A 49626-nucleotide genomic window follows, 5' to 3' on the forward strand; every position below is an offset into this window, starting at 1 on the left:
AAAGTGGTACGTGAGCTGGGTTCAAAACGTCGTGAGACAGTTTGGTCCCTATCTGCAGTGGGCGTTGGAAGTTTGACGGGGGCTGCTCCTAGTACGAGAGGACCGGAGTGGACGAACCTCTGGTGTACCGGTTGTCACGCCAGTGGCATTGCCGGGTAGCTAAGTTCGGAAGAGATAAGCGCTGAAAGCATCTAAGCGCGAAACTCGCCTGAAGATGAGACTTCCCTGAGGACTTGATCCTCCTGAAGAGTCGTTCGAGACCAGGACGTTGATAGGTCGGGTGTGGAAGTGCTGTGAGGCATGAAGCTAACCGATACTAATTGCTCGTGAGGCTTGATCCTATCATTTGAGTGGCTTTGCTAAGATAAGCAGAGTTGCGAAGCAATACTTCTACCAAGGCATCCAGAGAAAGAAGTGGTCTGGGTGTTTAATTTCGGTTTCTACAATTTGACAAGTTAATGTCTGGTGGCCATAGCGAGGTGGTCCCACGCCTTCCCATCCCGAACAGGACCGTGAAACACCTTAGCGCCGATGATAGTGTGGCATTCGCCATGTGAAAGTAGGACACCGCCAGACGCCCCATTAGAAAACCCCCGACCTTGATTAAAGGTCGGGGGTTTTTGCATTTGCAGCTTATTCGCTGCATAAGCCGCCTGCCGGCGGCCATGTCTTATTTGCCGGTCTTGAGTTGTGTCCACAGGCGGGTGCTGAGTTGCTGCACTTTAGGGTCTAGCGGCAGCATGACAAAGCTTTTGGCCATGATTTCCTTGGTCGGGAAAATGGATGGGTTGGCGAGGTTGTCCTTATTGATAAACGGGCGTGCGGCGACGCTGCCTGGTGCATAGTTGACGAAATTGGAGTTGGCTGCGGCGACTTTAGCGTTCATGTTGTAATCGATAAACTTATACGCGTTATCCAGGTTTTTCGCGTCTTTCGGGATAACCATGCTGTCTATCCAGATGCCAACCCCTTCCGCCGGAACCAAGGGTTGTATCTTGACTCCATTTTTCGCTTCCTGAGCCCGGTTTCTGGCGATATTCAGATCGCCACCATAGCCCAGAACGAGACAGAGCGAGCCTCCTGCCAGTTCATTGATATAACCAGAAGACGAGAAGCGGGTGATATAGGGACGGATGGTTTTCAGCAGTTTTGCTGCTTCCTGATAATCGGCAGGATTTTTGCTGCCGGGGTCTTTACCCATATAGTGCAAGACAATAGGGAAAACCTCGGATGGAGAGTCCAGTACGCTGATGCCGCAGCTCTTGAGCTTGGAGGCGTATTCCGGTTTGAACAACAGATCCCATTGCTTGGCTGGCAGCTTGCCCCCTAGTGCCTTATTCACCTTGTCGCTGTTAATGCCAAGTGTGTTCATGCCCCAAAAATACGGTATCGCGTATTTATTACCCTTGTCGAATGTGGATGTCAGCTTCAGTAATTCCGGATCCAGCCCCTTGTAGTTGGGCAGCTTGGATTTATCCAGCGGCTGATACAGGCCTGCTTCGATCTGTCTGGGCAGGAACATGGTTGTTGGCACCACAATGTCGTAGCCTGACTTGCCGGTCAGCATCTTGGCCTGCAGGATTTCATTGCTGTCGTACACGTCGTAGCGCACCTTGATCCCGGTTTCCTTCTGGAAATTAGGTATGGTGTCGGCGGCAATATAATCGGACCAGTTATAAACATTCAGCTCTTTGCTTGCCGCCTGCGTCAGGCTGCTTCCAAGCAAGGTGGCGAGTGCAATAGCAATGGTAGTTTTTTGCATCTTTTGTTTTCTCCTTGGTGCATGCCGGCCTCATCGCACCGAATTAGGTTCGATGAGGCTATGGTGATTCAGACATTCTCCAGCAGGTTTTCCAGCTCCCATGGAGTGACGATGCGGTTGAATTCATCGTCTTCCACTTTTTTCAATGCGCAGTAGCTGCTGACAAACTCGCTACCCAATAACTCGGCAAGATCATGACTGTTTTGCAGTGCAGTGATGGCACCGCCCAGCGTACGGGGGAAGGCATAAGGCAAGTCGTAAGCACTGTCTTGTCGTGCAGCATCCGGCTGGATTTCCTGTCTGATACCAAGCAAGCCACATGCCAGTGTCGCCGCCAGGGCCAGATAAGGATTGGCATCAACGCCGGGCAGGCGGTTTTCGACGCGGCGGGCGGCCGGCGGGCTGTTCGGCACGCGCAAGCCGCAGCTGCGGTTGTCGTAGCCCCATGCCACATTGATGGGGGCGGCCGAGAAGGGGGCCAGCCGGCGGAAGGAGTTGACGTAAGGCGCAAACAGCAGCATGGCCTGCGGCAGATAGCGTTGCAGACCGCCGATATAGTGGAAAAAGGTGGGCGAGGCCGAGCCATCCGCCAGTGAAAACACATTCTGTTCCGTTTGCTGCCGGATCAGGCTTTGGTGGATATGCATGGCGCTGCCGGCATCATCCGCCATCGGCTTGGCCATAAACGTGGCAATCAGGCCGTGCTGGCGTGCGGCTTCGTACACGGTGCGCTTGAACAGGAAAACCTGATCGGCCAAGTCTAGGGCATCGCCATGGTCCAGGTTGATCTCCAGCTGGCCACGACCGACTTCATGCAGCACGGCAGCAGCGCCTATCCCCTGCGCGTGGCAGTAGCGGTAGATATCATCCAGTACCGGGCTGAAAGCATCGGCGGCATCCAGGCTATAGGGCTGGCGTCGCGTCTCGCGTCTGCCATGGCGTCCGCCGGGCGCAGCAGGAGAGAGGCCCGGGCCTGCACTAGGAGCCGTCAGGTAAAACTCCATTTCCGGGGCGACGACGGGCTGCAGACCCAATGCCTGATACTGTGCCAGTACCCGCTTGAGTACATTGCGTGGTGCTTGAGGGATGGGGGCACCATTTTCGTGATGGCAGTCGTAAATCAACTGGGCGGTGGGTTCGCTGGCCCAGGGCAGCGGGCGCAAGCTGGCATAGTCGGCTAGCAGGCACATATCCGGGTCGGTAGCGGGCACCAGTTGCTGCTGGCAGTCGCCGCTGATGCTTTGCACCAGTCCGACCAGCGGAAAACGCAGTTCGGCATTCGCGAGACTGGCGCTTGCCACTCGCTTGCCGCGCGCAGTGCCGGCCATGTCGGGAATCAGGCATTCAACACGGCTGATGCCGCGCTCGGAGAACCAGTTGGATAGGTCTTTCATCATCGCGTTTCCTTGAGTTGTGCTGTGAAATAGGCGCAAACAGTGGAAACGGATCTAACTGACACCGGGCAAGGGGCTTAGCAGGTGGGACAAATAGAGTGTCCGCTGAATCGTTTTGCTCATGCTGGGCATGCGGGTGTCAGCCTCTTTTATTCTTATGGATTAATTTTTCCGTCCTTCACTTGTAGACGCCCGCTCTGAACGCGTCAATTATTTTCAACGGCTAGTGCAGTGCATCAAATGCAAATCCTTGCCAATCAAGGCGTGTACGGATGGCACGGTGTGGTGAAATGTGCAAAAATCGGCACAACTCATGAATGCAGGTTTCACCATGCTGGACCGGGATGGATACCGCCCCAATGTCGGAATCATCCTCATTAATCAACACAATGAGGTGTTCTGGGGCAAACGGGTGCGCGAGCACTCGTGGCAGTTTCCCCAAGGGGGCATCAAGCCGGGCGAGAGCCCGGAAGCTGCGATGTACCGCGAGCTGATGGAAGAAGTCGGCCTGCTGCCTCGTCATGTCAGGATTATCGGCCGCACGCGCGACTGGTTGCGCTATGAAGTGCCAACCAGTTGGGTCAGGCGTGAATGGCGCGGCAGCTACAAGGGGCAGAAGCAGATCTGGTTTTTGCTCCGGCTGGTCGGGCGCGATAGTGATGTCTGCCTGCGGGCAAGCAGCCACCCCGAATTCGACGGCTGGCGCTGGAACGATTATTGGGCCCCCATAGACAGCGTGATCGAATTCAAGCGCGATGTATACGATCGCTCGCTACGCGAACTGTCGCGCTTCCTGAAGGGGATGGAGACGCGGGAGGAATATATTGCCCGTGTCGGCGACGCGCGGGAGCACGACCACTGACGCCCGCCTATATACGGCGGCGCCCATGGTGGCTGTTGCTGCTGCTATTGCCGCTTGTTCTGTGGTCGGCCATCGCGCCGACCGACCGTGCGACCTGGCTGCTGGAGGCGCTGCCCGTATTGCTGGGTGCGCCTTTGTTGCTATGGGCCTGGCCGCGCTTTGTCTGGACGCCGCTGGCACTGTGCCTGATGCTGGTGCATGCGGCTATCTTGCTGATCGGTGCCCATTACACCTATGCCGAAGTGCCGGCAGGGTTGTGGCTGCGCGATGCGTTTGATCTGACACGCAACCATTACGACCGGCTGGGGCATCTGGCGCAAGGCTTTGTGCCGGCCATTCTTGCACGTGAAGTACTGCGGCGCAGAACGCCGCTACGGCCGGGCTTGTGGCTGGTGCTGCTGACGACGTCGTTCTGTCTGGCCTTTTCCGCCTTTTACGAGCTGATCGAATGGTGGGTGGCCGTCGCGATAGGCGCCGACGCCAATGCCTTTCTTGCGACCCAGGGCGACCCCTGGGACACCCAATGGGATATGTTTCTGGCCCTGGTCGGTGCCTTGGCTTCCCAATTACTGCTGTCCGGCCTGCATGAGCGTGAACTTGTCCGCCTGCAGGGCGTGACCAAAATTTTCAACAGGACACCATGAACCAACAATACGACGAATCTTCGGTACGCGTGCTCAAGGGGTTGGAGCCGGTCAAGGAGCGTCCGGGAATGTATACCCGTACTACCGACCCGACCCATATCTGCCAGGAAGTGATAGACAACGCCGCCGACGAGGCGCTGGGCGGCTTTGCCAAAAAAATCGCCGTGACCGTGCATCTGGACGGCTCGCTGTCGGTCGAAGATGATGGGCGCGGCATTCCGGTCGGGCTGCATCCGCTCGAAAATGTGCCGGTGGTCGAACTGGTCTTTACCCGGCTGCACGCTGGCGGCAAGTTCAACAAGAAAGACGGTGGTGCTTATGCCTTCTCCGGCGGCCTGCACGGCGTCGGGGTGTCGGTAACCAATGCCTTATCGACCCGGCTGGAAGTCGAGGTCAAGCGCGAGGGTGGCGTTTACCAGCTGGCTTTCTCCGGTGGCGATGTTATCGAGCCTTTGGCGCGTAGTGGCGACTGCGGGCCGCGCACCAGCGGCACCCGCGTGCGCATCTGGCCGGATGGCAAGTATTTCGAGAGCCCGCGTTATTCCATTCCCGAACTGGAGCGCCTGCTGCGCGCCAAGGCCGTGCTGCTGCCCGGGGTCGTGGTCAGCCTGACGCTGGAAAAGGCCGGTGGTGACGAGGTCAGGGTCTGGCAATACCCTAACGGCCTGAAGAGTTATCTGGCCGAGTTGTGTGGTGGTGACGAGCCGGTGGCACCTTTGTTTGCCGGTGAGGCGTTTATTGGTGACGATCACGAGCAGTTTGCCCGCGGCGAAGGTGCGCAGTGGGCATTGGCCTGGTTTGACGAAGCCGGCGGTGGCGAGAGCTACGTCAACCTGATTCCGACGCCCTTGGGCGGTACGCACGAAGCGGGCGTGCGCGCCGGGGTATTCGATGCGGTCAAAAGCTTTGTCGACCTGCACAATCTCTTGCCGCGCGGCGTCAAGCTGATGGCGGAAGATGTATGGAGCCGGGTGCGCTTTGTGCTGTCGGCCCGCGTGCTGGACCCGCAGTTCCAGGGCCAGACCAAGGACAAACTCACCAGCCGCGACGCGCTCAAGCTGATCTCGGGCGTGGTGCGCGACCCGGTCGAGTTGTGGCTGAACCAGCATGTCGAGGCGGGCAAGAAAATTGCCGAACTGGCCATCCGCCAGGCGCAGAGCCGCTTGCGCTCGGTGAAAAAGGTCGAAAAGAAAAAGGGCTCGGGCGTGGCGGTATTGCCGGGCAAACTGACCGATTGCGAGAGCGAAGATATCGCACGCAACGAGCTGTTCCTGGTCGAGGGGGATTCGGCTGGCGGCTCGGCCAAGCTGGCGCGCGACAAGGAGTACCAGGCCATCCTGCCGCTGCGCGGCAAGGTGCTCAACTCCTGGGAAACCGATCGCGACCAGCTGTTCTCCAATGCCGAAATCCACGATATCTCGGTGGCGATCGGGGTTGATCCGCATGCGCCGGGTGAGGACGCCGACCTGTCCGGGCTGCGTTACGGCAAGATTGCCATTTTGTCGGATGCCGACGTGGACGGCTCGCACATCCAGGTGTTGCTGCTGACCCTGTTTTACCGGCACTTTTCCAAGCTGCTGGCGGCAGGGCATATCCATATCGCGCAGCCGCCGCTGTACCGCGTCGATGTGCCGGGCTCGGGTAAAAACCGTCCGCCGCGCAAGCTGTATGCGCTGGATGAGGGCGAACTGGAAGCCATCCTCGACCGCCTGCGCAGCGAGAATGTGCGCGAAGGCGCGTGGGGCATTTCGCGCTTCAAGGGTCTGGGCGAGATGAACCCGGAACAACTGAAAGACACGACCATGCATCCCGACACCCGGCGCCTGTCATGCGTGCGCGTGCGTAATGGTGCCGCCGACGACACCCGCCGCATGTTTACCATGCTGATGGGCAAGGGCGAAGCCTCCAGCCGTCGCGGCTGGATGGAAGCCAAGGGCAACGAGGCTATCGCCGACGTGTAAGCATGTGCCTGCGGTGCAGGTATCAGGACGGCAGGGAGGGCGAAGCGCTTTTCCTGCCGTCTTTGTCGTTTTTGCGGGCGCGTTCTGCCTGTGCAAAGGGGGTGAGGAGATGACGCTTGCAGGTATAATGGCGGCCAATGCAAACGACGTGGCCTATCATGACCCAGCTTAAAAACGATGTCTTCCTGCGCGCACTTCTCAATCAAACGGTGGAATACACACCGGTCTGGATGATGCGCCAGGCCGGGCGCTATCTGCCGGAATACCGCGCCACGCGCGCCCGTGCCGGCAGCTTTATGGGCTTGTGCACCAGCCCGGATTACGCCACCGAAGTCACCTTGCAGCCGCTGGAGCGTTTCCCGCTGGATGCGGCCATTCTGTTCTCCGACATCCTGACCGTACCCGATGCCATGGGGCTGGGGCTGTATTTCGCCGAGGGCGAAGGCCCGAAGTTCGAGCGTCCGCTGCGCGATGAAGCGGCAATCAAGGCGCTGGTGGCGCCGCATGTGGAAGACAAGTTGCAGTATGTGTTCGATGCCGTTTCCAGCATCCGCAAGGCGCTGGATGGGCGTGTGCCGCTGATCGGCTTTTCCGGCAGCCCGTTTACGCTGGCCTGCTACATGATAGAAGGCGGCGGCTCGGCCGACTTCCGTCACCTGAAGGCGCTGATGTATGGCCGTCCCGAATTGCTGCACCACATTCTGGATGTGAATGCGCGCACGGTGACCGAGTACCTGAATGCGCAGATTCGTGCCGGCGCGCAGGCGGTACAGATTTTTGATACCTGGGGGGGCGCACTGAGCGGGCCGGCCTACCGCGAGTTTTCGCTGTCCTATATGCAGCAGATCGTCAGCGGCCTGATCCGCGAACATGAAGGCCGGCGTGTGCCGGTGATCCTGTTTACCAAGGGCGGCGGGCAATGGCTGGAGGCGATGGCCGAAACCGGCGCCGACGCGTTGGGCCTGGACTGGACTACCGATATTGGCGAGGCGCGCGCGCGCGTCGGGGATAAAGTCGCCCTGCAGGGCAATCTGGACCCGAACGTCCTGTTTGGCAGCCCGGAGGGAATCGAGAAGGAAGTCGCGCGCATTCTGGCCTCCTATGGCACCGGTTCCGGTCATGTCTTCAACCTGGGGCACGGCATCTCGCAGTTTGCCGATCCTGCCCACGCCGGCGTGCTGGTCGACAGCGTGCATCGCCTGTCGCGCGCCTATCACAACCAGGGTTGACCAGGCACGGTGCAGCCCCGTCAAGGGGGCTGCAAAACACGGTTGACAGCTGGCGTTCGATTTGATCCACCAAGTTATGCACATCGGGCTTGCTGCGAACGTCATCTGTCAAGCCTTGTGTCGCAAAAAATTAATAAACATCGCAAGACCTTGTTTTATAAGGGTTTGCGCGATTGTTCAAAATTTGTGCAATCTGCCTGAAGCACTGTCCTGCCGGCTTTTCCGGCCTCTTTTTCAGGGTTGTGCACAAAGTTATCCACAAACTATGTGCACAGCTTGCGCAAACCCGCGCCCCGTCTGGCTTTGCGCCTGCATCGAGTAAAAATGGATACATTCGAAACTGTCGAGGTGCTGCTGGACGTACCCCTGCACGGGACATTTACCTATCTCGCACCCTATGCCTTGCCCGCGGGGACACGGGTGCAGGTGGATTTTCGCGGCCGTAAACAGTGTGGCGTGCTGGTGGAGGGTGTGGCGAATCCGGCACTGGATCCGGCCAAAATCAAGCCGCTGGCGGCCGTTTTTGACGAGTTGCCGCCGCTGCCTGCCGCCTTGTTGCGGCTGATCGATTTTGTCTCGGCCTATTACCACTATCCCAAGGGCGCGGCATTGTTTACCGCCTTGCCCACCGCCTTGCGCGTGGCGCAAGCGGCGCGTCTGGCGGACAGGCGCGCCTGGGCGCTGAGTGCTGCCGGTCTGGCCGATCAGCCGCCAGCCAGGCAACGGGCCCGTCTGGCTTTGTGGCAGGCTTTGCAGGATGGGCCGCAAGCCATACATGATTTGCGGACGGTGTCGGCGCAGGCGCCCAAGGTCTTGGGGCAGTGGCTGGAAGAGGGCAAGGCCGAGCGCGTGCCCCTTTCCACGCCCGAACTGGAGGTGGCGGACGGGCCGCAGCTCAACGCCGAGCAGCAGGCAGCGCTTGCGGCCATCAGTGACAGTTTTGGCCGCTTCCAGCCCTGGCTATTGCAAGGGGTGACCGGAAGCGGCAAGACCGAAGTGTATTTGCATCTGATCGCCTGCGCGCTGGCCGCCGGGCGTCAGGTGCTGGTGCTGGTGCCGGAAATCAGCCTGACGCCGCAGTTGCTGCAACGCTTTGCCGACCGCTTCCCGGCCACGCCGATTGCCGCCCTGCACAGTTCGCTTGCCGATGGCGAGCGCTTGCAAGGCTGGGTCGATGCCTGGCAAGGCCGTGCCGGCATTGTGATCGGAACGCGGCTGTCGGTATTCGTGCCCCTGCCCAGGCTTGGGCTGATTGTGGTGGATGAAGAACACGACGGCTCGCTTAAGCAGCAGGACGGCTTGCGCTATCACGCGCGCGATCTGGCCGTCTGGCGTGCGCATGATGCGGCGGTGCCTATTGTGTTGGGCAGTGCCACCCCCAGTCTGGAAACGGTGGCCAATGTCGAGGCCGGGCGTTACCGCCGCCTGTTGCTGACGACGCGGGCGCATGCCACCGCCAGCTTGCCGCAGGTGCGTCTGGTCGATACCCGTTTGCTGCGTCTGAATGAGGGCCTGTCCGAGCCGGTGCTTGCCGCACTGGCCAAGCGTCTGCAAAAGCGCGAGATGAGTCTGGTATTTATCAACCGGCGCGGTTACTCGCCGGTGATAGCCTGCCCGCAGTGCGGCTGGACTTCGGGCTGTAAGCGCTGTTCAAGCAAGCTGGTCTTGCATCTGCTGCAGCGCGTGCTGCGCTGCCACCATTGCGGCTGGGAAGAGGGCGTGCCACGCGTGTGCCCCGATTGCGGCAATGTCGATATCCAGCCGCTGGGCGAGGGCACGCAACGGCTGGAAAGCGCTATCCAGCGCTTGTTTCCCGAGGCGCGTGTCTTGCGCATAGACCGCGACAGCACGCGCAACAAGGATGCCTGGGACGAGGTGTACCGCAAGGTGCATGCCGGCGAAGTGGATATCCTGATCGGTACCCAGATGCTGGCCAAGGGTCACGACTTCGGCGCCCTCAGTCTGGTGGTGGTGCTGGGGGCCGATGGCGGGCTGTATTCGGCCGATTTTCGTGCCGGCGAGCGGCTGTTTTCCCTGCTGATGCAGGTGGCTGGCCGCGCCGGCCGTGCCGAGCATCGCGGCGAAGTGCTGGTGCAGACGCAGTGGCCCGAGCATCCGCTGTATCTGTCGCTGGTGGCGCAGGATTTTGACGGCTTTGCCACGCGCGAGCTGGCGGCGCGGCGCGAGGCACATTTCCCGCCGGCGATTTTCCAGGCGCTGCTGCGCGCCGATGCGCACGAGGCACACGAAGCCGAGGCTTTTCTTGGCCAGTTTAAGGCCGAGGCCGCGCCATGGCTGGGCGAGGTCGCCCTGTTCGGGCCGGCACCGGCCACCATGGCGCGGCTGGCCGGGCGTGAGCGCATGCAACTGGTGTTTGAGTGTGCCGACCGCCGCGCCTTGCACCGTTGCCTGAACCAGGCCTTGCCGCTGCTTGAGCGTTTGGGGCGCAAGGCCGGACGCAGTTTGCGCTGGTCGCTGGATGTCGACCCGACGGAGATGTGATGAAACGCTGTTTATTATTGGCGCTGCTATGCACGTCGATGGGCGCGCCGCTGGCCGCCGCGCAACCCGACTTGGCTGGCTTGCAAGAGAACGAAGTAGCGCTATGGGTGGGCAAGGTCGGCAGTGGTGACGTGCTGGCAGAGCACCGCGCCGATGTCGCGCTGAATCCGGCCTCGACCATGAAACTGGTCACCAGCTTTGCCGCGCTGGATACGCTGGGGCCGCAATGGCGCTGGCAAAGTACGCTGCTATCGGCCGCGCCCCTCGTCGGCGACACCTTGCAAGGTGATCTCTACTGGCAGGGACGCGGCGACCCCTTGTTTGATCTGCCGGCTTTGGACCAGTTGCTGGGCGAGTTGCGCCTGCGCGGGGTCAAGCGCATCAATGGCCGGCTGCTGCTGGACAAGGGCGCGTTTGCCACCACCGGCAGTGCCGAGGATTTCGAGGCTGATGCCGAGCGCGCCTTTGCCGTGGCGCCGGATACCCACCTGACCCATCTCAAGGTGGCATGGTTGCATTATTACAACGACGGTGGCGGCACCCGCGTGGTGCTGGAGCCGGCCTTGCCCGGCGTGACGCTGGCGTCGGACCTGAGCGATGCCGGCGAGACCGGGGGCGCGTGTGCCGATATGCGCCGCCATGTGCGCGTGCGGCAGCAAGGCAATCAGATCAGCGTCAGCGGCGCCTTGCCACGGGCCTGTGACGGGGCAAGCAGCTTTGTCAATGTGCTGTCGGCCGACGATTATGCACGGCAAGCATTTGCCGCGCGCTGGGCGCGTCTGGGCGGCGAGGGGCCGCAAGGCTTTGGAGTCGCCGCCACGCCGCCTGATGCGCGCACCCTGGCGCTGTACCGTTCGCCGCCGCTGGTGCAGGCCTTGTCTGCCATTAACCAGTACAGCAATAACACCATGGCGCGCAGCCTGTTCCTGACGCTGGGCGCCGAGCGGCCGCTAACGGGTGACACGGTGGCGGATGCCTCGCAGGTGGTGCGGCACGTGCTGGCGAAAAATGCGTTGGATGCACAGGCGCTGGTGCTGGAAAACGGTTCCGGCCTGTCGCGGCGCGAGCGCATCTCGGCGCGCGCGCTGGGCGAACTCTTGCGCGTAGCGGCGCGCGGGCCTTACGCCGGCGAGTTTATCGCCAGCTTGCCGGTGGCCGGCGAGAGCGGCACGCTTAAAACCCGGCTCGGGCAATGGGGGCCGCGCTTGCGGCTGAAAACCGGCACGCTGGCCGGTGTGCGGGCGCTGGCCGGCTACTGGCTGGCACCGGATGGCGAGCGTCTGGCCATCGTCGCCATCATCAACAGCCCGCGCTCCGGCCAGTTGCTGCCGAATCTGGATGCGCTGCTCGATGGCGTGCTGGTGTCTTATGCCGGCGTGAGGCCGGCGCCTTGACGGTATAATGTTGTTTTTCCGCCAGTTTGATTGCGAGACCATGATGAAAAAAGTAACGATGTACACCACGGCGGTTTGCCCTTACTGCATCCGTGCCAAGCAAGTCCTTAAAAGCAAAGGGGTCGAGGCGGTTGAAGAAATCCGCATCGACCTCGATCCTGCCGCGCGCGACAGCATGATGAGCATCACCGGCCGGCGCACCGTACCGCAGATTTTCATCGGTGAAACCCATGTCGGCGGTTGCGATGATCTGGAGGCGCTGTCCCGCGCCGGCAAGCTGGATGTACTGTTGGCTGACTGAGTGGCCGCGCCGCACGCTTTCATGCGATGATGCAAATCTGCTTGAGCCCGATTTTTTCTTATCCAATTCATATTGCGAGACCTGTTTATGAGCGAACAACAAGAAGTGCAGCCGGTTTTCTCCATCGAAAAAATCTACGTCAAGGATCTCTCGCTCGAGGTGCCGAATGCACCGGCCGTATTCCTGGAACAGGCTCAGCCCGACATCGACATGCAGCTGGGCAGCGAAGGCAAGCAGATCGATGACGGCTTCTTCGAATGCACGCTGACGGTGACCGTGACCGCCAAGCTGGCCGACAAGACCATGTTCCTGTGCGAAGTAGCCCAGTCCGGCATCTTCCGCATCGAAAACATTCCGGCTGAAGACATCGACCCGATTCTGGGTGTGGCTTGCCCGAACATCCTGTTCCCGTATGCGCGCGAAACTGTGTCCAGCCTGGTGAACCGTGCCGGCTTCCCGCCTGTGCTGCTGGCACCGATCAACTTCGAGGCGCTGTATATGCAGCAGCGCGCGCAGATGGCCGAAGCCGGCAACGCCTGAAGATCATGAAGCTAAGCCATAGTCTGGCCGCGCTGGTGCTGGCAGCCTGTGCTGCCGCGCCGGCTTTTGCGCTGGAATTCCGCTCGGTCAAGGAAACCGGGGTGTCGCTGTATGACGCGCCGGCCTTGAATGCCAAAAAGCTGTTTGTGGTCAGCCGCTACTATCCGGTGGAAGTGCTGGCGACGCAGAAAGAGTGGGCGCGGGTACGCGACGCCAGCGGCGGCATCGCCTGGATCCCTGCCGCCGCCTTGTCGGTACAGCGCATGCTGATCGTGACGGCGGCGCAGGCCGAAGTCAGGACATCAGCCAGCGATAGTGCACCGCTGGCCTATCGTCTGGACAAGGATGCGGTGGTCGAACTGCTTGAGCCGGCGCAAGCCGGCTGGGTCCGGGTCAAGCACCGCGATGGTGCAGCCGGCTTTGTCCGCATCAATACCCTGTGGGGTGTGTAATGAACGGAAACAAGGCATGAAACTGGCCGTTTTGGGCGCTGGCGCTTGGGGTACGGCGCTGGCGGTAGCTTTTGCCCGCCAGCACGAAGTGACACTGTGGGGGCGAGACCCTGCGCTGATGGCCGCGCTGCAACAGGACGGCGTCAACCGCCGCTATCTGGATGGTTGCCCCTTGCCGCCTGCCTTGGCGCTGACCGCCGATCTGGCGCAGGCGCTTGCCGGTGCCGAGCTGGTGTTGATCGTGACGCCGATTGCGGGTTTGCGCTCCAGCTTGCGCGCACTCAAGGCGCTGCGTCAGGACGACGTGCCCTTATTGTGGGCATGCAAGGGTCTGGAGGCGGGTTCCAGCCTGCTGCCGCATCAGGTGGTGGAGCAGGAGTGTCCGCACCTGACGCGCTGCGGCGTCTTGTCCGGCCCCAGCTTTGCCCGCGAAGTGGCGCAAGGCCTGCCGGCGGCAGTGACGCTGGGCTCGGAAAATGCCGAATTTGCCCGCGACTATGCCCGTTTGCTGCATAGTCCTTTGCTGCGCATCTACGCCAACGATGATCTGGTCGGCGTGGAAGTGGGCGGGGCAGTGAAGAATGTGATGGCGATTGCCACCGGTGTCGCCGACGGCATGGGGCTGGGCATGAATAGCCGCGCCGCACTGATTACCCGGGGCCTGGCCGAGATTACCCGGCTGGCGGTGGCCATGGGTGCGGGCCAGCAAAGCCTGCTGGGCCTGTCCGGTGTCGGCGATCTGATTCTGACCTGTACCGGCGCGCTGTCGCGCAACCGCCAGGTTGGCCTTAAGCTGGCCGAAAACAAGCCGCTGGACGTGATTCTGGCTGAGCTTGGCCATGTGGCCGAAGGCGTGCCGACCGCGCGCGAGGTGCTGGCCATGGCCGAGCGGCTGGAGGTCGACATGCCGATTACCGCCGCCGTGTGCGACCTGCTCTATCACGGCGCCAAGCCGCAGGATGTGGTGGATCAGCTGCTGGAGCGCTCGCCCAAGAGCGAGTTCGGTAGCTAAAGCCGCCGTCTTGTCGCGCAAATAAAAACCCCCATCCGAGGATGGGGGTTTTTCATTTTATGGCACTGCCAGCAGGCATCAGCCTGTTCGCTGTTCTACGGATAGAGCCAGTTCACGCTATAGCCCAGCGACTTGTTGCGTGCGCCCAGACGGGCGGCATCAAAGCGCTGGCTGACGCGTATCTGGCTGCCGGCAGCAAAGCGCCCGGCCTTGAGTTCGGCCGGCGGCAGATAGTCGGCCGGTGGCAGGACTTTACGCACGAGGACCCGGTCTTCGCTGTCGGTCAGGGTCAGCTCCATCGCCGGCCATGCCTGTGGATAACGGGCATGGTTTTTCAGGATGGCGGTGAACTGGACCAGGCCGGGATGATCCGGCACTACGGTCAATTCCGACCATTCGGTACGCAGTAGCTGACGATCGGCAGGCAGGGGAACGGTGCAGCCCAGGCGGGCGCAGGTTTGTTCGAGTACCGGGCGCAACTCCGGCAGCTCGGCACTGATGCGGGTGCGGTTCAGATAGATCAGCTGGGCGGCCAGCACAAACAATCCCATCACGGCGGCAACGCCTAGTGCCGCACCAAGCGCACCGTGCCTGGACGGGCGTACTTTATTGCGGGTGGCCGCTTCGCGCACAGGCGGTGGCATGACCGGGCTATCCGGGATCGGGGGCGGCGGCGTCTCCATGACCGGTTCCTGGCGCGGCTTGCGGGCCGTATGCAGGATGTCTGCTTGATCGGCCTCGGCAAACGGGTCGCCCAGCGGCAGCAGAGGTGTGGCATCCGGTGGCTCGATACTGCGCGAAGCCTGTTTTGGCGCACGCAGCGCATCGGCCAGCGCCTGCTGGAATTCGGCAATATCCGGGTTTTCCGCTACCGGCGGCTCAGGCTCAGGCTCTGGCTCTGGCTCGGGCGGCAGTATCGCGGCGGCCGGCTCGGCGATGTCGCTTTTTTCTGTTTCCGGCAAGTAGTCGGCCGGATCGAAGTCGGGCAACTCCAGCTCGAAATCATCGGCAGACGAAGGCAGGGAGGATGGGGCGACAACAGGCAGGGTGCCCGGCATGGCCTGCAGAAAGTCGCTGGCATTGAACACATGCGCACAGTGCCCGCAGCGGACAAAGCCGCCGGCGACAGCCAATTGTTCATCGCTGACCTTGAATCGGGTCTGGCACTGCGGGCATTGTGTAGTTTGCATGGATCAGGCGCGTCGTGTTCCGGTCAGTCGGGTCCAGCCCTCGTCGAATACCGGGGCTTCCATCTCAAACCAGGTGTTGTAGATGGCGGACAGCTCTTCGGCCTGCTCCTGCAAAATGCCGGAGAGCACGATCTTGCCGCCGGTCTTCACATGGCTGGCCAGCATCTCGCCCAGGAGGCGCAGCGGATTGGCCAGAATATTGGCCAGCACCACATCGACCTTGGCTTCTGGTGTCGCATCCGGCAGGCAGAAGATGCCGCTGACGCCGTTTTGCGCGGCATTGTCCAGGCTGGCACGTACCGCCTGCGCGTCGATATCGACGCCGGCTACATCGCCCGCACCCAGCTTGAGGGCAGCGATGGCGAGAATGCCGGAGCCGCAGCCGTAGTCGAGCACGGTCTCGCCGCCCTTGATATTCGCATCCAGCCACTGCAGGCACAGACGCGTGGTCGGGTGGCTGCCGGTACCGAAGGCAAGGCCCGGATCCAGTTGCAGATTGATGGCGTTGGCGTCCGGCGCATCATGCCAGGTCGGCGTGATCCACAGCCGTTCCGAGATGCGGATAGGATCGAACTGGCTCTGGGTCAGGCGCACCCAGTCCTGCTCTTCCACCCGCTCCAGCGTGTAGTGTGGCAGCGCAATGCCGGTCGCGGTGGCGGCGGCGGCGATCATCAGCGCCAGATCGGCGTGTTCTTCGAACAGCGCAATGATCTTGCTGCTTTTCCACATCTGCTCGACCGGCTCGCCCGGCTCGCCGAAGATCGGCTGCTCGGCTTCGGTGCCGGCCAGCGCGTCTTCGATGGCGGCAGACAGGCAGCCTGCATCCATCAGTGCATCGGCAAATTGTTCGGCGACGGCCGAATCGGTATCAATGGTGGCTTGTTGCCAGGCCATATCAGTTTCCTTTTTTTCTCTGGGCGAGTCGCTCTTCCAGATAGTGAATGCTGGTGCCGCCACGACGGAACGCGCTATCCAGCAGCAGTTCCTGATGTAGCGGAATATTGGTCTTGATGCCGGAAATCGCCATCTCGGACAGGGCAATACGCATGCGCGCCATGGCCTGTTCGCGGGTGTCACCGTAGGAAATCACCTTGCCGACCATGGAGTCGTAATGGGATGGCACGGTATAGCCCTGATAGATGTGCGAGTCGACCCGGATGCCCGGGCCGCCGGCCGGGTGGTAGCCCTCGATCTTGCCCGGGCTTGGCACAAAGGTAAACGGGTCTTCGGCATTGATGCGGCACTCGATGGAGTGGCCCTTGATATGCACGTCTTTTTGCTTGTAGCGCAGCTTCTCGCCGGCGGCGATGCGGATCTGCTCCTGCACGATGTCGATGCCGGTAATCAGCTCGGTCACCGGGTGCTCGACCTGGACGCGGGTGTTCATCTCGATAAAGTAGAACTCGCCGTTTTCGTACAGGAATTCGAAGGTGCCGGCGCCACGGTAGCCGATGCGGCGGCAGGCGGCGGCGCAGGCTTCACCGATTTTCTGCCGCTGCTTGTCGGTAATGCCCGGTGCCGGTGCTTCTTCGATGATTTTCTGGTGGCGGCGCTGCATGGAGCAGTCGCGCTCACCCAGATAGATGGCGTCGCCGTACTCGTCGGACAGCACCTGAATCTCGATATGGCGCGGCTCCTGCAGGTACTTTTCCATGTACACGGTCGGGTTGCCGAAGGCGGCTCCCGCTTCGGTACGCGTCATTTCGACCGAGTTCAGCAGCGCCGCTTCGGTATGCACCACGCGCATGCCGCGCCCGCCGCCACCACCGGAAGCCTTGATAATGATGGGGTAGCCGATTTTTTTGGCGATCTTGATGATTTCATCGTTGTCGTCCGGCAGCGCGCCTTCCGAGCCGGGTACGCAAGGCACGCCGGAGGCGATCATGGCGTGCTTGGCCGAAACCTTGTCGCCCATCTGGCGAATGGTTTCAGGGCGCGGGCCGATAAAGACAAAACCGGACTGCTCGACGCGTTCGGCAAAGTCGGCGTTTTCCGACAGGAAGCCGTAGCCGGGGTGAATGGCTTGCGCATCGGTGACTTCGGCGGCCGCGATAATGGCCGGCACATGCAGATAGCTCTTGGCCGATGGTGCCGGGCCGATGCAGACCGCTTCATCGGCCAGCTTGACGTATTTGGCTTCGCGGTCGGCTTCGGAGTAGACCACCACGGTCTTGATGCCCATTTCACGGCAGGCACGCTGGATGCGCAGGGCAATTTCGCCACGGTTGGCGATCAGGATTTTTTCAAACATGAATCATATCTCCGCAGGGCGTGAGAACGGCAAGGAGCAAGAGGCCGACCGGCTAGCGATCCGCGTCCTGCTCCTCCCAAGGCGTGCTGGCAGCCTTACTCGATGATGAATAGCGGTTCGCCGTATTCTACCGGCTGGCCATCTTCGGCCACGATGGCCTTGACCACACCGGCGCGGTCGGCTTCGATTTCGTTCATCAGCTTCATCGCTTCGATAATGCACAGCGTGTCGCCGACGGATACTTGCTGGCCGACTTCGATAAAGGGCTTGGAGCCCGGGCTTGCCGAACGGTAGAAGGTGCCGACCATAGGCGACTTCACGGCCGCGGCATTGTTGGCCGGAGCCACTTCAACGACGGCAGCCGGAGCCGGTGCAGCAAGCGGTGCGGCAGCCGGTGCAGCCGGTGGCAGCTGATGGTATTGCATGGCTTGGGCAAACATCTGGTTGTTCTGTGTCACGCGGGTAATGCGGACTTTTTCTTCACCTTCGGTGACCTCCAGCTCGGCAATGCCGGACTCTTCCACCAGGTCGATCAGTTTTTTCAGTTTGCGCAGGTCCATGCTGATCCTAATTTCTTTTAGATTGTTGGATGGGGCGTCTGAGCCATTTGCATAAGCACATGGGTCAGAGCCAGTTCGTAACCGGAAGCACCCAGTCCGCAGATCACGCCTTGCGCCAGATCGGAAAAATACGAATGCTGGCGGAAGGGCTCACGGGCGTGGACATTGGACAGGTGAACTTCAATAAACGGAATCTTGACGCCAGCCAGTGCATCGCGCAGTGCGACGCTGGTATGGGTAAAGGCGGCGGGATTGATGATGATAAAAGCCGTGCCGTCATTCAACGCAGCATGTACGCGCTCTATCAGCACATGTTCGGCGTTGCTTTGCAGGGTTTCCAGTGTGAAACCGGCGGCTTTGGCCTGCTGTATCAGGCGCTGGTTGATATCATCCAGCGTGTCGCGACCGTAATGTTGTGGCTCGCGCAGCCCGAGCAGATTCAGGTTGGGGCCATGCAAAACCAGAATACGGCGCAAGGCCGGCACGCTGTCAGCTTTCATCATGGGCGCAAGTTTGCCGCAAATGGGCGCATAAAGTCCAGCTTTTGCAGAAATTGAAGCCCAGATGTGAAATATGAGCAGTAGCTGTTGATGTTCATATAGAGTTTATGCACTAGGGTTGGCAGGCATTCTAACGCATCGCCGCAATTCTGTGCCAGTCGGGTAAAAGCGGGTTTGATCTGGCGCAATAGGCAGCATGGTCATGCAAGCGGCGTGCCGCTAAGTGAATGGCACGGGTATAATCGCCTTCATTTGCCTTATATGTGCGCCGCCATGCAGCTTTCCGATTTTGATTACCACCTGCCCGAACATCTGGTTGCCCAGCATCCGCCTGAAGTGCGTGGCGGCAGCCGTCTGCTGCATGTCGCAGGTAAGCAGCTATCCGACACCCTGTTTGCCGAGCTGCCGGGCTTTTTGTCTGCCGGCGATGTGCTGGTATTCAATGATACGCGCGTGATCAAGGCGCGCCTGTTTGGTGAAAAGGCCTCGGGCGGCAAGATTGAAGCCTTGGTCGAGCGCGTGCTGGACGAGCACACGGCGCTGGCGCATGTGCGCGCCTCCAAGTCACCCAAGCCGGGCACGCGTCTGGTATTTGCCGGACGCTGGCAGGCCGAGATGGTCGAGCGCGTGGGCGAGCTGTTCAAGCTGCGCTTTCTCGCCGAAGAAAACCTGTTCGATATCCTCGAAGCCTCGGGCAAGCTGCCACTGCCGCCTTATATCGAGCGCGACACCGACAGCGATGACGACTCGCGTTACCAGACCGTCTATGCCAAGGAGCAAGGTGCGGTCGCCGCACCGACCGCCGGTCTGCACTTTACCGACGAGATGCTGGCCCGCCTTGAGGCGCAGGGGGTGAAGCTTGCCTACGTCACGCTGCATGTCGGTGCCGGCACTTTCCAGCCGGTACGGGTCGACAATATTGCCGATCACAAGATGCACAGCGAAATCTACGATATCCCCGAACAAACGCGCGTCATGATCGAAGAGGCGCACGCTGCCGGGCATAAAGTTGTCGCGGTCGGCACCACCAGCATGCGCGCGCTGGAGTCCGCTGCGCGTGGTGGGGCGCTGGTCGCCGGGCGCGGCGAGACCGATATCTTTATCACGCCGGGCTACCGCTTCAATGTGGTTGACCGCCTGCTGACCAATTTCCACCTGCCCAAGTCGACCTTGCTGATGCTGGTGTCGGCCTTTGCCGGTTACGACGAGATGCGTGCCGCCTATGTGCATGCGGTGGAAAAGGAATACCGCTTCTTCAGCTATGGCGACGCCATGCTGCTGGAGCGCAAGGACGGCTGAGCCGTCCGTGCTGGAAAGCCCCTGTCTTCTTAAACTGGAGAGTCCATGTCCGGCCTGAAACCGAACAGCCCCATGCCGACCGAGATCAAGCTGCACGCCATCAGCAAGCGGCTGGAAATTGCCTTTGATGATGGCGCAAGCTTTACCTTGCCGTGCGAATACCTGCGCGTGTACTCGCCTTCGGCGGAGGTGCGCGGCCATGGCGTCGGGCAGGAGACGCTGCAGACCGGCAAGCGTCAGGTGGCGATAACTGCAATGGAGCCGGTCGGGCATTACGCGCTCAAGATCGTGTTTGACGACGGTCACGACAGCGGCCTTTACAGCTGGGACTATCTGTACCAGCTGGGCAAGCATTACGAGATCAACTGGCAGGATTATCTGGATCGCCTCGCCGCAGCCGGCGCGGGCAGGGGGGAATAGGACATGGAAAAAACAACGCACTTCGGCTTTAAAGACGTCGCGGAAAGCGAGAAGGCCGACAAGGTCGCCGAGGTCTTTCATTCGGTGGCACAAAAATACGATGTGATGAACGACATGATGTCGGCGGGCCTGCACCGGGTGTGGAAGCATTTCACCCTGACCACCTCCGGCGTCAAGCCCGGCGACAAGGTGCTGGATATTGCCGGCGGTACCGGCGATCTGGCGCGCGGCTGGGCCAAGCGCGTGGGCAAGACCGGTGAAGTGTGGCTGACCGATATCAACTCGTCGATGCTGACCGTGGGGCGCGACCGTCTGCTGGATGAAGGCCTGATGCTGCCGGTGTCGCTGGCCGATGCCGAGAAGCTGCCGTTCCCCGACAACTACTTCAATGCCGTGTCGGTGGCGTTCGGCCTGCGCAACATGACGCACAAGGATCTGGCGCTGAAGGAAATGCTGCGCGTGCTCAAGCCCGGCGGCAAGCTGATGGTGCTGGAGTTCTCCAAAGTGTGGAAGCCGCTGTCGCCGGTTTACGATCTGTATTCGTTCAAGGCCCTGCCGCTGATGGGCAAGCTGATCGCCAATGACGCCGCCAGCTACCAGTATCTGGCCGAATCCATCCGCATGCATCCGGATCAGGACACGCTCAAACAGATGATGCTGGATGCCGGTTTCGGCAAGGCCGATTATCACAACCTGTCGGCCGGTGTGGTGGCCTTGCACAAGGGCTACAAATTCTGATGCTGGCGCTGATCCCGACCTGGTTGCTGCTGGGCGTGGCCATTCTGGTCGAGGTGGTGTCCACCAGCTCGATCAAGCTGACCGAGGGCTTTACCCGCCCGCTGATGACCTTGCTGGTGCTGTGCGGCTACGGCTGTTCGCTGTGGCTGTTGTCGCAAGTGGTGCAGCGGCTCGAGGTCGGCATCGTCTACGCCATCTGGTGCGGCGTGGGCATGGCGGCGGTGGCGCTGGTTGGCGTGCTGGTGTTTGGCGAGAGCGTTTCGCTGGCCAAGACCGCGGGTATCGTGTTGATTGTGGCCGGAACGATCTTGCTGAGTCTGGCCAGCAAGGGGCATTAAATGCAGATTTCGCTATTGGCATTCAACCATCTCTTGGGGCAGCACCCGCAAGTGCGCGCCGAGCTGGCCGCGCATGCCGGGCGGCGGGTGGCAATCAGGCTGGCACCGGTCACGGTGAGCGGCGTGGTCACCGAGGCGGGCTATCTGGCCGCCTGTCAGGGCGAGCCCGAGGCCACGGTGCGCCTGAGCCATGGGGTCGTGCTCACCGCCATCAGCGGACAGCCGGCCGGCATGGGCAATGTGGCGTTTGACGGTGATGGCGTGCTGGCTTCGTCGCTGGCCGCCTTATTGTCGCGCCTGCACTGGGATGCCGAAGAAGACCTGTCGCGCATCGTCGGCGACAGCCTCGCCCATCGCGTCGGGCGCACCGTGCGCAGCGCCCTGGGTGTCAAGGGCGAGATCGGCGGCCGCCTGCTGGAGAGCTGGATCGAACACCTGCGCGATGAAGTCCCGCTGCTGGCCAGGCGGCAGGATGTCGCGCAGTTTGTCGCGGCGGTCGATACCCTGCGTGATGATAGCGAACGTCTGCAAAAACGCCTGGCGCGTCTGGAAGCGCTGGCACCCACCCCAAACAAAAAGTTGTCCTGATGAGTCTGTCGCGTTCGCTGAAAATCGTTTCTACCTTATACCGCTTTGGCCTGGATGACTTTTTTGCCGGCCATTCCCGCCTGGGCTTTGTCCCGCGCCTGCTGCGCTTTTTGCCCGGCCGCCCCAAACCGGAACAGCCATTGCCGGCACGCCTGCGTCTGGCGCTGGAAAGCTTGGGGCCCATCTTCGTCAAGTTTGGTCAGGTCTTGTCGACGCGGCGCGACCTGTTGCCGCCCGATTACGCCGATGAACTGGCGCGCCTGCAAGACAAAGTTGCGCCGTTTGACGGTGCGCTGGCGCGTCAGGTGATCGAGCAGGGTTTCGGTCGGCGCGTAGACGAGATCTATGTGGATTTTGACGATGTGCCGGTGGCCAGCGCATCGGTGGCTCAGGTGCACAAGGCGTATTTGCGCGAGTCTGATGGCAGTCGTGGCCGCCAGGTGGCGGTCAAGGTGCTGCGCCCCGGCATCCAGCCTGTGATCGAGCAGGATCTGGCGCTGATGAACACGTTGGCCGGCTGGGTCGAGCGCTTTTTGGCCGACGGCAAGCGTCTGAAACCGCGCGAGGTGGTGGCCGAGTTCGACCAGTACCTGCATGACGAACTGGACATGATGCACGAGGCGGCCAACGCCTCGCAGTTGCGGCGCAATTTCACAGGCTCCGACATGCTGGTGGTGCCCGAAGTGTTCTATGACGCGACCTGCCGCGAAGTGCTGACGCTGGAATGGATGAACGGCACACCGATCGGCCAGATCGAGCGCCTGCGCGCCGAAGGGGTCGATCTCAAGCAGCTGTCGCGCTTTGGTGTCGAGATCTTCTTCACCCAGGTGTTCCGCCATGGCTTCTTTCATGCCGACATGCACCCGGGCAATATCTTTGTCGCGCCGGACGGGCGCTATATCGCGCTCGATTTCGGCATCGTCGGCAGCCTGACCGAGACCGACAAGCACTATCTGGCGGTGAACTTCCTTGCCTTCTTCAACCGCGACTATCACCGCGTCGCCACCGCCCATATCGAATCGGGATGGGTGCCGGCCGACACCCGCCCGGAAGAGCTGGAAGCGGCGGTGCGCACCGTATGCGAACCCTTCTTCGACAAGCCGCTAAGCCAGATCTCCTTCGGCATGGTGCTGTTGCGCCTGTTCGAGACCAGCCGCCGCTTCAATGTCGAGATCCAGCCGCAGCTGGTGCTGCTGCAAAAGACCCTGCTCAATATCGAGGGTCTGGGCCGTCAGCTCGACCCCGACCTCAACCTGTGGGACACCGCCAAGCCCTTCCTGATGAAGTGGATGAACGAGCAGATAGGCTGGCGCGGCCTCATCCGCACCCTGAAAAACGAAGCCCCGCAATGGGCGACCACGCTGCCGACCCTGCCGCGCAAACTCAACGAAGCCTTGTCCGGCAAATCGTCCGAGCTGATGGTGGCGGGCTATATGCAACTGATGCGCGAACAGAAGCGGCAAAACTTCCTGCTGGCGCTGATCGCGCTGCTGTTGGGGGCGTTGCTGCTGAAGGATGTGCTGTAGGGTGGTGGGTTACGCCGCCGATGGCGGCTAACCCACCCTACGTGACGAATCGCCAACCTTATGGGGAGCCACCCCAGAGTAGGGTGGGTTAGGCCAAAGGCCGTAACCCACCTTCAGGTTGGACGCTTGGCGGTGGGTTACGCCGCTTATCAGCGGCTAACCCACCTACGCGCTAACGTTCGAGTTAACCGGCGCTCGCCGTAGCGGGTCTGGTTGAACGAGGGGTTAGGCTTCACCCGCGCGTCGTGGTTGAAGCACCGTGTTTGGATGCTCCCAGCCATGCAGGTGCTGAAGGGAGTTCAGCCAGCGTTCGATGTTTGGATACTCAGCGCTGGACATTCCTACCTGCTCCAGCCAGTAGAGGTAGGCCGAGCAGCTGATGTCCGCGATGGTGGGGCCAGAAGGCAACAAGTACTCCGACCTACCAAGCGCGCTGTTCAGAGTATCTAGATCCGCGACAGCTCGGCTATGTAGGTAGTGGATCACTTCAGGAGGTTGCTTTGCCCATCTCATTGCGTATCTGAGGTTTGGGACGCTGAAGCCTATGCGATTGGCCTCCCACCACAGCCACTCCAGAACATGAGGCTGCTCTTCGGCCGTGCCTGCGAACTTGCCGACTTTGCCAGCCAAATACAGCAGGATGGCATTGGATTGGCAAATCGAGAGGCCCTCGTCTATGAGAACGGGAACTTCACCGAACTTACTCGCTGCTTGAAAGTGAGCGGGCCGACTCGACCGCGGTGAGTTCAAATCAACCCACTCGTAGTTGTGTGCGACCTCGGACAGTTGGAGGTACAACTTGGCCTTGAAGGAGTGTCCGGAGTCGGTGCTGCCGAAGAGGTGCATTTGTGAGGCCTAACGTTAAATGTACACACCGCTCAGGTGCATATCGGATTGTTCAGTGTGTATAACAATGCCCGCCACCATTGTTTCTGATGATTTTTCAGCCGTGTCGCAATTTGTGCCCCAAATGGTACACATCAAAACAGGGTGTTTGCATTTATTTTGCATGGCTTGTCCATTGTCCATTTTGCTGTCGTTGCTCCATCCCGTGTGCCAGTTCCCGCGTAGGGTGGGTGAGGCCGCAGGCCGTCACCCACCAATCCGGTGGTGGCGTGGCGGTGGGTTACGGCGGCGTTGCCGCCTAACCCACCCTACGCGTTCACTCATCGCGTTTTTAGGAAATTTAAGTGCCAACCTTCACAGGAACAAACAGCGAATTCAAACGCTACATAGGTCCACGTTTGCGTAATTTTGTACAGATGATAACCAAGAAACACAAGGCTGCTGTTGGTGCGTGCGAGCATTGTGGTTGTAGGGATAACTTAGAAGCAGCCCATGTGAAGGGTAGAGACCGGAATCAGATCATCGATTTTTTACTCTCGTCGATTTCAGCAGACAGTGTAATAACGGTTGAACTACAGCAATTCGAAAGAGACTTTAAGTTCGAGCACGATCCAGTAGAAAAGGCTGTAGTGATTTTGTGCCGGCAATGCCATAAGGAATATGACGCAGAACACGATCCATATCCCGCAAAAGATCATGAACTGCTTCCTAGAGTCGGTTCTGCTGAGGCTACGCAAGTAATTGAAACCACCGGTGGTCTCTTGCCAATAACTTTGGAACCAATGCAATTAGCAGAGTTCAGGAGCCAGTTGCTCGCACATCACCAAGCGCAGATCACAACTTACTATAAAGATGGTCGGGTCGAGCATCGCGCATGGAGAGCATCGAGATTTACGGAGGCTTCTAATGTTATGGGTAATCTCCGGTCGCGCCCCGAGTTCAGGCAAGGTGTGTGGCAAGAAAGCGGTATCGTGAAGGTGCATGTCCGCATTGTGGAACGAGAGACTTAGCGCGCACCAATCTCTGTGATGTTGACTCGCTGCCAGATCAGCCTCGACGCTGATTCCCAGTTCCCAGTTCCCAGTTCCCAGTTCCCAGTTCCCAGTTCCCAGTTCCCAGTTCCCAGTTCCCAGTTCCCAGCAAGGGTGGGTTAGGTTGCAGGTCGTAACCCACCAATCAGATGGCGGCGTGGCGGTGGGCTACGGCGGCTATTCCCTCGCGCCGCTTCGCTTGCCGCGCTCGGTCAGCCGCCTAACCCACCCTACCTTACGCATGCGCGGACGGCTCAAGCGAGCAGGGTGTCGTGCATGGTCGAGCGCCAGTCCTGAAATTCGATCTCTCCCAACTGCAGGTACGCCAGCATGGCCGGGCCGACGTCGTTCCAGCCCGGGTCGGCCTCAAGGTCGGTCTGCGTCCGCCACACATGGCGGGCGGAGCGAGCGAGCGCGATCATGCGCAGGGCTTCGTCGCCCAGCCGGGACGACGCTCTTTCAAAGGCGTCCGCTTCGTACTGCTCGAGGATGGCGCGGCAGAAATTTTTCGGCATGTGCCAGGCGCGCGCCAGCAGATAGCCCAGCACCGCATGGTGGGTGTTGTGCAGGGCCTGTTCGATGGCGCAGATCTGGTTATCCCGGGTGCGGGCGGTCATGGCCAGCGTCTGGCTGTATTTGGGAAAGTGCAGCAGCATCAGCGGGATGCCGCAGCCGCGGAACAGCGCGAAGCTCTGACTGTCTTGCGGACAGGCCTGCACCAGCCGTGCCAGCTGGTTGACCAAGAGGGCGGAGGTGCCTGACTCGTCCCAGTAGGCTTCAAGCGCGGGGCTGGACGGTTGCGAGAACTGGCTGCGCAGCACCATGGCGTTGACCAGGTGCATCACGCTTTGCGTGCCCAGCAAGCTGATGGCCTGCACCACCGAGGTGATGGCGCGCTGCGCCCCCAGCAGCGGCGAGTTGGCTGCCTTGAGTACGGCGGCCGAGAGTGCCAAATCCTGCCCGATCAGTTGCGCCAGGCTGTCTGGGTTGATGTTGCCGGCCTGCCTCAGCGTTTCCAGCTGTTCAAGCAGCACCGGGCGTGGCGGGATCACCAGGTTTTTCAGCAGCGACTCTGTGTTGCCCCGATCCAGCAGAATTTTGTCGTTCATTTTTATTTTTTGTCATTTAAACGTCTGCATTATATGCGTTTGACTTTTCTGCTGTCCGTTTTCGTGGCGTGCTGTGCTTGCTCCGCACACCGGTAGCCGGGTGTCGCGTCGGCCGCACATCGGTCAAGGCAGGGGCTTGCTATTCGATATATAAAAATACATAATGTAAAAACTGCTAACGAAGGAGCCCACCATGAGCCACAACTACCAAGATCTGACCGCCGCGCTGGGCGGCAAGCTGGCCGAACTGCGCCGCGAAATTCCGGACACGATGAAGGGTTTTGGCCAGATGAACCGGGCGGCACATGCCGACGGTGCTTTGTCCAACAAGAATAAAGAGCTGATTGCCATCGCGATCGGTATTGCCGGGCGCTGCCAGGGCTGTCTGGCTTTCCATTCCAAGGCCTTGGTCGAGCTGGGTTGCACCCGCGCCGAGTTCCTCGAGATGTTACAGGTGGCGGTATATATGGGCGGCGGGCCGTCGCTGATGACGGCGGCCGAGGCGCTGATGGCCTATGAGAGTTTTGGTGGCGAGCGTGCGGCACAGGGCGAGAAGGGCGAGGCGTGCCCACTGTAAGCCGGCCGTAACCGTCACAAAAAGCAGGGTTGGCGCCCCGCGTCTTGTCCGGGGCGCGGGGCGTTTGTGTGTCAGGCGGTTGTAGTCTGCGGAGGTGCAGCGTCAACCCGCATGCTCAGTCATCGTAGGGCAGGGTGTCCGGATCGCAGTCGATGTAGTCAGGAGCCGGGTCGTCGGCGAACTGCACCGCGTGAATGCGGGTGAGCCCCTGTAGCCGTGCCTTACAGACGCGGTGCATGCCGTCCATGACCCGGCCGGCGCTGTCCAGAATGATCGGGTAGGCCAGATCGGCGCCTTGTATCAGTGCGCAGTGTTCGACCACGCTGTTGCAGGTCGGGACAACATGACCGTGTTGATACCAGTGGTTTTCATTCAGCTCGGCAATCTGGCCAAGGTCTACGGATTTTACCGGCAGGCCGTCGCTTAAGGCGATCAGACGCCGCACATCCCACGCCAGCAGACCATGCCCAGTGGCGCGAAAGTGGTATTGAGCACGAATCATCTTGTTTCTCCGTCTGATGCACGCCGCCGGCGGTGTGGGCGCCGGCTGTCATGGTGCCGGGTTTGCATGTGTGAAAACCGTTTTTACGACAACAAGGCGACCAGCACCTTGCGGCCTTCGGCGTACAGGATGTTGTAGGTGCGGCAGGCGGCTTGGGTGTCCATCACTTCGACGCCGATATGCTGGGCTGACAGCGCGGCATACAGGCGCGGGTGCGGGAAGCGTTGTTTGTGCCCGCTGCCGAACAGCACCACTTCCGGGCTGAAGGAAAGCAGGGCGGCGAAGTTTTCCGGCGTGAGTTCGGCAAAGCTGCCCACCTGCCAGGGCTGCACTTCGTCTCCGGTAATAATCAGTGCGCCCTCGTGGCGTACCTGATTGATTTCGACAAAGCCTTCGCCGTAGCCGGTGAGTAGATTGTGGCCGGTAACTTGGGCTTGATGCAGTTTCATGTGCGTGTCCGTAAGGCTGAGTGAAGAGGCTAGTGCAGCGCAGCACCGATTTGGGATAGGATTATAAATGACTCGACTCACGCTGGGCGTGAGTCCGCTATTTTGACTCTCCCGAATCATGTCCTGCTGCGCGGCCGGGCATGGTCGGCAAGGACCGACATCCGACATGCAAGCTATCCGTAAATCCCAAAAACTCGCCAACGTCTGCTACGACATCCGCGGTCCGGTGCTCGAGCACGCCAAGAAGATGGAAGAAGAAGGCCATCGCATCATCAAGCTCAATATCGGCAACCCGGCACCGTTCGGCTTTTATGCGCCGGACGAAATCAATGCCGACATGATCGCCAATCTGCAAAACGCCTCGGGCTATGTCGACTCCAAGGGGCTGTTTGCCGCGCGCAAGGCCATCATGCATTACACCCAGGAAAAGAACATTCCGGGGGTGGGGCTGGAGGACATCTATATCGGCAACGGCGTGTCCGAGCTGATCGTGATGGCGATGCAGGCTTTGCTCGACAATGGCGACGAAGTGCTGGTGCCGGCACCCGACTATCCCTTGTGGACGGCGGCGGTCAGCCTGTCCGGCGGGCGTGCCGTGCATTATGTGTGCGACGAGAGCCGCGGCTGGTTTCCCGACATCGAAGACATCAAGGCCAAGATCACGCCGCAGACGCGTGCCATCGTGGTGATCAACCCCAATAATCCGACCGGTGCCATCTACCCCAAGGAACTGCTGGAGCAGATTCTCGAGGTGGCGCGCACCCATCAGCTTATCGTCTACGCCGACGAAATCTACGACAAGGTGCTGTACGACGAGGCCAAGCATGTGTCCATCGCCAGCCTCGCTTCCGATGTGCTGTGCATCACCATGAACGGCCTGTCCAAGAACTACCGTGCCTGCGGCTACCGTGCCGGCTGGATGTCGGTGTCGGGCGACAAGCATCACGCCAAGGATTATATCGAGGGGCTGAATATGCTGGCCTCGATGCGCTTGTGCGCCAATGTGCCCGGCCAGTATGCGATCCAGACTGCGCTTGGCGGCTACCAGAGCATCAATGATCTGGTCGCGCCGGGCGGGCGTCTGGCACGCCAGCGCGATCTGGCCTACCAGATGCTGACCGATATGCCCGGCGTGTCCTGCGTCAAGCCTATGGGAGCCTTGTATATGTTCCCACGGCTGGACCCCGAGGTGTATCCGATCGTCAACGACCAGCAGTTCATTCTCGAGTTGCTGCAGCAGGAAAAAGTGCTGCTGGTGCAAGGCACCGGCTTTAACTGGATTGCGCCGGATCACTTCCGCGTGGTATTTCTACCCAATACGGATGATCTGACCGAGGCACTGGGGCGCCTGGGGCACTTCCTGGAAAATTACCGCCTGCGCCACGGTACCAACTAAGCGCACGGCGATGCAGACATGAGCAGGGGCACGGCAGTGCACCCTGCTGCCAACAAGAAAACAAGCATAGGAGCAACGATATGAAGCCGATCAATATTGGCCTGATGGGGGTAGGGACGGTTGGTGGTGGCACCGCCGTCGTCTTGAAACGTAACGCGGACGAAATCAGCCGCCGTGCCGGCCGTGAAATCCGCCTGTTTATGGCCGCCAACCGCGACCTCGTGCGCGCCCGCGAAGCGGTCGGCCCCGAGGTCGAGCTGGTCGATGACGCCTTCGCCATCGTCAACCACCCCGAGGTCGATATCGTGGTCGAGCTGATCGGCGGCGACACCATCGCCAAGGATCTGGTGCTGCAGGCCATTGCCAACGGCAAGCATGTCGTGACCGCCAACAAGAAGCTGCTGGCACTGCACGGCAACGAGATCTTTGCCCGCGCGCAGGAAAAAGGCGTGATGGTAGCGTTTGAAGCGGCCGTTGCCGGCGGCATCCCTATCATCAAGGCGCTGCGCGAAGGCCTGAGCGCCAACCGCATCGAATGGATCGCCGGCATCATCAACGGCACCTCCAACTTCATCCTCACCGAAATGCGCGAGAAGGGCAGCGGCTTTGCCGAGGTACTGGCCGAGGCGCAGCGTTTGGGTTATGCCGAAGCCGACCCGACTTTCGACGTCGAAGGCCACGACGCCGGCCACAAGCTGACCATCATGGCGTCTATCGCCTTCGGCATCCCGATGAATTTCGAGCACTGCTACCTAGAGGGCATCAGCCAGCTGCAAGGGCGCGATATCAAGTACGCCGAAGAACTGGGCTACCGCGTCAAGCTGCTGGGTCTGACCCGCCACACCGAAGCCGGTGTCGAGCTGCGCGTGCATCCGACGCTGATTCCGGAAAGCCGCCTGATCGCCAACGTCAACGGCGTGATGAATGCGGTGCTGGCCAAGGGCGATGCCATCGGCCCGACCCTGTACTACGGTGCCGGTGCCGGCGCGCTGCCAACCGCTTCTGCCGTGGTGGCCGATATCGTCGACGTCACCCGCCTGTTGACCGCTGACCCCGAGCATCGCGTGCCGCATCTGGCTTTCCAGCCGGACCAGCTGAAAGACCTGCGCATCCTGCCGATGGATGAAGTGGTCAGCTCCTACTATCTGCGTATCAGCGCCAGCGATCGCGCCGGTGTCCTGGCCAAGATCACCGGCTTGCTGGCCGAGAACGATATTTCGATCGAGGCGGTAATCCAGAAGGGCTCGGTATCCGATGGCTCGGCCGAAATCGTGCTGTTGACCCATCGCGTGGTCGAGAAGCAGGTCAACGCCGCCATTGCCGCGATCGAGGCGCTGGACAGCGTAAACGCACCAGTGGTGCGCCTGCGTATGGAAGAGCTCAATGGCTGAGCTGGCGCTTGAGCTGGGCATCCGTCACGCCACGCGTGACGATTTGCCGGCCATCGTCGCAATCTACAACTCGACGGTGGCCTCGCGCATGGTGACGGCGGACCTTGCGCCGGTCAGCGTGGCCCAGCGCGAGGGGTGGTTTGCCGCGCATAGCCCGGCGCAGCACCCGATCTGGGTGGTGGAGCAGGACGGCGCGCTGATCGCCTGGGTCAGCCTGTCGGCATTCCATAGCCGCGCCGCCTACGCCGCGACCGCCGAGATCAGCATCTATCTGGACCCGGCCGCGCGCGGCCAGGGTCTGGGTGGGCGCCTGCTGCGTTTTGCCGAGGAGGCCGCGCCCGCGCTCGGTATCCGTACCCTGGTCGGGCTGGTGTTCGCGCACAACGCGCCATCGGTCGCGCTGTTTGCCAAGCACGGCTATGCGCGCTGGGGCGAGTTGCCCGATGTGGCCGAGCTTGATGGTGTGCGCCGCAGCCTGCTGTATCTGGGCCGGCATCTGCAATAGACAATAAAAGAGAAACCATGAAGTACATCAGCACCCGCGGCCAGATGGCGCCGCTCGAATTTTCCGACACCATCCTGATGGGGCTCGCGCCCGATGGCGGCCTGGCCTTGCCGCAAAGCTATCCGCAGATCGACCGCGCGACGCTGGATGCCTGGCGCGGCCTAAGCTACGCGGATCTGGCGTTCGAAATCCTCAGCCTGTTCGCCACCGACATTCCGCCGGCCGATCTTAAGGCCATGCTGGATCGCACCTACACCCGCGAGGTGTTCGGGACCGAGGCGATCACGCCGGTGAAGACGCTGTACGACGGACTGAAGCTCCTTGAGCTGTCCAACGGCCCGACGCTGGCGTTCAAGGATATGGCGATGCAGTTCCTCGGTCAGTTGTTCGAATATGTGCTGGCCAAGCGCGGCGAGACGCTCAACATCCTGGGCGCCACCTCCGGCGACACCGGCTCGGCGGCGGAATATGCGCTGCGCGGCAAGGTCGGCGTCAATGTGTTCATGCTCTCGCCCAAGGGCAAGATGAGCAGCTTCCAGCGCGCGCAGATGTTCAGCCTGACCGACGCCAATATCCACAATATCGCGATGGACGGCATGTTCGACGACTGTCAGGACATCGTGAAGGCGGTGCAGAACGACCACGCCTTCAAGGCTGCGTACAAGATCGGCACCGTCAACTCGATCAACTGGGCGCGGGTAGTGGCGCAGGTGGTGTACTACTTCGCCGGCTACTTTAACGCGACCGAGAGCAACGACGAAGCGGTCAGCTTCTGCGTGCCCTCGGGCAACTTCGGCAACGTCTGCGCCGGCCATATCGCGCGCCAGATGGGGCTGCCGGTGGCGCGCCTGATCGTCGCCACCAACGAAAACGACGTGCTGGACGAGTTTTTCAAGACCGGTGTTTACCGTCCGCGCAGCACCGAACAGACTTTCGTCACCTCCAGCCCGTCGATGGACATTTCCAAGGCGTCCAACTTCGAGCGCTTCGTGTTCGATCTGGTCGGCCGCGATGGTGCCGAAGTCGCCCGCCTGTGGAGCGAGGTCGACGCCGGCCGCGGTTTCGACTTGTCGGCGCGTCTGGATGCGGTGCGCAGCGAATTCGGTTTTGTGTCCGGCGCCAGCAGCCACGCCGATCGTCTGGCCACCATCCGTCAGGTGGATGGCGAAGACGGCGTGGTGATCGATACCCACACCGCCGACGGGGTGAAGGTCGCGCGCGAACTGCGTCAGGCGGGTGAAACGATAGTCTGTCTGGAAACCGCGCTGCCGGCCAAGTTCGCCGAAACCATACGCGAGGCACTGAACCGCGAACCGCCACGCCCGGCCGGTTTCGAGGGCATAGAAGATCTGCCGCAACGCGTGGTCGAATTCGGCGCCGATGCGGCGGCGGTCAAGTCTTACGTGGCGCACGCGCTGGCGTAAGCGCCACTTCCCTTCAGCAAGGCAGCCTGTGGGCTGCCTTTTTTCTTGGCTGCTCGCAGGCGGATCAAGTGTTATGGCAAATTAATATTGATGTAACAAGTTGTCGCCTCGCTGTAACAGTGGCAGGCCCCTGCGGTGCTTTAATCTGCGCACGTGCTCCGGCACACGCTGGCGTCGTCGCCGGATAAGCCGTCATCGACAAGAACGGCCCAATCACCCTCTAGGAGAAACACAGATGAAGAAGCTTGCCCTATCTTTTGTTGCCGCGCTGTCAGTTGCCGGCTTTGCCCAGGCCGAAATGCCGAAAACCGTACGCATCGGCGTCGAAGCAGCATACGAGCCGTTCGCGTCCAAGAGTGCCGATGGCAAGCTGGTCGGCTTCGATATCGATATGGCCAACGCCTTGTGCGCGCAGATGAAGGTCAAGTGCGTGTTTGTCGAGCAGGACTGGAAGGGCATCATCCCGGCGCTGAATGCCAAGAAATACGATGCGATCATCTCGTCGATGACCATCACCGACGAGCGCAAGAAGGCGGTCGATTTTACCGACAAGTACTACCACACCCCATCGCGCCTGATCGCCAAGGCAGGCTCGGTCAAAGGTACGCCGGACAGCCTCAAGGGCAAGAAGATCGGTGTGCTCAAGGCTTCGATCCAGGAGAAATACGCACAGAAATATTACGCCCCGGCCGGCGCCATTGTCGTGCCCTACGACAGCACCCAGCAGGTGTATCTGGACCTGAATGCCGGTCGTCTGGACGGAACGGTAGCCGACAGCGTGGAGAGCTCGGTCGGTTTCCTGAAAAAGCCGGAAGGCAAGGGCTATGCCTTTATCGGTCCGGTGCTGGCGGATCCGGCGATCTTCGGCCTGGGGGCCGGCATCGCGGTACGCAAGGGTGACGATGCGTTGCGCAACGGCTTTAACGGTGCGATCAAGGCCATCCGTGCCAACGGCACCTACAAGAAGGTGAACGACAAGTATTTCAATTTCGACGCTTACGGCGCCTAAGCCCTGACGACGTGCCGGCGGCCCGTAGTCAGCGTGCTGCCGGCCGGACGAATTTAAGGAGGATGGCCAATGTTTGAAGGCTATACGGGCTATATCGTTGCCGGTGCGACCACCACGCTACAGATTGCATTGTCTTCGCTGGCCGTTGCCACGGTACTGGGTTTGATTGGTGCCGCCTGCCGTCTGGCGCCCAATCTGCTGCTTAACCGGGTGGCGGAGGCATACTCTACGCTGGTACGCGGGGTGCCTGATCTGGTGTTGATGCTTTTGGTGTTTTATGGCGGACAGACTGCCGCCAATGCCTTGCTTGAGGCTTTGGGTTTGCCTGCCATTGATTTCAACCAGTTTATCGCCGGTGTGCTGACGCTGGGCTTTATCTATGGTGCCTATCTGTCGGAAACCTTCCGTGGCGCGATCATGGCGGTGCCAAAAGGGCAGTGGGAAGCCGGCTGGGCTTACGGCATGAGCCGTCCGCGCGTGTTTTTGCGCATCATCCTGGCGCAGATGATACGTTTTGCCATTCCCGGCTACACCAATAACTGGCTGGTACTGACCAAGGCGACCGCGCTGGTGTCGGTGATCGGCCTGCAGGACATGATGTTCCGCGCGCGCGAAGCCGGTGCCGCCACACGCGAACCCTTTACCTATCTGCTGGTGGTTGGTGCGGTGTATCTGGCGATTACCTCGGTATCCTTGCTGTTGCTGAAGTGGGCGGAAAAGCGCTATTCGGCCGGCGTGCGTATGGGAGAGATCTGATGCTGGACTTTACGATGCTGATCGAACCCGACAACCTCAAGCTCTACACCGATGGCCTGCTGACGACCCTCAAGCTGTTGCTGGTGTCGCTGGCCTGTGGTCTGGCGGTCTCGGTGCCACTGGCGGTATTGCGCGTGGCCAAGAGCCCGCTGCTCTATGGTCCGGTCTGGCTGTACACCTATGTGATACGCGGCACGCCGATGCTGTTGCAGCTTTATCTGATTTATTACGGCTTGTCGCAATTCGCCGTAGTGCGCGACAGCCTGGCCTGGCCCTTGCTGTCCGAAGCCAGCTTTTGCGCCATGCTGGCGCTGGCGATCAATACTTGCGCCTACACCACCGAAATGCTGGCCGGTGCCATCCGTGCCACCAGTCATGGCGAGGTCGAGGCAGCCAGGAGCGTGGGCATGAGCCGCGCTACCCTGTATCGGCGCATCCTGCTGCCTTCAGCCTTGCGTCGCAGCCTGCCTGCGTACAGCAACGAAGTGGTGATGATGCTGCACGCCACCAGTCTGGCCAGTACCGTCACCCTGCTTGATATCACCGGCGCAGCAGATCGCCTGTATTCGACCTATTACATGCCGTTCGAGCCCTTCCTCGCGGCTGCACTGATCTACCTGCTGCTGACCTGGGGTCTGGTGCGGGTGTTCCGCAAACTGGAAGGCCGCTATCTGGCTTATCTTGCCCCACGCAGTCATTGAGGCCCGTCATGCATATTCAACATCATCCTTTGCCAGCCAAGAGCCTTGGCAGCCAGCGTCGCATCGAGAGTTTTCATTTTGGCGAGCCCGGCCAGGGCCAGAAGGTGTATATCCAGGCCGGCCTGCATGCCGACGAGAGTCCGGGGCTGCTGGTCTGCCATCACCTTAAGGCCCGTCTGGCTCAGGCAGAAGCGGCCGGACGCTTGCAAGGCGAAGTGGTGCTGGTGCCGGTTGCCAATCCTGTCGGGCTTGAGCAAAGCCTGATGCACGATGCCATGGGACGGTTCGATTTTGCCAGCGGTGAAAACTTTAACCGCCACTATCCCGACTTTTATGCCGAACTGGGCGAAACGCTGCGAGCGCAACTGGGGGCCGACGAAGACAGCAATACGCGTCTGGTACGCGCGGCCATGCGCGCGTTTCTGGCGGCGCAGACACCGGCTACCGAGCTGGCGGGCTTGCGCCACGCCCTGGTGTCGCTGGCCTTTGACGCCGATGTGGTGCTGGATCTGCATGCCGACTTCGAGGCGGTGCTGCATTTGTATAGCGAAACCCCGTATCTTGAGCAGCTGGAGCCGCTGTCGCGTTTGATGGAGGCCGAAGCGGTGCTGCATGCCAAGGGGAGCGGCGGCCAGTCTTTTGATGAAGCCATGAGCCAGATCTGGTGGAAACTGGGAGAGCATCTGCCTGACGATATCCCGCTGTCGCTGGCTTGTCTTGCCGTGACAGTCGAGTTGCGCGGCGAGGCCGAGGTTTGCCATCAACTGGCCGAACAGGATGCCGATCGCCTGTTTGACTTTCTGGTTTACCGCGGCGTGATCGCCGGTGAAAAACCTGCGCTGCCCGCCGCGCGTTGTCAGGCTACACCGCTGACCGGTTCCGAGACACTGATTGCGCCGGTGCCTGGCGTGATCGTTTACCGGGCCCGCGTTGGCGAGTGGATCGAGGTGGGGCAAACCGTGTGTGAGTTGATTAATCCCTTATCCGGCGCCGTGGTGTTGTTGAAGTCTACGGTGAGCGGGGTGTTTTATGCCCGTGAGAGTCGCCGTTATGCAATTGCCGGGATGAATCTTGGAAAAATTGCAGGTAGCATTCCATTTCGTCGTGGTTATCTGCTTAGCGCCTGAGCCATCCCCCCAACCGTTCCATACAAGAGTCAGCAAGAACTCGCCAGGAGAGAATCATGATGGAAGTACAAAACAGCCAGTTCAGCGGTGAAACTGCCGCCACCATGCCCGCCCCGACGGGGCTGTCACCCGCCGGCCGGGTCGTGAAATTGCAGGTGGAAAACCTGCACAAGAGTTACGGCAGCCACGAAGTTCTCAAGGGGCTCTCGCTGACTGCTCGCGCCGGTGACGTGATCAGCATCATCGGCTCCAGCGGTTCGGGCAAGAGTACCTTTTTGCGCTGCATTAATATGCTGGAGCGCCCGCATACCGGTCGCATCGTTGTGGCCGGTGAAGAGCTGGAGTTGGTCAAAGCCAGGGACGGCATGCTTAAGGCCGCGCGCGAGGTGCAGTTGCAAAAGATGCGCTCGCGTCTGGCCATGGTGTTTCAGCACTTCAATCTGTGGGCGCATATGACGGTGCTGGAAAACATTATCGAAGCACCGGTACATGTGCTGGGCGTGAACAAGGACGAGGCGGTGGCGCGTGCGCGTGGCTATCTGGCCAAGGTCGGCCTGTCCGGCGTCGAGGACAAGTATCCGGCGCATATGTCCGGTGGCCAGCAGCAGCGTGTGGCGATTGCCCGCGCCCTGGCGGTCGAGCCCGAGGTGATGCTGTTTGACGAGCCGACCTCGGCGCTGGACCCGGAACTGGTGGGCGAGGTGCTCAAGGTGATGCGTACGCTGGCGGAGGAAGGCCGCACCATGGTGGTGGTGACCCACGAGATGGGCTTTGCCCGTGATGTGGCCAACCATGTGATGTTCCTGCATCAGGGCCGGGTCGAGGAAGAGGGTTGCCCGAAAGCGATTCTGGCCAATCCGCAAAGCGAGCGCCTGCAGCAGTTTTTGAGCAAAACGCGCTGATTGCGGTGATGGCTGATACGCCTGCCACTCTGATTCGCGTCCTGCTGTTGCCGGGTTTTAGCGAAACCGAAGCCGGCATCGTGTCCGACTGTGTGGCGACCTTTAATGCCCGGCGCGCGCGCTTTGCCCTGCACTGGGTCTCGGTCGATGGCCTGCCGGTCAGGGCGGCCGCCGGGCGCGCATGGGCGGTTGATGCCGTTTTTGACAGCTCCTTGCCTGGTGCCAGCTTGTTGCTGGTACTGGCCGGTGAAATGCCGGAAAAAATGCCGGCAGCGTCGCCACTGCCGGCTCAGCTGGCCGCGTGTGCGCGTGCGGGCAGTCTCTTGTGCGGTGTGCGTGCCGGCGTGTTCAGTCTGGCGGCTGCCGGGCTGTATGGCGCCAGCCGTGTGGCGGTGCACTGGACGCTGGCTGAAGGTTTTGCCGAGTATTATCCCGCCATCGCGCAGTCCGGCCAGCTCTATGCGCTGGAGCACGGCCACGCCAGTTGCGCCGGGGGCCTGGCATTGGCCGATTGCCTGTTGCACCTGATCAGCCGTTTGCCGGAAGCACCGCCAACCGGCAGCGTGGCCGAAGACTTGCTGATGGAACGCCAGCGCCGTGGCGACGAGCGCCAGCGCGTGCCCTTGATGGCCAGCATCGGTGCCGCCGATCCCAAGCTGGTCAGCGCCGTGCAGCTGATGGAAGCGAATCTGGAGGAGCTGCTGACCACCGACGAGATTGCACAGCTGGTGTGCATTTCGCGTCGCCAGCTCGAGCGGCTGTTTCGCCAGTTTCTGGACCGGGTTCCCTCGCAGTATTACCTGGAGCTGAGGCTGGAGCGTGCACGCCAGTTACTCAGGCAAAGCAGCAAATCCATCATCCAGATCGGGCTGTCGTGCGGTTTTTCTTCCGGTCCGCACTTTTCCAGCGCCTATCGCAATCATTTTGGCCATACCCCGCGCGACGAGCGGCGTAGTGCCCAGCGCGCCAGCTGAAACAAGCTGTCGCCAGCGGACAATTGTGAGCTGTTTCCCTGGTTTAGAATCGTGGATATCCCACCGGGCTGAAGCGGCCTGTTTTAGCGAGATTGATCATGTTTGTGCTACGCCCCGCCTGTGTACATGATTTGCCGGCAATCGAGCGGCTGGCTGCGGCCAGCCCGGTTGGCGTCACGTCCTTGCCGGCTGACCGGCAGGTTTTGCTTGAACGCATTCTGGCCAGCGAGAACTCGCTGGCAGCCGAGGTGGGCTTTCGCGGTGAGGAGCGCTACTTCTTCGTGCTGGAAGATAGCCAAAGCGGCGAGCTGGCCGGCGTGTGCGGCCTGAATGCGGTTGCCGGCTTTAACGAGCCTTTTTACAGTTTTCGCAACGAGTCGCTGGTGCACGCCTCCAGCGAGCTGGGCATCGTCAATCACATTCATGTCCTGTCCCTGTGCCATGACCTGACCGCACACTCGCTGATGGTGTCTTTTTATATCCGCCCGGATCTGGTGGACACGCCCGAGTCCGAATTGCTGTCGCGTGCGCGCTTGTTGTTTGCCGCCAATTGGCCGGCACGTTTTGCCGACACCGTGGTGTCCGCCATGCTGGGAGTGGGGGATAAGGAACAAGGCTCGCCGTTCTGGGATTCGGTCGGCCGCGTTTACTTCGGGCTGGACTACCACGAAGCCGAGGCACTGTGCGGCGCGCGCGGGCGCAAGTTTCTGGGTGAGTTGATGCCGCAGCAGCCGGTCTATGTGCCGCTGTTGTCGGATGAGGCGCAATCGGTGATGGGCGAGGTGGGGGATGACTCTTTGCTGCCGTACGACATCCTGTCGCGTGAAGGTTTCGAGAGCGAAAACTATATCGATATCTTCGATGGCGGGCCTATTTTGCTTGGCCGCCTCTCCTCGCTCTATAGCGTGGCCGCCAGTAGCGTATTGGCGGTAGAGGTTGCGCCGTCGCTGGGTGAGGGCGAGTTGTTTTTGCTTGCCAACCAGCGTTTGCAGGATTTTCGGGCCATTGTGGTGCCAGGAGTGCTTGTCGCCGGGTGTTTGCAACTGGATAGCGAGGCGGCAGCGGCGCTGGGCGTGCGCGCCGGCGAGTGCGTGCGTGCGGTGCCCCTGTGGCAGACACAAGAAAGGAGTGCCTGATGCGGGTACGTTCTATTCGCCGCGAGGATCTGCCGGCACTGATGGCGCTGGCCGCTGATTGCGGCATCGGCCTGACGACCTTGCCGCATCATGAGGAAGTGCTCGCGCGCCGCATCGAAGCTTCGTTGCGTTCGGGGCCGGCGTCCGAGCATCGCAGCTGGCTGTTTGTGCTGGAGCAAGATGGCGAGCTCATTGGTGTGTCGGGGCTGGAAGGTGCGATTGGCCTGAAGGAGCCCAGCTATTACTACCGTCAGGGCCTGACGGTGCGCATGGCACGCGAAGCCGGCATAGACCGGCGCCTGCCGACGCTGACGCTGGGCAATGATCTGACCGGTGCCAGTGCCTTGTGCACGCTGTTTCTGGCGCCGGCATGGCGCTCCATGGGACGCGGCGCCTTGCTGTCGCGCTCGCGCCTGATGTTTATCGCCGATTTTCCCGATCTTTTTGCCCCGCAGCTGACCGCCGAAATCCGTGGCATCAACGATGCCAGCGGCGTCTCGCCGTTCTGGAATGGCTTGGGGCGGCAGTTTTTTCATGCCGAGTTTGCCCGTGCCGATTATTTGCGCGGTACCGGTGCTTGCGCAGCCATTGCCGCGCTGATGCCGCAGCAGACCGTGTTTACCGATATGCTGCCGCCCGCTGCCCGTGCGGCCATCGGGCAGGTCCACCCCGACTCGATGGGGGCGGTGCGCCTATTGAACGAAGAAGGGCTGCACGCCAGCGGCTATATCGACCTGTTCGATGGCGGGCCCGTTTTGCGCGGTGAAATAGCGCAGCTGAGGACGGTCAGCCAGAGCCGGGTGCTGGGGCTATGCGTGGGTGAGGTCCGTAGCGGCATGCGTTTCATGTTGTCCAACCGGTGCGCAGAGGATTTTGTCGTGCTGGTCGCCGATGCCGAACTGGTGGATGGCGGGCTGCGTATCAGCGCCGCCACACTGGCGCAATTACAGCTGGACGCGCACGACAGCGTGCGCGCGCTGGCATTGAACTGACCGCGCAAGCTGTCACGTTGACGAGAAAGTGAAGAACCATGCAAGCATTTGAAGCCAATTTTGACGGGCTGGTCGGCCCGACCCACAACTATGCCGGCCTGTCACACGGCAATGTCGCCTCGACCAGTAATGGCAGCGCGCTCTCTAATCCGCGTCTGGCCGCGCAGCAGGGTCTGGCCAAGATGAAGGCGCTGGCTGATCTGGGCTTCAAGCAGGGCGTGCTGGCTCCGCACGAGCGCCCGGATGTGGCCAGTTTGCGCCGTCTGGGTTTTGCCGGCAGCGATGCTGACGTGATCGGGCGCGCAGCCAAAGAGGCGCCGGCCATCCTGGCTGCGGTGTGTTCGGCCTCGCCGATGTGGACGGCCAACGCTGCCACGGTCAGCCCTTCGGGCGATACCGCCGATAGGCGCGTACATTTCACCCCGGCCAACCTTAATAACAAGTTTCACCGTGCCATCGAGCATCCGGTCACCGGTCGAATCTTAGGCGCGATGTTTGCCGACGAGACGCACTTTGCCCACCATCCGGCGCTGCCGGCGCAGATGCATTTCGGCGACGAAGGTGCGGCCAACCATACCCGCTTCTGTGCCGCTTACGGCGCGCGCGGCGTCGAGTTCTTTGTCTACGGCCAGTCGGCATTTGACGCCGCCGCACCGCGCCCGGCGCGTTTCCCTGCGCGCCAGACGCTGGAAGCGAGCCAGGCGGTGGCGCGCCTGCACGGCCTGAGCGACGAAGGTGTGGTCTACGCCCAGCAGCATCCGGATACCATCGATGCCGGTGTATTCCATAACGACGTGATCGCGGTCGGCAATGGCGAAGTGCTGTTCCACCACGAAAAGGCCTTCCTCAACCAAGATGCGGTGCTGGCCGAGCTGTCGGATAAGCTGGCGGCGCTGGGCGGGCGTTTCCAGTCTATTGAGGTGCCTGACGCCGAGGTCAGCGTGGCCGAGGCGGTGAAGTCCTATCTGTTTAACAGCCAGCTGCTGACCCGCGCCGACGGGCGCATGATTCTGGTGGTGCCGCAGGAGTGTCAGAACACGCCGCGGGTATGGGCTTACTTGGAAAAACTGCTGGCGAGCGATGGCGTGATTGCTGAGCTCAAGGTATTCGACCTCAAGCAGTCTATGCAAAACGGCGGTGGCCCTGCCTGCCTGCGCCTGCGCGTGGCGCTGACCGAAGCCGAAGTGGCGGCGGTCAACCCCAAAGTGTGGATGAACGACAGCCTGTTTGCCACGCTGAACGACTGGGTGGCGCGCCATTACCGCGACCGCCTGAGTGCCGCCGATCTGGCCGATCCGGCACTTTTGACCGAGTGCCGCACGGCGCTGGACGAGTTGTCGGCCATTCTCGGTCTGGGCGCGGTGTATCCGTTCCAGCGTTAAGCCTTAGCCAGACAAAACGGCCGGCAGACTCGCGTCTGCCGGCCGTTTTTACATGCTGCGGGCTCGCGTTTAAAAATTCATATTCAAGCCCAGATTACCGCCCCAGGCATTGCCGTCATCACGCCCGGCCGTGCCGTTGATCTGCACAAAGCCGGTGATGTTTTTGGCCAGCGCCACGCTGACACCGGCGGACAGGTCGGTCCAGTTGTCCGGCAGCGCCAGACTTTGGGTGACAAAGTTGCCCGAGGTAGTGAGCAGCCCGGCACTGATATCGCGAGCATCGCCCTTGAACTCGTGGTTGTAGCTGATGCTGGCGTAGGGGGTGGCTCTGCCCAGTGGCGCCTCTATGCCCCAGCCGAGCGAGCCGACCAGCGACTTGATCTTCTGATCGCCAAAGCGCATGGCGCTGAAGTCCAGATTGTCTTCTATCAGCGCGCCGACCTTGATGTGTTCGTAGCGCAGCCCGACCTGCGGGCCGGTATTCACTACGCCCAACTGCATGCGGTAGCCGCCCTCGAGCGCAAAGCCCATCTGGATGGCGCGGGTCGAGCCGGTCTGAGTTTCGTGGTAAACCGGTCCCAGTTTGACGTCACGGCGGGTGTCGATATCGGTATTGCCGAGGAAAACGTCGCCATCCAGCCACAGCGGGCCTTGACGGAAGTTGGCCAGCGCCGACAGCGAGCGATAGTCGCCATCGTAGCTGCCGATGGCGCCGATATCGGACTTGACCTTGCCACCGCTAAAGGCCACGCCCAGCGCAAGCTCGGGTGTGGCCTGATAGTCGAAGCCCAGAGTGGCGATGGCTTCGGGCTTGATCTCGCCCTCGGCAATATTGTCGCGGCCGAACCCGGCGCTGGCCAGCGCGCCCACTGTGCCGACGGCGCGTGGTGCTGCATCCAGCGCACGGGCGTGTGCCGACAGAGTCTCGCGTACGATGCGCCGTGCCGACAGCGGCACCTGGCCCAGCGCATCGGCCAGTGCCGGGGCCTGTACGATGGTGGCGAAGTAGTCGCCGAGGGCTTGATGTGTCAGTGGTGAAGGGTGGCGGTCATCTGCAAACAGATAGTTGATGCCTTGTGCTGCACCAGGTGTTTGTGCCCCAAGGGTACAGGTTAATGCACTTGCCGAGGGGATGCAGGCGGAGCCAGTCGTATTGTTGATGCCGAAGGCCGCCGGGTTGGCCAGTACGGCGGCGAACAGCCCGGCAACGTTTGGACGGATCACGTTGACGCCGCTTTGGGCGATGCCTGCGTCGACCGAGCTATTAAAGAAAGCTGTTAGCGTGTTAAGGCTAGCCTTTGCATTGTTGTATTCCTCGGTGATTGACTTCAACATCGCATCAAAGGCCGGGCCGCTTGATGCTCCAGCCAAGGCAGTGCTCAGGTTTTTAAGAGCTTGTCCAACAGCAGCCTCTTGAGTGGCGGTAGTTGGTGTTTTTTCAAGGCTAAGAGCAGGCCAGACAGCATTCCGTAACTGTAAGGAAATTTTTGCCGCCGCGATGCCTTGAGGGGAGTCTTCTTGCATGGTGAGCGGATCATAGCCTGCACTTTTGGCTGCAATCGCTCCGATAACGCCGCTCATTAAGGCTGGCGTATCGCCAAAGGCCGGCAGGTTGGGAGCCATAATCAGGCCGGCGCCGGCCGCCGATAGGCGACCTACCTGTTGTGCCAGCGAACCTGCCGCCGTGGCAATGCTGGTCTGTGCAGTTGTTGGGCTGGAGGCCGCGGCTGGGATGTCGTTGCCGCCAGCCCACACGAAATAGAACGCGTTTGGGTTGGCTTTGCCACCGCTACGGACGAGATAAGCATCAACTTGCGCTGGCAGGTTTGCAATATTGATATTGCTTCCATATAGCGGGCTCAGAACGGAGAAAGGCCCTTTGTTTGACTGCTGTGGTTGCACAGACTGCGCTCCGCCCTGTGCATAGTTGTTGCCGCTAAGGTTGTAACCGGTCAATGGGTTCACTGCATTTGCACTCAGGCCGAGCCGGGATGCAAGTACGTTGACGGCCAGTGGTGCATTGTTGATGGTCCAGCGGCTACTGGGGTCTAGGTTACCAACCGTACTGAATGCACCGGTATCACTCAGGCTGTCGCCAAAGAACCACGCTTGGCTGAATCCACCCGCTTGCGCGGCGCCCAAGCTCAGCGCCAGTGTGACGGCGCAGGCGGTTTTTTTCAGTTGTGCTTGCATGTGTTGCCCTCGATTGTTTTTTTGATGCAGATCAAATGCTCTACATGGAGTAAATATCCTAAAGTCGTGGGCGTTAGGTCAAACGTTTGTCGGCTTATCTGTTGTTGCAGGTACAATGGCGCCATGTTTCGACGTATTTTTGCGACAATGTTTTTTTTGCTGGGCATCGCGCCTGTGTGTGCGGGGGGCGGTCAGGATCTGGCGCGGCTGCAGCTTGAGGCGCAGCGTTTTGTTGACCAGCAAAGCGCCAGCGGGCGCGGCCCGGTGCGTGATGTTTCGCCGCCGGATGCGCGGCTGTTTCTGCCGGCCTGCCCTGATCTGTCCATTGCCTGGCCTGCCGGTGTGCCGGCCGAATCGGTGGCAGTGCGCTGCCCGGTATTGGGCTGGAGCATTGCCTTGCCGCTGAAGGCGCGCGGTGTGGCCAGCGTGTATGTGGCTGCCAGCCTGATTGGTGCCGGGCAAACTGTTGGTATGGGTGATATCCGTCTGGCAGCCGTGGCCAACCCGGCATTGGCGCGACAAGGCGTCAGCGATAGCCGCCAGCTTGTCGGGCGTGCAGCGCGCACCCAGATTCCACCGGGCGCTGTGATCCGGGTCACCGCTTTACGCGCGCCTTTTGTGGTGCGGATGCGCCAGACTGTGCGCGCCATGGTGAGCCAGGACGGACTCAGGGTGTCGGCCGAGGGCGTGGCCAATAATAATGCCGCCGCCGGCGAGCCGGTCAGTGTGCGCATGCCCGGTGGCCGCGTGGTCAGCGGCATCGCCGAGGCTGATGGCAGTGTGCGCGTGGAGATGCAGTAAAAAAGCTTCAAGAAATGGCGCAAGTTGCCGATATTGAACCCATAGCCCGTAGTAGCAAGGATGCAGTATGAAAATCGACTCCTCAAGCAAGGCACTGGCCGCCTACGCGAGCCAGCCGCGCGCGCTCAAGCGCGATGCCGGGGTGCCTGAGGCCAAGACTCAGGCCGCTGGCGAGAATGTCGCCATCAACCCGCTGGCCAGCCGCATGCAGGCCGCGGAAAAAGCCGCGCAATCCGCGCCGGCATTTGATGCGGCCAAGGTGGATGCGATCCGCACTGCAATTGCCTCCGGCCAGTATCAGGTCAAGCCAGAAGCGATCGCCGACAGTCTGATCAGCTCGGCGCGCGAATTGCTGGGCCGTGCATAAACCAGTGATGATGAATAGCCCCGAATTTGTCGCCAGTTGTCAGGCCGAACTATCGGTGATGCAACAGTTGTCGGCCTTGCTGGCCGAAGAACAGCGCGCCTTGCTGGCACTGAATGGCCATGTCTTGCAGCGGCTGGCGATGCAAAAAGAAACCTCGCTTGCCGAGCTGGCCACACTGGCCGCGCCGCGTTTGTCCATGCAGCGCGATGCCGGTCTGGATACGCCCGAAGCGCTCAATGGCTGGCTTGCGCACGATGAAAATGCCCGGTCTGCCTGGCTTGCGCTGGAGGCCGAACTGGCCCGTGCCCGCGTCTACAACGACATGAATGCCACACTGGCTGGCGAGCGCGGCCTGATGGCCGAGGCGTTGCTGGACACCTTGTCCAGCGCCGTGCGTCAGGCCGAAGGCTATGGCCGCAAGGGCATGGTGCCTGCCACCTTGTCCGGTTCGCGCTCTTTGGGTTCGGCCTGAATCTGCCTCGCATGCCACGGCGCTGCCGCTTTGTGGTATCTTCTAGTCGCGTCTAGAACCCTCAACCACTCGCCTTGAACTCATGATTCTGCTTTCCTTGATTGCTGCGCTGGCTCTGGAGCAGATCCGGCCCTTGGGTAACCGAAACAGGGTGTGGCTGCTGTTTATCCGCTATGCCAACCATCTCGAGCGCAACTTCAATGCCGGCTCCGAGCGCCATGGCGTCGTTGCCTGGCTGGTGGCGATTTTGCCGCCGGTCCTGCTGTCGCTGGCTATCTACTATGGCCTGTATGCGCTGAACCCGGCGCTGGCGCTGGCGTGGACTGTGCTGGTGCTGTATCTGACCATGGGCTTTCGCCATTTTTCCAGTGCGTTTTCCGAGATTTCGCTGGCGCTGTCCGAAGGGCGTGACCACGATGCCCGGCTGGCTTTGTCCGGCTGGATCGGTCAGCCTACCTCGGATATGTCGGTGAACGAGGTGTCGCGCCTGGCGATAGAGCAGGGCGTGCTCGACAGCTATCGGCATGTATTCGGCACCATGTTCTGGTTTGTACTGTTGCCGGGCCCTAGCGGCGCCTTGCTGTACCGGCTCTCGGCGATGCTGACCCAGAAGTGGGGCGAGCGTAATTTCGATGAAGACCCGTTCGGCCGTTTTGCCGCCCGTTTCGGCCTGTGGCTGGACTGGCTGCCGGCGCGTCTGGCTGCGGCCAGCTTTGCCGTGATGGGCAACTTCGAGGATGCGATTTACTGCTGGCGCTCGCAAGCGCGCACCTGGGGCAACTACACTGCAGGCATTCTGCTTGCGTCTGCGGCGGGTGCCATCGGTGTGCGTCTGGGTGATCCGCTCAGGCAGGACTATTTGCTGAAGATCCGCCCGGAACTGGGCACCGGAGACGAAGCCGATCCGCAGTACCTGAAAAGTGCGGTGGGCTTGATCTGGCGTGCCGTATTGCTGTGGCTGGCCTTGTTGCTGCTGCTGACTATTGCCGGCTTGTTTGCCTGACGCGAAAGCGGGATGTCCCGCTGACTGACGCCGCCCCGTTGGGAGCGGCGTTGCTGTTTTCTGATTATTCATTGCGGCCTTGCCATGGGCGGGGCCGCCGGAGCTGAACATGACATTTGCCGAGCTTGGCCTCTCGCCGGAAATCCAGAGGGCCATCGACGAGCTGGGCTATACCGAGCCCACGCCGATTCAGGCCAAGGCCATTCCGCTGGTGATGAGCGGATGTGATCTGATGGCTGCCGCCCAGACCGGTACCGGCAAGACCGCCGCTTTTGTGCTGCCGCTGCTGGAGCGTCTGAAAAAATTCGCCAGCTCCAGTGCGTCGCCGGCCATGCACCCGGTGCGTGCGCTGATCCTGACGCCGACACGCGAACTGGCCGATCAGGTCGGCGAGAATGCCCGCCTGTATACCAAGTACCTGCCGCTGCGCACCACTACCGTTTACGGCGGCATCAATATGGATCCGCAAGTGGCCGAGCTGCGCCGTGGCGTGGAAATCCTGATCGCTACCCCGGGTCGTCTGCTGGACCATGTCGGCCAGAAAACGGTGATGCTTAACCGCGTCGACGTGCTGGTGCTGGACGAGGCCGACCGCATGCTGGACATGGGCTTTATCCAGGATATCCGCAAGATCCTCGCGCTGTTGCCGAAGGAGCGCCAGACCATGCTGTTCTCGGCCACCTTCTCGCCCGAGATCAAGCGCCTGGCTGCCGACTTTATGAAGAGCCCGCAGACCATCGAAGTAGCGCGCCAGAACTCGACCAATGAAGACGTCGAGCAGCTGGTGTATCAGGTCGACAGCTATCGCAAACGCCATCTGCTGTCCTATCTGATTCGCGAGCGCCAGATGGGCCAGGCCATCGTATTCTGCCGTACCAAGATTTCGGCCGACCAGCTGGCGCGTGATCTGAAGCGTGATGGCCATGCTGCCGAAGCCATCCATGGCGACAAGGCGCAAAGCGCACGTCAGGAAACGTTGAACCAGTTCAAGGCCGGCGAAGTCAAGGTGCTGGTCGCGACCGATGTGGCGGCACGTGGTCTGGACATCAACGAGTTGCCTTATGTGGTCAACTACGAGATGCCTAATGCGCCGGAAGACTATGTGCACCGCATCGGCCGTACCGGCCGTGCCGGTGCCAGCGGTGTGGCGATCACCTTTATGGCGCAGGGCGAAGAGCGCCAGCTCGAAGGCATCGAGAAGCTGACGCGACAGAAGTTTGCCCCCAAGACGGTGGAAGGTTTCCAGCCGTCGTGGCTGCAGGCGCAAACTCTGGCCAAGCCGGCGGCACATCACACCGATGCACCGCGCCCGAGCGAGCGTCGCCCGCAGGAGCGCCGGCCGCAGGAAAGCCGTCCGGCCGAAGCCCGTGCCGGCCAGCGTCCCGAGCGCAAGGAAGTGGTACGCCGCAGCGAGCGCCACGAGCGCGCGGACCGCAACGACCGCAGCTCGGATCGCACCGAGTTCACCGCGCGCAAGCTGGTGCGTCTGGTTCATCCGCCGCGTCAGGAAGTATTTGACGAAGCCGACTACGCCGGCCAGCCGGATTCGCCGCGTATTGCCGGGCGTAACGACCGCAAGCCGCATGCCAAGCGTGAAGTGCCGGCGCTGTTGCTGCCGCCGCGCTACAAATAAGCGCTTTGTCCTTGCCTGCGCCGCCTTCGGGCGGCGTTTTCATTTGTCTTTTGTCTTGGAGAAATCATGTTCCAGCTGGAAACGCCCCATTTGCGCCTGACCGAGCTCTCTGCCCGCGATACCGACTTCCTGATCGAACTGCTGAACTGTCCGACCTTTCTGGCCAATATCGGCGACAAGAAGGTACGCAATGCCGAAGACGCGTTGCGCTATCTGGCCGAAGGCCCGGCGGCCAGTTACGCCTTGCATGGCTATGGCCTGTGGCGCGTAGCATTGAAAAAGGACGACACGGCTATCGGCATTTGTGGTCTGGTACGGCGCGATGTGTTGCCGGCGCCGGATATCGGTTTTGCCCTGCTGCCAGCTTATGCCGGGCAAGGCTATGGTTATGAGGCAGCGCAGGCCTGCCGCGATTACGCTATCGGGACGCTGGCGCTGCCGCGGCTGCTGGGCATCACCGATGACGACAATCTCGCCTCGCAGCGCTTGCTGGAAAAGCTGGGTTTGCGTTACGAGGGCAAGATGGCGGTGTATGCGGATGAGCCTGAACTGAGGCTGTATACGCTGTATAAATAAGTGGCAGGGGCCGCTTAGGGCAGGTAAGTAGATCGCGGCCAGGGGGGCGGTGAATAAGCAAGGCATCCGACTTTCTTTGAGCCGTATCAAGCACAATTCATCAGATTTTAATAAAATTCTGATTTTTAATATTTGGACTAGCCATGGAATTGCTCTTTGTAGTGATGGTGCTGGGTCTGGTGATCTACGCCATCATCAAGGACTACAACCCGCAGGCAGTGCTGGCGCTGGCCGGTATGGCCATCTTTGCCGTGGCTTACTGGATGGGGATACACCCCATTCTGGCACCGGATAAAAGCACCGGTTTTGCCCTGTTCGACCTGTTCGAGGTTTTTAACGGCATCTTCTCCAAGCGTGCGGCAGGCTTGGGTCTGACCATTATGGCGGTCGCCGGTTTTGCCACCTATATGTCGCATATCGGCGCCTCGCAGGCGCTGGTGAAGGTCGCGGTCAAGCCGGTTGCCAATATCAAGTCCAGCTATCTGATGCTGGTCATCTGCTATCTGGTTGGCGTATTCGTATCGCTATTCGTCAGTTCGGCCACCGGTCTGGGCTTGCTGCTGATGGTGACCATGTACCCCATCATGCGCAATCTGGGCATCAGCCCAGCTTCGGCCTGTGGCGTGATCGTGACTACGCAGGCATTCGAGATAGGGCCCACCCAGGCCAATGCGATCTTCGCCGCCGGCCAGTCCTTGCTGGATCCGACCACCTACTTTGTCGACTACCAGATCTGGCTGATTGTGCCGATGCTGATCGTGACCACGCTGCTGCACTTTTTCTGGCAGCGCCATTGCGACCGCAAGGCCGGTTACGACCCGCTGCAGCACCGCGGTGAACATGCCGAACTGGACGAGAAGGGTAGCGATGCCATCCAGGCACCATCCTGGTATGCGCTGTTGCCGGTGA

General features: G+C 60.9%; 50 protein-coding genes and 2 rRNA genes. 40 read left to right on the top strand and 12 right to left on the bottom strand.

Going from position 1 to position 49626, the window contains the following annotated elements:
* Positions 1-341 (top strand): 23S ribosomal RNA (locus EGI20_RS02945); the annotation flags it as partial.
* A gap of 120 nt (positions 342-461) precedes the next feature.
* Positions 462-576, top strand: a 5S ribosomal RNA gene (rrf, locus tag EGI20_RS02950).
* Between the two features lie 94 nt (positions 577-670).
* Here rrf and EGI20_RS02955 read toward each other — a convergent pair.
* Both EGI20_RS02955 and EGI20_RS02960 read right to left on the bottom strand, forming a co-directional pair.
* Positions 671-1762, bottom strand: coding sequence for a polyamine ABC transporter substrate-binding protein (locus EGI20_RS02955; RefSeq protein WP_498629491.1), 1092 nt, complete (start codon positions 1760-1762; stop codon positions 671-673).
* 68 nt (positions 1763-1830) lie between these two features.
* Entirely contained in the window at positions 1831-3159 is a 1329-nt protein-coding gene (locus tag EGI20_RS02960; RefSeq protein WP_498629493.1) for a glutamine synthetase family protein, read from the bottom strand.
* A gap of 328 nt (positions 3160-3487) precedes the next feature.
* On the opposite strand from EGI20_RS02960, the gene EGI20_RS02965 reads away from it, so the two are divergent.
* The 10 genes from EGI20_RS02965 to EGI20_RS03010 all read left to right on the top strand — a co-directional run bounded on the left by EGI20_RS02965 (position 3488) and on the right by EGI20_RS03010 (position 14053).
* Entirely contained in the window at positions 3488-4018 is a 531-nt protein-coding gene (locus EGI20_RS02965) for an RNA pyrophosphohydrolase (RefSeq protein ID WP_124736475.1), read from the top strand.
* Between the two features lie 35 nt (positions 4019-4053).
* Positions 4054-4662 carry a DUF2238 domain-containing protein gene (locus tag EGI20_RS02970; protein WP_498629495.1) on the top strand — a complete coding sequence of 203 codons (609 nt, stop codon included), beginning with the start codon at positions 4054-4056 and terminating at the stop codon, positions 4660-4662.
* Positions 4659-6623, top strand: coding sequence for a DNA topoisomerase IV subunit B (gene parE / locus EGI20_RS02975; protein ID WP_160798340.1), 1965 nt, complete (start codon positions 4659-4661; stop codon positions 6621-6623). Before EGI20_RS02970 ends, parE begins: the two co-directional genes overlap by 4 nt.
* Positions 6624-6781: 158 nt before the next feature.
* The gene (hemE, locus tag EGI20_RS02980; protein WP_498629497.1) at positions 6782-7852 is read left to right on the top strand and encodes a uroporphyrinogen decarboxylase; all 1071 of its coding nucleotides are present in this window, start codon (positions 6782-6784) and stop codon (positions 7850-7852) included.
* Between the two features lie 324 nt (positions 7853-8176).
* Complete coding sequence (locus EGI20_RS02985) at positions 8177-10354, top strand: primosomal protein N' (protein ID WP_498629499.1); 2178 nt, start codon at positions 8177-8179, stop codon at positions 10352-10354.
* The gene (dacB, locus tag EGI20_RS02990) at positions 10354-11748 is read left to right on the top strand and encodes a D-alanyl-D-alanine carboxypeptidase/D-alanyl-D-alanine endopeptidase (protein WP_498629501.1); all 1395 of its coding nucleotides are present in this window, start codon (positions 10354-10356) and stop codon (positions 11746-11748) included. Before EGI20_RS02985 ends, dacB begins: the two co-directional genes overlap by 1 nt.
* A gap of 43 nt (positions 11749-11791) precedes the next feature.
* Positions 11792-12049 (top strand): glutaredoxin 3, encoded by a 258-nt coding sequence (gene grxC / locus EGI20_RS02995; RefSeq protein WP_498629563.1) that lies wholly within the window; start codon positions 11792-11794, stop codon positions 12047-12049.
* A gap of 87 nt (positions 12050-12136) precedes the next feature.
* Positions 12137-12589, top strand: a complete 453-nt coding sequence (secB, locus tag EGI20_RS03000) for a protein-export chaperone SecB (protein WP_124736446.1) — start codon at positions 12137-12139, stop codon at positions 12587-12589.
* A 5-nt stretch (positions 12590-12594) separates the two neighbouring features.
* Positions 12595-13041 carry an SH3 domain-containing protein gene (locus EGI20_RS03005; protein WP_498629503.1) on the top strand — a complete coding sequence of 149 codons (447 nt, stop codon included), beginning with the start codon at positions 12595-12597 and terminating at the stop codon, positions 13039-13041.
* A 16-nt stretch (positions 13042-13057) separates the two neighbouring features.
* Positions 13058-14053, top strand: coding sequence for an NAD(P)H-dependent glycerol-3-phosphate dehydrogenase (locus EGI20_RS03010; RefSeq protein ID WP_498629505.1), 996 nt, complete (start codon positions 13058-13060; stop codon positions 14051-14053).
* A 95-nt stretch (positions 14054-14148) separates the two neighbouring features.
* On the opposite strand, the gene EGI20_RS03015 is transcribed toward EGI20_RS03010, so the two are convergent.
* From EGI20_RS03015 to aroQ, 5 genes are all read right to left on the bottom strand, one after another.
* Complete coding sequence (locus EGI20_RS03015; RefSeq protein WP_498629507.1) at positions 14149-15243, bottom strand: DUF3426 domain-containing protein; 1095 nt, start codon at positions 15241-15243, stop codon at positions 14149-14151.
* A 3-nt stretch (positions 15244-15246) separates the two neighbouring features.
* Positions 15247-16137 carry a 50S ribosomal protein L11 methyltransferase gene (gene prmA, locus EGI20_RS03020; protein WP_498629509.1) on the bottom strand — a complete coding sequence of 297 codons (891 nt, stop codon included), beginning with the start codon at positions 16135-16137 and terminating at the stop codon, positions 15247-15249.
* Between the two features lies 1 nt (position 16138).
* Positions 16139-17494 carry an acetyl-CoA carboxylase biotin carboxylase subunit gene (gene accC, locus EGI20_RS03025; protein ID WP_160798354.1) on the bottom strand — a complete coding sequence of 452 codons (1356 nt, stop codon included), beginning with the start codon at positions 17492-17494 and terminating at the stop codon, positions 16139-16141.
* 95 nt (positions 17495-17589) lie between these two features.
* Entirely contained in the window at positions 17590-18054 is a 465-nt protein-coding gene (accB, locus tag EGI20_RS03030) for an acetyl-CoA carboxylase biotin carboxyl carrier protein (protein ID WP_124736452.1), read from the bottom strand.
* A 17-nt stretch (positions 18055-18071) separates the two neighbouring features.
* On the bottom strand, positions 18072-18554 hold the full coding sequence (gene aroQ, locus EGI20_RS03035; RefSeq protein ID WP_498629565.1) for a type II 3-dehydroquinate dehydratase: 483 nt from the start codon (positions 18552-18554) through the stop codon (positions 18072-18074).
* A 273-nt stretch (positions 18555-18827) separates the two neighbouring features.
* Here aroQ and queA point away from each other — a divergent pair, with 273 nt between their 5' ends.
* Genes queA through ubiB form a run of 6 tightly spaced genes read left to right on the top strand, consistent with a single transcriptional unit; the run spans position 18828 to position 23463 of the window.
* Positions 18828-19853, top strand: a complete 1026-nt coding sequence (gene queA, locus EGI20_RS03040; RefSeq protein WP_498629511.1) for a tRNA preQ1(34) S-adenosylmethionine ribosyltransferase-isomerase QueA — start codon at positions 18828-18830, stop codon at positions 19851-19853.
* 45 nt (positions 19854-19898) lie between these two features.
* Positions 19899-20273 carry a gamma-butyrobetaine hydroxylase family protein gene (locus tag EGI20_RS03045; RefSeq protein WP_498629513.1) on the top strand — a complete coding sequence of 125 codons (375 nt, stop codon included), beginning with the start codon at positions 19899-19901 and terminating at the stop codon, positions 20271-20273.
* A 3-nt stretch (positions 20274-20276) separates the two neighbouring features.
* Entirely contained in the window at positions 20277-21011 is a 735-nt protein-coding gene (gene ubiE / locus EGI20_RS03050; protein WP_498629515.1) for a bifunctional demethylmenaquinone methyltransferase/2-methoxy-6-polyprenyl-1,4-benzoquinol methylase UbiE, read from the top strand.
* Positions 21011-21349: a DMT family transporter gene (locus EGI20_RS03055; protein WP_124736456.1), complete on the top strand. Its 339-nt coding sequence runs from the start codon at positions 21011-21013 to the stop codon at positions 21347-21349. The genes ubiE and EGI20_RS03055 overlap by 1 nt, the downstream gene beginning before the upstream one ends.
* Complete coding sequence (locus EGI20_RS03060; RefSeq protein ID WP_124736457.1) at positions 21350-21937, top strand: ubiquinone biosynthesis accessory factor UbiJ; 588 nt, start codon at positions 21350-21352, stop codon at positions 21935-21937.
* Positions 21937-23463 (top strand): ubiquinone biosynthesis regulatory protein kinase UbiB, encoded by a 1527-nt coding sequence (ubiB, locus tag EGI20_RS03065; protein WP_498629518.1) that lies wholly within the window; start codon positions 21937-21939, stop codon positions 23461-23463. Before EGI20_RS03060 ends, ubiB begins: the two co-directional genes overlap by 1 nt.
* Before the next feature lie 225 nt (positions 23464-23688).
* Here ubiB and EGI20_RS03070 read toward each other — a convergent pair whose 3' ends face one another.
* Entirely contained in the window at positions 23689-24309 is a 621-nt protein-coding gene (locus EGI20_RS03070) for a glutathione S-transferase family protein (protein ID WP_498629520.1), read from the bottom strand.
* Positions 24310-24653: 344 nt separating this feature from the next.
* Here EGI20_RS03070 and EGI20_RS03075 point away from each other — a divergent pair, with 344 nt between their 5' ends.
* Positions 24654-25319: a hypothetical protein gene (locus EGI20_RS03075; RefSeq protein ID WP_498629522.1), complete on the top strand. Its 666-nt coding sequence runs from the start codon at positions 24654-24656 to the stop codon at positions 25317-25319.
* A gap of 275 nt (positions 25320-25594) precedes the next feature.
* On the opposite strand, the gene EGI20_RS03080 is transcribed toward EGI20_RS03075, so the two are convergent.
* A complete protein-coding gene (locus EGI20_RS03080) occupies positions 25595-26449 on the bottom strand; it encodes an HDOD domain-containing protein (RefSeq protein ID WP_498629524.1) in 855 nt (284 codons plus the stop codon).
* Between the two features lie 193 nt (positions 26450-26642).
* Here EGI20_RS03080 and EGI20_RS03085 point away from each other — a divergent pair, with 193 nt between their 5' ends.
* A complete protein-coding gene (locus EGI20_RS03085; RefSeq protein WP_498629526.1) occupies positions 26643-27026 on the top strand; it encodes a carboxymuconolactone decarboxylase family protein in 384 nt (127 codons plus the stop codon).
* Between the two features lie 115 nt (positions 27027-27141).
* Here EGI20_RS03085 and EGI20_RS03090 read toward each other — a convergent pair whose 3' ends face one another.
* Both EGI20_RS03090 and EGI20_RS03095 read right to left on the bottom strand, forming a co-directional pair.
* Positions 27142-27528 carry a ParB N-terminal domain-containing protein gene (locus tag EGI20_RS03090; protein WP_498629528.1) on the bottom strand — a complete coding sequence of 129 codons (387 nt, stop codon included), beginning with the start codon at positions 27526-27528 and terminating at the stop codon, positions 27142-27144.
* Between the two features lie 83 nt (positions 27529-27611).
* A complete protein-coding gene (locus tag EGI20_RS03095) occupies positions 27612-27977 on the bottom strand; it encodes an Mth938-like domain-containing protein (protein ID WP_498629530.1) in 366 nt (121 codons plus the stop codon).
* A gap of 166 nt (positions 27978-28143) precedes the next feature.
* Between EGI20_RS03095 and EGI20_RS03100 the strand changes: the two genes are divergently transcribed.
* The 13 genes from EGI20_RS03100 to astB all read left to right on the top strand — a co-directional run bounded on the left by EGI20_RS03100 (position 28144) and on the right by astB (position 41672).
* The gene (locus EGI20_RS03100; protein ID WP_124736462.1) at positions 28144-29373 is read left to right on the top strand and encodes a pyridoxal phosphate-dependent aminotransferase; all 1230 of its coding nucleotides are present in this window, start codon (positions 28144-28146) and stop codon (positions 29371-29373) included.
* An 80-nt stretch (positions 29374-29453) separates the two neighbouring features.
* Complete coding sequence (locus EGI20_RS03105; RefSeq protein ID WP_498629532.1) at positions 29454-30764, top strand: homoserine dehydrogenase; 1311 nt, start codon at positions 29454-29456, stop codon at positions 30762-30764.
* The gene (locus tag EGI20_RS03110; RefSeq protein ID WP_498629534.1) at positions 30757-31269 is read left to right on the top strand and encodes a GNAT family N-acetyltransferase; all 513 of its coding nucleotides are present in this window, start codon (positions 30757-30759) and stop codon (positions 31267-31269) included. Before EGI20_RS03105 ends, EGI20_RS03110 begins: the two co-directional genes overlap by 8 nt.
* Before the next feature lie 17 nt (positions 31270-31286).
* The gene (gene thrC / locus EGI20_RS03115; protein WP_498629536.1) at positions 31287-32693 is read left to right on the top strand and encodes a threonine synthase; all 1407 of its coding nucleotides are present in this window, start codon (positions 31287-31289) and stop codon (positions 32691-32693) included.
* A gap of 235 nt (positions 32694-32928) precedes the next feature.
* Positions 32929-33702: an ABC transporter substrate-binding protein gene (locus EGI20_RS03120; protein WP_498629537.1), complete on the top strand. Its 774-nt coding sequence runs from the start codon at positions 32929-32931 to the stop codon at positions 33700-33702.
* Positions 33703-33771: 69 nt separating this feature from the next.
* Positions 33772-34458 (top strand): ABC transporter permease, encoded by a 687-nt coding sequence (locus tag EGI20_RS03125; protein WP_498629539.1) that lies wholly within the window; start codon positions 33772-33774, stop codon positions 34456-34458.
* Positions 34458-35159, top strand: a complete 702-nt coding sequence (locus EGI20_RS03130) for an ABC transporter permease (RefSeq protein WP_498629541.1) — start codon at positions 34458-34460, stop codon at positions 35157-35159. Before EGI20_RS03125 ends, EGI20_RS03130 begins: the two co-directional genes overlap by 1 nt.
* Positions 35160-35167: 8 nt before the next feature.
* On the top strand, positions 35168-36286 hold the full coding sequence (locus tag EGI20_RS03135; protein WP_498629543.1) for a succinylglutamate desuccinylase/aspartoacylase family protein: 1119 nt from the start codon (positions 35168-35170) through the stop codon (positions 36284-36286).
* 104 nt (positions 36287-36390) lie between these two features.
* Positions 36391-37188 (top strand): ABC transporter ATP-binding protein, encoded by a 798-nt coding sequence (locus EGI20_RS03140; RefSeq protein WP_498629567.1) that lies wholly within the window; start codon positions 36391-36393, stop codon positions 37186-37188.
* Positions 37189-37196: 8 nt separating this feature from the next.
* Positions 37197-38162 (top strand): GlxA family transcriptional regulator, encoded by a 966-nt coding sequence (locus EGI20_RS03145; RefSeq protein WP_498629545.1) that lies wholly within the window; start codon positions 37197-37199, stop codon positions 38160-38162.
* A gap of 98 nt (positions 38163-38260) precedes the next feature.
* Positions 38261-39298, top strand: a complete 1038-nt coding sequence (locus tag EGI20_RS03150; RefSeq protein WP_498629546.1) for an arginine N-succinyltransferase — start codon at positions 38261-38263, stop codon at positions 39296-39298.
* Positions 39298-40290 (top strand): arginine N-succinyltransferase, encoded by a 993-nt coding sequence (locus EGI20_RS03155; RefSeq protein WP_498629548.1) that lies wholly within the window; start codon positions 39298-39300, stop codon positions 40288-40290. The genes EGI20_RS03150 and EGI20_RS03155 overlap by 1 nt, the downstream gene beginning before the upstream one ends.
* Before the next feature lie 38 nt (positions 40291-40328).
* Positions 40329-41672: an N-succinylarginine dihydrolase gene (gene astB, locus EGI20_RS03160; RefSeq protein WP_498629550.1), complete on the top strand. Its 1344-nt coding sequence runs from the start codon at positions 40329-40331 to the stop codon at positions 41670-41672.
* A 69-nt stretch (positions 41673-41741) separates the two neighbouring features.
* Here the strand turns inward: astB and EGI20_RS03165 are convergent, their stop codons facing one another.
* Positions 41742-43865: an autotransporter outer membrane beta-barrel domain-containing protein gene (locus tag EGI20_RS03165; protein ID WP_498629552.1), complete on the bottom strand. Its 2124-nt coding sequence runs from the start codon at positions 43863-43865 to the stop codon at positions 41742-41744.
* 123 nt (positions 43866-43988) lie between these two features.
* Between EGI20_RS03165 and flgA the strand changes: the two genes are divergently transcribed.
* The 7 genes from flgA to dcuC all read left to right on the top strand — a co-directional run.
* The gene (gene flgA / locus EGI20_RS03170; protein WP_498629554.1) at positions 43989-44666 is read left to right on the top strand and encodes a flagellar basal body P-ring formation chaperone FlgA; all 678 of its coding nucleotides are present in this window, start codon (positions 43989-43991) and stop codon (positions 44664-44666) included.
* Between the two features lie 67 nt (positions 44667-44733).
* Complete coding sequence (flgM, locus tag EGI20_RS03175; protein ID WP_124736545.1) at positions 44734-45033, top strand: flagellar biosynthesis anti-sigma factor FlgM; 300 nt, start codon at positions 44734-44736, stop codon at positions 45031-45033.
* Between the two features lie 10 nt (positions 45034-45043).
* Positions 45044-45505 carry a flagella synthesis protein FlgN gene (locus EGI20_RS03180; protein WP_498629557.1) on the top strand — a complete coding sequence of 154 codons (462 nt, stop codon included), beginning with the start codon at positions 45044-45046 and terminating at the stop codon, positions 45503-45505.
* 82 nt (positions 45506-45587) lie between these two features.
* Complete coding sequence (locus EGI20_RS03185; protein ID WP_498629559.1) at positions 45588-46508, top strand: CobD/CbiB family protein; 921 nt, start codon at positions 45588-45590, stop codon at positions 46506-46508.
* 109 nt (positions 46509-46617) lie between these two features.
* Complete coding sequence (locus EGI20_RS03190) at positions 46618-48141, top strand: DEAD/DEAH box helicase (protein ID WP_124736542.1); 1524 nt, start codon at positions 46618-46620, stop codon at positions 48139-48141.
* 66 nt (positions 48142-48207) lie between these two features.
* Positions 48208-48717, top strand: coding sequence for a GNAT family N-acetyltransferase (locus EGI20_RS03195; protein ID WP_124736541.1), 510 nt, complete (start codon positions 48208-48210; stop codon positions 48715-48717).
* Between the two features lie 143 nt (positions 48718-48860).
* Positions 48861-49626 (top strand): C4-dicarboxylate transporter DcuC (gene dcuC / locus EGI20_RS03200; RefSeq protein WP_498629561.1); only part of this gene is annotated, 766 nt, incomplete at its 3' end.

The sequence above is a fragment of the Aquitalea sp. S1-19 genome (assembly GCF_024343515.1).

Coding starts and splice junctions, on each gene's coding strand:
- EGI20_RS03190 (WP_124736542.1), top strand. CDS start 46,618: ATGACATTTGCCGAGCTTGGCCTCTCGCCGGAAATCCAGAGGGCCATC.
- EGI20_RS03085 (WP_498629526.1), top strand. CDS start 26,643: ATGAGCCACAACTACCAAGATCTGACCGCCGCGCTGGGCGGCAAGCTG.
- EGI20_RS03070 (WP_498629520.1), bottom strand. CDS start 24,309: ATGCACCTCTTCGGCAGCACCGACTCCGGACACTCCTTCAAGGCCAAG.
- hemE (WP_498629497.1), top strand. CDS start 6,782: ATGACCCAGCTTAAAAACGATGTCTTCCTGCGCGCACTTCTCAATCAA.
- EGI20_RS03195 (WP_124736541.1), top strand. CDS start 48,208: ATGTTCCAGCTGGAAACGCCCCATTTGCGCCTGACCGAGCTCTCTGCC.
- EGI20_RS02955 (WP_498629491.1), bottom strand. CDS start 1,762: ATGCAAAAAACTACCATTGCTATTGCACTCGCCACCTTGCTTGGAAGC.
- EGI20_RS03165 (WP_498629552.1), bottom strand. CDS start 43,865: ATGCAAGCACAACTGAAAAAAACCGCCTGCGCCGTCACACTGGCGCTG.
- EGI20_RS03155 (WP_498629548.1), top strand. CDS start 39,298: ATGCGGGTACGTTCTATTCGCCGCGAGGATCTGCCGGCACTGATGGCG.
- EGI20_RS03135 (WP_498629543.1), top strand. CDS start 35,168: ATGCATATTCAACATCATCCTTTGCCAGCCAAGAGCCTTGGCAGCCAG.
- grxC (WP_498629563.1), top strand. CDS start 11,792: ATGAAAAAAGTAACGATGTACACCACGGCGGTTTGCCCTTACTGCATC.
- EGI20_RS03120 (WP_498629537.1), top strand. CDS start 32,929: ATGAAGAAGCTTGCCCTATCTTTTGTTGCCGCGCTGTCAGTTGCCGGC.
- dacB (WP_498629501.1), top strand. CDS start 10,354: ATGAAACGCTGTTTATTATTGGCGCTGCTATGCACGTCGATGGGCGCG.
- secB (WP_124736446.1), top strand. CDS start 12,137: ATGAGCGAACAACAAGAAGTGCAGCCGGTTTTCTCCATCGAAAAAATC.
- EGI20_RS03080 (WP_498629524.1), bottom strand. CDS start 26,449: ATGAACGACAAAATTCTGCTGGATCGGGGCAACACAGAGTCGCTGCTG.
- EGI20_RS03130 (WP_498629541.1), top strand. CDS start 34,458: ATGCTGGACTTTACGATGCTGATCGAACCCGACAACCTCAAGCTCTAC.
- EGI20_RS03060 (WP_124736457.1), top strand. CDS start 21,350: ATGCAGATTTCGCTATTGGCATTCAACCATCTCTTGGGGCAGCACCCG.
- EGI20_RS03140 (WP_498629567.1), top strand. CDS start 36,391: ATGCCCGCCCCGACGGGGCTGTCACCCGCCGGCCGGGTCGTGAAATTG.
- ubiE (WP_498629515.1), top strand. CDS start 20,277: ATGGAAAAAACAACGCACTTCGGCTTTAAAGACGTCGCGGAAAGCGAG.
- EGI20_RS03180 (WP_498629557.1), top strand. CDS start 45,044: ATGAATAGCCCCGAATTTGTCGCCAGTTGTCAGGCCGAACTATCGGTG.
- queA (WP_498629511.1), top strand. CDS start 18,828: ATGCAGCTTTCCGATTTTGATTACCACCTGCCCGAACATCTGGTTGCC.
- flgM (WP_124736545.1), top strand. CDS start 44,734: ATGAAAATCGACTCCTCAAGCAAGGCACTGGCCGCCTACGCGAGCCAG.
- accC (WP_160798354.1), bottom strand. CDS start 17,494: ATGTTTGAAAAAATCCTGATCGCCAACCGTGGCGAAATTGCCCTGCGC.
- EGI20_RS02985 (WP_498629499.1), top strand. CDS start 8,177: ATGGATACATTCGAAACTGTCGAGGTGCTGCTGGACGTACCCCTGCAC.
- EGI20_RS03015 (WP_498629507.1), bottom strand. CDS start 15,243: ATGCAAACTACACAATGCCCGCAGTGCCAGACCCGATTCAAGGTCAGC.
- prmA (WP_498629509.1), bottom strand. CDS start 16,137: ATGGCCTGGCAACAAGCCACCATTGATACCGATTCGGCCGTCGCCGAA.
- EGI20_RS03150 (WP_498629546.1), top strand. CDS start 38,261: ATGTTTGTGCTACGCCCCGCCTGTGTACATGATTTGCCGGCAATCGAG.
- parE (WP_160798340.1), top strand. CDS start 4,659: ATGAACCAACAATACGACGAATCTTCGGTACGCGTGCTCAAGGGGTTG.
- EGI20_RS02965 (WP_124736475.1), top strand. CDS start 3,488: ATGCTGGACCGGGATGGATACCGCCCCAATGTCGGAATCATCCTCATT.
- EGI20_RS03105 (WP_498629532.1), top strand. CDS start 29,454: ATGAAGCCGATCAATATTGGCCTGATGGGGGTAGGGACGGTTGGTGGT.
- EGI20_RS03100 (WP_124736462.1), top strand. CDS start 28,144: ATGCAAGCTATCCGTAAATCCCAAAAACTCGCCAACGTCTGCTACGAC.
- EGI20_RS03110 (WP_498629534.1), top strand. CDS start 30,757: ATGGCTGAGCTGGCGCTTGAGCTGGGCATCCGTCACGCCACGCGTGAC.
- EGI20_RS02960 (WP_498629493.1), bottom strand. CDS start 3,159: ATGATGAAAGACCTATCCAACTGGTTCTCCGAGCGCGGCATCAGCCGT.
- accB (WP_124736452.1), bottom strand. CDS start 18,054: ATGGACCTGCGCAAACTGAAAAAACTGATCGACCTGGTGGAAGAGTCC.
- EGI20_RS03055 (WP_124736456.1), top strand. CDS start 21,011: ATGCTGGCGCTGATCCCGACCTGGTTGCTGCTGGGCGTGGCCATTCTG.
- EGI20_RS03005 (WP_498629503.1), top strand. CDS start 12,595: ATGAAGCTAAGCCATAGTCTGGCCGCGCTGGTGCTGGCAGCCTGTGCT.
- EGI20_RS03045 (WP_498629513.1), top strand. CDS start 19,899: ATGTCCGGCCTGAAACCGAACAGCCCCATGCCGACCGAGATCAAGCTG.
- EGI20_RS03010 (WP_498629505.1), top strand. CDS start 13,058: ATGAAACTGGCCGTTTTGGGCGCTGGCGCTTGGGGTACGGCGCTGGCG.
- EGI20_RS03185 (WP_498629559.1), top strand. CDS start 45,588: ATGATTCTGCTTTCCTTGATTGCTGCGCTGGCTCTGGAGCAGATCCGG.
- thrC (WP_498629536.1), top strand. CDS start 31,287: ATGAAGTACATCAGCACCCGCGGCCAGATGGCGCCGCTCGAATTTTCC.
- EGI20_RS03090 (WP_498629528.1), bottom strand. CDS start 27,528: ATGATTCGTGCTCAATACCACTTTCGCGCCACTGGGCATGGTCTGCTG.
- EGI20_RS03125 (WP_498629539.1), top strand. CDS start 33,772: ATGTTTGAAGGCTATACGGGCTATATCGTTGCCGGTGCGACCACCACG.
- EGI20_RS03095 (WP_498629530.1), bottom strand. CDS start 27,977: ATGAAACTGCATCAAGCCCAAGTTACCGGCCACAATCTACTCACCGGC.
- flgA (WP_498629554.1), top strand. CDS start 43,989: ATGTTTCGACGTATTTTTGCGACAATGTTTTTTTTGCTGGGCATCGCG.
- astB (WP_498629550.1), top strand. CDS start 40,329: ATGCAAGCATTTGAAGCCAATTTTGACGGGCTGGTCGGCCCGACCCAC.
- EGI20_RS03145 (WP_498629545.1), top strand. CDS start 37,197: ATGGCTGATACGCCTGCCACTCTGATTCGCGTCCTGCTGTTGCCGGGT.
- aroQ (WP_498629565.1), bottom strand. CDS start 18,554: ATGAAAGCTGACAGCGTGCCGGCCTTGCGCCGTATTCTGGTTTTGCAT.
- ubiB (WP_498629518.1), top strand. CDS start 21,937: ATGAGTCTGTCGCGTTCGCTGAAAATCGTTTCTACCTTATACCGCTTT.